The following is a 55,878-nucleotide window of genomic DNA, read 5'->3' on the forward strand; positions in this document are numbered from 1 at the left end:
CCGTCGTCGCCTCCATCTTCCCGGGCTCCCACAGGGTCTCCCCTCGGAGCACCACCCTGGCGGCTCAGATTGGGGGCCCCGAACAACGGCGGCGGCCTTGGTTGTTTCACGGAAAAAACCCAGGGCCACACCAAATGCCCAGCTCAGAGCCGCTGTACGGACGTCGTACGGGCGCTGTACGGGCAGCCGGCCGGCCGGGGAGACCACCGAGGCCGGGTACGTCCCAGGCGGTGCGGCGTCCCGGACTCAGGGCTGCGGCGTCCCGGTCTCAGGCCAGACCCAGCTCATCCAGCCCATAGACATGGAGATACGGAAGTCCCGCCTCGGCGATGGCCGGAGCCGCCCCCCGCTCCACGATGACCGCCACCGCGACGACCTCGCCGCCGGCTTCCCGTACCGCCTCGACGGCCGTGAGCGGCGAGCCGCCCGTGGTGGAGGTGTCCTCGACGACCAGACAGCGCCGGCCCTTCACCTCCGTACCCTCGATCCGGCGCTGAAGACCGTGCGCCTTCTGTGCCTTGCGGACAACAAAGGCGTCCAGGCGCCGGCCACGGGCGGCGGAGGCGTGCAGCATCGCGGTGGCCACCGGGTCGGCGCCCAGGGTCAGCCCGCCGACGCAGTCGAAGTCCAGCTCGGCGGTGGCATCGAGCATGACCTGACCGACCAGCGGCGCGGCATGACCGTCCAGGGTGATCCGGCGCAGATCGATGTACCAGTCGGCCTCACGGCCCGAGGAGAGGGTCACCCGGCCGTGGACCACGGCCTTGTCCTTGATCAGTTGCAGCAGCTCAGCCCGTGCGTCAGTCATGGCCCCGAGCTTATGCGCTGCGGCCCGGCGCCCCGGATGCCGTCCCCCGGGCCGGCCGCCGGGCGCCGCACGTCAGCCCCTCGCTCAGAGCCGCCGCCAGGTCCAGTTCGCGGTGATCTCCAGCGGTTCCACGGGAGTGACCAGCCGGGGCAGGCTGTTGAGCCCGTTCGGCGGGCCCGACTGGGGCTCCACACAGACCGCCTCGGCCTGCTCGTCGTACACCACGACCCACTCCGCCCGGCTCGTGACCTTCAGCTCCAGCTCGCCGGGCCAGGTCAGGGTCACCGCCACTCCGTCGGGCATCCCGAAACAGTCGTCCCAGGGGCCGGGGCGCGGCGGGACCCGGCGGCCGGTGGGCAGATGGTCGGCGCCGCGCTCCTCCTGCCAGGCCGGGGCGAAGTCGATACGCGCCTCACTGCCGTTGAGGGTGCGCAGGAACCAGGGGTGCCAGCCGGCCTGCGCCGGGAAGGACGTGTCGTACGTCTCCACCCCCAGCGCGAGCGACAGCGAGTCCTCGGTCAGCTCGAAGGTCTGGGTGACCCGCCCGCTGTACGGCCAGGGGTCGACGAGGTCGTACGTGAACGCCGCCTCGCCGCCGCCCGCACGGGCCGTGCGCCAAGCCGTGTCCCGGCCGGTGCCATGGATCGCGTGCGGCGGGGAGTTGAGGGGCATCTGGTGGACCACGCCGCCGTTGCGGAACTGCCCGTGCTCGATGCGCCCGCACCACGGCACCATCGGGAAGCAGCCGTACCGCGCGCCCTGGCGCAGCAGTTCGGTCCCGCCGATCCGCAGACTGCCGATCCGGCAGCCGTTCGCCGGGTTGATGGTCAACTCGGCGTCGCCCGCCGCCAGTCGAATGCTCTCTTCGCTGCTACTCACACCCCGACACTACTTGCGGCGGCGCAGTGCGCGGCCCACCACCACGGCGGAGGCGAGCGCCAGCGCGGCGGCCGGCGCGACCCAGCGGAGGGTGGCCCCCGCGCTGCCGGGGTCGGGCGCGGGCACGGGGGCGTACCGGCCGCGCGGCGGCGCGTGGTCGACCTCCTCGGCGCTGCGGCCGATCATGGTGCGGCGGGCGTGGGCGGCTTCGGCGGGCGGTTCGCCGGGGATGATGAAGTCGCCTTCGCCGGAGATGGTCTCGCCGTCGAGCGAGGACGAGGGGAGGTCGACCTCGAAGACGGAGACGTCGAGTTCTTCGTCGTCGTCCAACTCGGCGTCGTCCAGATCGTCTTCATCGAAATCGTCGGCGTCGAGGCGGTCGGCGTCGATGTCATCGGCGTCGAGATCGCCGTCGCGCTCACCGGCGGGGCCGGCGGGCTCGTCGGTGTCCTCGGCATCCCCGGCCGCAGTCTCCTCGCCCTCGGTCTCCTCGGCCGCGCTCTCCGGTACGGCGTCCAGGGCCTCCGGGTGGTCCGAAGCCGCCGAAGCGCTCGAAGCCTCCACGGCCCCGGCGGCCTCGCCCGCCTTACCCGAATCCGAAGCCCCAGCCCGCTCAGCCTCAGCCTGGCCAGCCCCCTCGGCCCCCTGGTCCAGCTTCGCCGCCATCTCCCCCAGCCCCGCCGCCAGCCGGTCCAGCAGCCGGTGTGCCGCCGCCGTGACCGCTTCGACGGGCAGGTCCGCCAGCCGGCCGTCCACGCTCGATCCGCCGGTGAAGGTCAGCGTCGTACCGTCCGGTGCCTCCGCCAGCCGAAGCACGAGCGTCAGCTTGGCCGCGCCGCTGCCCCGGACCTCGGCGCCCTCTCCCTCGGCGGTGAAAACCCCGTCCCGCTCGGCCAGCGTCAGCGTGCCGCGGTACGTGATCGTATGGCCGCCGATACGGACCCTGAGCCGGCCCGAGAGCGGGCCCGCCGACGCGTCGGCGTCCTGTTGGAAGCCCGGAACGCAGCGCGCCACCCCCGCGGGGTCCCGCAGCGTCTGCCGGAGGGCCTCTGCCGCCACCGGAACGAATACTTCATGCTCCATGGAAACCGAGCCTACTCAGCCCGGGCGCCCGAGGCGGCCTTCTCGCCGAGGCGGATTCACCACCGGCGCGCCACCACCGCACCACCGCCGTGCCCGTTCCACCCCGCGCGCGCCAACCGGCCCCCGCTCACTCCGTATACCGCGGGTGCACCAGCGTCGACGGCGGCAGATCCGGTATGCGCGTACGCTCCACCCCCCGCGCGCCCGCCGTCAGCAGGGGTGTCCCCAGAGATCGCAGCCGGGGCGCGTTCTCCGCCAGGCCGAGCACCGGGCTGAAGCCCAGCCGGGCCAGCGTGAACCCCCAGTCGGACAGTGCAGGAGTGCCGTCCTTCACCCGGTCGGGCCCCGCGGCGAACCCGGACGGCGGGCCCGTCGCGCTGTACGGAGCGGTCCCGAAGCCGGCCGCGCGCAGCGTCGCGTCGACCGTCCAGTACGTACGAGGCTGGGTCGTGGGCGATCCCGCGTGCACCGCGAGCCGCCCGTCGTCCGCGAGCACCCGGGTGGTCAGGCAGTAGAACTCCTCCGAATACAGCTTGGTGCTGGCCGTGATGCCCGGGTTCGGCAGGTCCGAGATCACCACGTCGTACGTACGTTCAGGACCGGCCCGCAGCCAGGTGAACGCGTCCGCGTAGACCGTACGCAGCCGTGGATCGTCGAACGCGTGCCCGTTCAGCGCGGCCAGCGCGGGGTCCTCCCGGGCGAGCCGGACGACGCCCGGGTCCAGCTCGACGACGGTGACCGCCCGCACGTCCCCGTACCGCAGGACCTCGCGCGCGGCCAGCCCGTCGCCACCGCCGAGGATCAGCACGCGCCGGTGGCGCCCGCGCATGGCGGGGTGCACCAGCGCCTCGTGGTAGCGGTACTCGTCGCGCCCGCTGACCCGGAGCCGCCCGTCCACATAGAGGTCCAGCGGCCCGTCCCGGCCGCCGGTGAGGACGACCTCCTGCACGTCCGTGTGGACGGCGACCCGCACCCGGTCCCCGTAGACCGCGCGGCGCGCCGCCCGCTCGAAGTCGTCGACCAGTACGGCCGCGGTGGCCAGCACCGACAGCACCAGCACATTGACCGCCACCAGCAGCCAGCGCGAGCGCGGGCTCAGATCGCGCCGGAAGAGCCAGAGGACCAGGGCACCGCCCGCCACCGCGTTGATCCCGCCGGTCAGCAGCGCGCCCGTGAGCTGTCCGAGCCAGGGCAGCAGCAGGAACGGGAAGGCCAGCCCGCCGACCAGAGCCCCCACATAGTCCGCGGCGAACAGATCGGCGACCGTCCCCTCCGCGTCCTGCCGGGAGAACCGCTGTATGAGCGTCATCAGCAGCGGGATCTCGGCGCCGATGAGGATGCCGATGGCCAGCGAGAAGCCCACCAGGGCATACCGCGACTCGCCCATCCAGACGAAGCTCCCGTACAGCACCAGCGCCGAGCAGCCGCCCAGCAGCGCGAGCGCCGCCTCCAGCAGCCCGAATCCGACCGCGGCCCGGCAGCGCAGCCGCTTGGCGAGCAGCGAGCCGACGCCCATCGCGAAGACCATCACGGAGAGGACGACGGAGGCCTGGGTGACGGAGTCCCCGATGAGATACGAGGCGAGCGCCACCAGCTCCAGCTCGTACACCAGTCCGCAGGCGGCGCAGATGAAGACCACGGCGAGAATCAGGAAGCGCCCGGCATCCGCCCGCACGGGCAGCCGTGTCGCACCCTGGGGCGGCGAGGACGCGGTCTGCTCGATCATGCTCGTAACGCTACGTCACGAATTCATTGCGGTTTGTCACCCACACGGGTGTAACTACAGCACCGCAGGCATACGGACGCCGACCCGTGTCCGTGTCACCACGAGCTGGCCCTCCTGGGGGTAGGCATGCCAGGTGCGCCAGTGGACCTGGCCTTCGTCGCGCTGCGCCAGCATCGCGGTGAAGGCGTACGGCGCGCCGGGGAAGATGCCCGCGAGCCCGTTGGGATGGTCCGCGACCAGCGCGAGCAGCTCCTGCGCGCGCCCCGCGAACGAGCCGTGCGAGAGCGTCTCGACGCGCGCCGCGAATTCGTACTCCCAGTCCCCGAGCCGCTTGGAGACACCGAGCGGTAATGGGGTGCTGCTGCCCGGGATACAGGCGACGGTCTCGGAGCAGACACCGTGCTCCTCCTCCAGAAGCACCTGATGGGAGGCGCCGAGCAGTCTGAGCTGGACTCCGGCGCCGTCGAGTTCGAGGTCGAGGACGGCCAGGGCGGGGAGTGGCTCCCGGCCCAGCGCCCAGGCCAGATCGGCGGCACGGGAGTCGGTGTAGGCCGTATTGAGATTGGTGAGCATGGGCAGGCTCCGCAAACACGCTTGACGGGTGGACCGGGGACGACCCCGACGATGAGCGAGGGAACTTGTGGGGGGAGATCGCCGGCTCGACTCCGCGGGAGTTCCGAGGGCTGGAAGCTCTCACAGCGAGGGAATCACGAAGTACGCCACGCTCACAGCGTTTTTACCCAACTTGACGGGGTTTTCCATCCCCCCGGGGGCCCTACAGTTCAACTGTTCAACAAAAGCGACGAAGACCGGTGGAGAACGGCGTCCGAACGGTCAACACGGAGATGCCCGGCGGGAGTTCACTCCCACCGGGCATCGACGGCACCGCGGACCAGCTGCCCCGTGTCAGCTGCCTCCGCCGCCGCATCCCCCGCCGCCGCCACCGCACGACGAGCCCCCTCCGCAGGAGGAAGACGAGTCGCCTCCGCCGCACCCCCCGAAGGTGCCGCCTCCGCTGCCGGCCCACCAACTCCGGTCGGAGCGGCGCTTCTTGGTCTTCGTCGATCCACCGCGGGCCGCGCGGCTGCGGCTCGCGTTGCGCGACATGCGGGAGAGGCGCTTCGCCCGCGCCTTGTCCCGGTTGCCCACGCTCGACACCAGCCCGACCAGCGCGATCGCCACCATGACCACAACGGCCGCGATTCCCAAACCTGTCATCGATCTCACCGCTTTCCGTTCCCCCGAAGCGAGGCCGCCCGCCCCCCGTAGCACGGCCGGCCTCGTACTCCATCCCTCCGCGCCCTGCGCTCAGTTGTCCGTGAACGCGGCGCGTGAATGGGGTGTCCCCCCGGCCTCCACGGCCCAAAGCTGACTTGAGCAACTCCAGAGGTTCGGCACAGGATGGCCGCCATGACCAAAGAATGGCTCGGCGGAACGACGATCTTCGCGGAGATGTCGGCGCTGGCGGTACGGACCGGAGCGATCAACCTCGGCCAGGGGTTCCCCGACACCGACGGCCCGGAGTCGGTACGGGAGGCCGCGGTACGGGCGCTGCGCGACGGCCGCGGCAATCAGTACCCGCCCGGCCCCGGCGTCCCCGAGCTGCGCACCGCGGTGGCGGAGCACCAGCAACGGCGGTACGGCCTGACATACGACCCCGGCACCGAGGTCCTGGTCACGGCCGGCGCGACCGAGGCGATCGCCGCCGCGCTGCTGGCGCTGGTCGACACCGGCGACGAGGTGATCGCGCTGGAGCCGTACTACGACTCGTACGCCGCCTGCGTCGGCATGGCGGGCGGCACCCGCGTCCCGGTCACCCTGCGCCCCCGCGACGGCGCGTACCACCTGGACCTGGACGAACTGCGCGCCGCCGTCACCGGCCGCACCCGGCTGATCCTCCTCAACACCCCGCACAACCCCACCGGCACGGTCCTCGGCCGCGAGGAGCTGACGGCCATCGCGGAACTCGCCGTCGAGCGCGATCTGCTGGTCGTCACGGACGAGGTGTACGAACATCTCGTCTTCGACGGCGAGCACATCCCGATCGCCACGCTCCCCGGCATGCGCGAACGCACCCTGACCATCAGCTCCGCCGGCAAGACCTTCTCGTTCACCGGCTGGAAGGTGGGATGGGTGACGGGACCGCCGGAGCTGGTGACGGCGGTGCGGTCCGCGAAGCAGTTCCTGACGTATGTGGCCTCGGGCCCGTTCCAGTACGCGATCGCGGAGGCGCTACGGCTGCCGGACAGCTACTTCGAAGGGGTACGCGCCGATCTGCGGGCCAAGCGCGATGTGCTCTCGGCGGGCCTGTCGGCGGCCGGCTTCGACGTCTACCGCCCGGCCGGCACGTACTTCGTCACCACCGACATCCGCCCCCTCGGCGAATCCGACGGCTTCACCTTCTGCCGCAACCTGCCGGCCCGCTGCGGAGTGGTGGCGGTCCCGAACGCGGTCTTCTACGACCACCAGAAGGAGGGCGCCCCCTTCGTACGCTTCGCGTTCTGCAAAAGCCAGAGCGTCCTGGCGGAGGCCGCCGGACGGTTGCGGGAGTCGTTCGCGGTCCGCTGACGGCCCTCGCGACCGAAGCGGGTGCGCCGGCCGGTGGCCCGGGCGGGAGACGACGACACGATAGCCCGGCCTGGGACCATAAGACTCACGGTCCCGGGCCGGGCTCCTGTCGCGCTGCGGGTGCCACCGGGGTGGGCTCAGCGCCGGGGTTCGGGTCAGACGTCGTCGGGCTTTTCGTCGCCCGGCTGGAGGCCGAGCTGCTCGACGAGCCACTTGTCGAACTCGATCGAGGCCCGCACCCAGCTCACCGTCGACGACACGAAGTGCTCCAGGCTGACGCCCATGCCGATCAGCATCTGCGCCTCGCCGATGAGCCGGACAGTGGGGAGACTGTCGCCCTCCTCGTGGATGTGGCTGTAGACCTTGGGCCACAGCGTGCGGCGGTTCCAGTCGTCGATCGCGTCGAGGATCTTGGACTTGTCCGCGATGGGGTGCGGCCGGTCGTAAAACGTCCGCACCGAGAAGACCTGCTGGTCCTCCTCGCCGCGGAACATGAAGTACGTACGGAATTCCTCCCACGGCGCCGCGAGGTCACCCTCGTCGTCGACGACGTACTTCAGCTCCATCTGGTCGAGGAGTTGCTTGACCAGATCCTGATCAGGGACGACGGGGCCCGCCGGTCCCGCACCCTGCTGCTGGGGCTGGCCCCCGAAATTCGGAATCGAGGACGGGTCGATGCTCACCGTGAATTTCCCTTCGTACGGTTCCTGCCATCCTCCCCCATCCCAGGAGGGGCCTGGCAACCCCGGCCACACCTCAGCGGGTCACGGGTTCGCCATCCGGTCCGTGAGCTGCCATACGCCCGTCGAGGGATTCAGAGCGTGTTCCGCCCCGGACGGGTCGAGTTTCCGGGCCCGTTCCCCCGCCTGCGGTACCCCGTCCCGGTATCGGGAGAAGTCCACCCGGGTCTTGTCGTAGCCGGGCACATGCTTCTCCAGGAGAGGGAGCAGCTTCTTGTACGAGCCGGTGTGCGCGCGGTGATCAGCGAAGTGGAGCAGGAGCCAGAGCTCGAAGCATGGGTTGGAGACGGCGACCTTGATGCCGTGCCGACGGGCGGCGAGGGCAGCCTTTGCGACGTCCGGGTACTCGTCGACGTCGAAAACGCACCACACCTCGTCGTAGCCGCCCTTGTTCAAATCCCGCTGGCCACGTGCGTACGCCACGAGCTGTGTCGGCGAGCAAGGCTTGCCGCGTACGACGACCGAAACGGCCGGGTTACGAAGATCGTCGCGCAGCCCTTGTAAGTACTGCCGCTCGGTCTCCTTACTGCCGCAGACGATCAGCATCGTGCGCGCGGAACGCCGGACCGGGCCGCGCCGACGGCCCGATCCCTCACGCGGAAACGTCCTCGCCATGAGCCCCCCAGAACTTCTTGAGCATGTCCTCGAAAGCCGTCTCCGGCAGCAGCGGCACAGCTCCGTAGCTGCCTGCCAGATAGCGACGCTCGAAGTTCTCGCCCTTGCGCGGCTTGAAATCGGTGAGCGGATACAGCGTCGAGGCGCCGGTTCTCGGGCTCTTCTCGACGAACCAGACCTGATCGCGCCGGAGCACCTGGTCTCCGAGCATGGTGCCGAGGAGGGAGGCGTCGTGAGTGGTGAAGATCAACTGAGCGCCGAGCGGGTTCAGTTCAGGGTTCTGGAAGAGCGTGAGGAGCTTGGCGGTGAGCAAGGGGTGGAGGCTCACGTCGATCTCGTCGACCCACATGGACGTTCCGTTCAGAATCGTCATGACCGCCGTAGTGGCCATGTTCAGCCACGTCTTGGTTCCTGCCGATTCGGCGGCAGCCGGCAAGATGAACTCGTCGTCACCGACCCGGTGAATGAACTCCATCGGCTGCGACGCCGCATCCTTGAAGTCCTGCGGCACCTCTTCCCACACCGAGTCAGCCGACTGCCCAGTCTGGAACGCCTTGGACTTCATATTCCCGTCCGCTCCCCGGCGGATGTCGTACACCCCCAGATCCGCTGCCGCCAGAACCTCCCCCCACAGCGGTAGTCCCAGCCGCGAGAACATTTCGTACCTGGAGGCGCCGATCTCGTCGAACGTCGTAAACGCCTGCCGCGTGTTGTCGCCAATGATCAAGGCACTTGTCAGGGCGTACCACACCGGTACGAGCTGTCCATGCGAGGACTGGGCTCCGGCCGAGAGATAGAGGCTGTTCGGCCTCATCATCCGCTCGGCGGCCACCCGTTCACCGGTCAACGTCGCGCCATAGGTCATGGCCATTCGGTCACGTTCGAAGAGAACACGTTTGCGACCCTTGGGATAGGCATAGAGCCACTCCTCCGCGACCTCTGTGTCCGTGACGCTGAAGCCATACACATAACGCACACCCTCCAACAGAAGGTCCACCCCATACGACGACGGCTCGTGACGACTCACGTGGTTAAGGAGGAAGGGCCGTCGTGGTACCCGAGCTCCCGGCAGCCACCGGGCCTGCGACGCGTGTACTGCCACCGCGAAGAACCAGAGCGCGTCCACCACCGTCGACTTCCCCGAAGCATTCGCCCCGAAGATCGCCACCACCGGCACCGCCGGCCGGTCGTCCTCCCCGTACGTCGGTACGAAGTTCAGCTCCTGAGGTTCGCGAAGAGAACCGTGGTTGGCGACACGAAAGCTCAGTAGCACAGACCATGCACCCCCTTAAAGGCCTTGTGAACAAGTGAATCGCGAAATGCCAGAACAAGCCGATGGTAGTTCCCCATCACGAACCCGAACAGGCCCGCCACCCGAGCGGGTGACGGGCCTGTCGACAGCCGCATCGGCTACAGGGTCTTCTCGACCGGCTCCGCCGGCTCCACCGTCGCCGCCCCCACGATCAAGTCGTCCCCGAAGCGGTCCACCCTGACCGTGTCGCCGTCCTTGATTTCGCCCGACAGGATTTCCTTCGCCAGGCGGTCGCCGATCGCCGTCTGGACCAGGCGGCGGAGGGGGCGGGCGCCGTAGGCGGGGTCGTTGCCCTCTGTGGCCAGCCAGTCCAGAGCCTCGGGGGTGATGTCCAGGGTGAGGCGGCGGTCGGCGAGGCGGCGGGAGAGGCGGTCGGTCTGGAGTTTGGCGATACGGGCCAGGTCGTCCTTGGTCAGGGCCGAGAAGACCACCAGGTCGTCGAGCCGGTTCAGGAACTCCGGCTTGAAGGAGGCCCTCACCATCTCCAGGACCTGCTGCTTCTTGGTCTCCTCGGTGGTGGTCGGCTCCACCAGGTACTGGCTGCCGAGGTTCGACGTCAGGACCAGGATCGTGTTGCGGAAGTCCACCGTCCGCCCCTGGCCGTCGGTGAGCCGGCCGTCGTCCAGGACCTGGAGCAGGATGTCGAAGACCTCGGGGTGGGCCTTCTCGACCTCGTCCAGCAGGATCACCGAGTACGGGCGCCTGCGCACCGCCTCCGTGAGCTGGCCGCCCTCCTCGTACCCGACATAGCCGGGAGGCGCGCCGACCAGCCGGGCGACCGAGTGCTTCTCGCCGTACTCGCTCATGTCGATACGGACCATCGCCCGCTCGTCGTCGAAGAGGAAGTCCGCGAGCGCCTTGGCCAGTTCGGTCTTGCCGACACCCGTGGGGCCGAGGAAGAGAAACGATCCGGTGGGCCGGTCGGGGTCGGCGATGCCGGCGCGGGTACGGCGTACCGCGTCGGACACCGCACGTACCGCCTCGGTCTGGCCGATCAGCCGCCTGCCCAGCTCCTGCTCCATGCGCAGCAGCTTCTGCGTCTCGCCCTCCAGCAGCCGCCCGGCCGGGATCCCGGTCCAGGAGCCGACCACATCGGCGATGTCGTCCGGGCCGACCTCCTCCTTGACCATCGTGTCCTTGGCCGCCTCCTGCTCGGCCCGCGCCGCCGCCTCCAACTCCCGTTCCAGGCCCGGGATCTCCCCGTACAGCAGCTTGGAGGCGGTGTCGAAGTCACCGTCGCGCTGGGCGCGTTCGGCCTGGCCGCGCAGGTCGTCGAGACGTTCCTTCAGCTCGCCGACCCGGTTGAGGCCCTGCTTCTCCTTCTCCCAGCGGGCGTTGAGGCCGCGCAGCTCCTCCTCGCGGTCCGCGAGGTCACGGCGCAGCTTCTCCAGCCGCTGCTTGGAGGCGGGGTCGGACTCGTTCTTGAGCGCCAGCTCCTCCATCCGCAGCCGGTCGACGGCGCGCTGGAGTTCGTCGATCTCGACCGGCGAGGAGTCGATCTCCATCCGGAGCCGGGACGCGGCCTCGTCCACCAGGTCGATGGCCTTGTCGGGCAGGAACCGCGAGGTGATGTAACGGTCGGAGAGCGCGGCGGCGGCGACCAGCGCCGCGTCCGCGATCTGCACCTTGTGGTGCGCCTCGTACCGGCCCTTGAGCCCGCGCAGGATCGCGATCGTGTCCTCGACGGACGGCTCGGCGACCAGCACCTGCTGGAAGCGCCGCTCCAGCGCCGCGTCCTTCTCGATCCGCTCGCGGTACTCGTCCAGCGTGGTCGCGCCGACCATGCGCAGCTCGCCGCGCGCCAGCATCGGCTTGAGCATGTTGCCGGCGTCCATGGCGGAGTCGCCGCCGGCGCCCGCGCCCACGACGGTGTGCAGCTCGTCGATGAAGGTGATGATCTGGCCGTCGCTCGCCTTGATCTCGGAGAGGACGGTCTTGAGGCGCTCCTCGAACTCCCCGCGGTACTTGGCCCCCGCCACCATCGCACCGAGGTCGAGCGAAACCAGCCGCTTGTTCTTGAGCGATTCCGGCACGTCGCCCTTGACGATCCGCTGCGCGAGCCCCTCGACCACGGCGGTCTTGCCGACGCCGGGCTCCCCGATCAGCACCGGGTTGTTCTTCGTACGGCGTGACAGCACCTGCACCACGCGCCGGATCTCCTGGTCCCGGCCGATGACCGGGTCGAGCCTGCCCTCACGGGCCGCGGCGGTGAAATCGGTGCCGAACTTCTCCAGGGCCTTGTACTGGCCCTCCGGGTCGGGTGTGGTCACCCGGCGTCCTCCCCTTGCCTTCTCGAACGCGTCCAGCAGCTTCTTCGCGCCGGCGCCCTGCTCCTCCAGCGCCTCCCCGGCCCGGCCCCCCTTGGCCGCGACCCCGATGAGCAGGTGCTCGGTGGAGAGATAGTCGTCCCCCAGCTCCTTGGCCCGCTGAGCCGCGTCGGCGATGACGGCGAGGGTCTCACGGTTGGGCTGCGGGGGCGCGACGGTGGACCCGGCCACGCTGGGCAGCGCGGCCAGCACCCGCTCGGCTCCGGACCGTACCGCCGCCTGGTCCGCCTCGACGGCGGCCAGCAGATCGGTGACGTTCTCGTTGTCCTGGCCTTCGAGCAGCGCGAGCAGCAGATGTGCGGGGGTCAGATCGGGATGTCCGGCCGCCACGGCGCGGTTGGTGGCGGCGTTGATCGCGTCCCGGCTCTTGTTGGTCAGCTCGGCGTCCACGGGCCCACTCTCCTCCTGGCTCAGCTCTTCGCACCGGTCGTACTGGCCGTACGACTCTTTGTACTGGTTGTACGACCTGCTTGTACGGTCCAACCTGACCGCGTCAACCTATGCAAAGTTGAGTCTATTCCACTCAAGGGCGCCACCCTAGGCTTCCGGTATGTCCATCGACGTACGGGATCCCAGCCCCGATTTTCTCGCGTTCTGGCGCGAGCACCATGTGTGCACCCTGACCACCCTCCGCCCGGACGGCACGCCTCATGTGGTGCCGGTGGGCGTCACGTACGACCCCGAGGCCGGGCTCGCGCGGATCATCACCAACAAGAACAGCAGCAAGGTCGCCAACATCCTGGCGGCGGGCCCGGAGGGCGCGCGGGTGGCGGTGTGCCAGGTCAAGCGCGGCCACTGGGCGACGCTGGAGGGCCGTGCAAGGGTCCGTACGGAGCCGGAGCTGGTGGCGGACGCGGTGAGCCGCTACACGGAACGGTACGGACGTACGCCCTCGCCCAACCCGGACCGGATCGTCATCGAGATCGCCCTGGACCGGGCGATGGGCCGCGCCTGAGGCGCACAAGGCCTACTGCAAGGCCCGGATCCGAGTCCGGGCAGCACAACGGCGCCATCGTGTTTCAGGTCCACGATGGCGCCGTTGTGTGGGGGAAGCGCCGGAGCGATTTACAACGACGGGGGAATCGCTCAGGCGCTGCGGGGGGTGGCGATGGTGGTCTGCGGTTCGACCAGTTGGTGGTCCCTCTGGTCGAGGTTGACGAAGATCATGTCGTAACGGATGGCACATCGGACCGGCTGCGGAGCCCCCCGCGGCCTCCGAAGGCAGCGGTAGGCGCGGACGTCCTCGTCCTCCTCGCGTACGACGACGATCGGCTCTCCGAACAGGGTGACCATCAGCGAGTCGCCACGGTGAGGAATGGCCGTGACAAGATCGATGAAGTGCCATCCCGACCGGTAGGCCGTGGCCATCTCGCGCCGGAAGACCCGGTCGTCCGGCGGGACGGTCACGCGCTCGGGTCGGCCGATGCGGGGACCCGGCTGCTCTGCGCCGGTGCCACGTCCCAACCGATGTCCCCGGGGGTAACGTCCTGCGGAACGCTGTCCCAGCTTATGTCACCCGACGTCGGGCCCTCAGCACTCTGAACAGTGGATCCGGCCGGCGTGGAGTCCCAGCTTATGTCCCCCCCGACAGCCAGCGCGCCATAGGCCAGAGCCGCAGAGAAAGCAGTGGCTACCACCGCGCGAAGCATTCTCTTGTACATAGTCGGCTTCGTCCTCACTTGATGGATTCCTCTCCCCCGCCATGTAGACGATGTCTCACCCGAGCACGTCAACACCACCGGGACGAGGCATCATGTTCCTGTATGTTCAGGACCCTGGGGGGTGGAGATTTGCCAGCGAACGACTCAAAACAGACACATCCCCATGCCGTCACCGATTTGTGTGATGACGGCAGACGGCTTTACGCCAGTGCGCTGCGCTCCGGCCGCATCGCCCGGAGCGAGGCAGCGGGGACTCCATGCCTCATGGAATTCGCGCTTCTGCACCCCGATCCGGACGACGCGGACTGGCTTCGCCCTGTTCCGCCGTCCGCGGCGCTCGCCCAGCGTCTCCATCCGATTGAGCGCGAGATCCAGGAACGCCGTCACTTCGCCGTAGAACTGACCGACTCTTTCGAGCCGTTCATGACGATCAGCGCACAGGACCCGCCGACCACCCACGCGATCACGGTCCTGGAGGGCGTCAGCCGCATCAACGCGGCGCTCGACCTGTCCACCGCCGAGTGCAGGACCGAGGTCCTCACCGTGCAGCCCGGGGGCGGGCGCAGCGAACATGTGCTGGCGGAGGCGCTGGAGCGCGGGCGGGCCGTCGTGGACCGCGGCATCAGTCTGCGCACGCTCTACCAGCACACCGTCCGGCACAGCCAGGGCACCCTCGCCTACGCGGAGAGGCTGGCCGAGGGCAAGGTCGAGATCCGGACACTCGAAGAACTGATAGAGCGGCTGATCATCTTCGACCGCACGGTGGCGTACATACCGGCGCGCTCCGACCGGCAGATCGCCCTGGAGCTGCGCCACCCGGGGCTGGTCGACTATCTGGCGCAGGTCTTCGAGCAGCTCTGGCGGCGCGCCACGCCCCTCACGGAGCAGGTGGCGTACGAGCCCACCCCCGACGGCATCACGGGCATCCAGCGGTCCATAGCGAGGCTTCTGGTCGAGGGGTACGTGGACGAGGCCATCGCCCGGCGGCTGGGGATGAACGTACGGACGTGCCGCGCGCACATCGCCAAGCTCGCCACGACCCTGGGCAGCGGCAGCCGGGCGCAGCTCGGCTATCTGGTGGCGCAGTCCGGGATCCTGGACCGGGAGGAGAGCTGAGACCGGGGGACAGCTGAGACCGGGGGACAGCTGAGCGGGCGGTACGCGGGCGGGCGGCCCGGAGAGGCGGAAGGACCCCCGCCCGAAGGCGAGGGTCCTTCTCGGAACCACACAGAGCCTCAGAACCACACAGGGCCGCTGAGCCGCCCCTTACTCCGTCGGCCTCTTCGGCCGCCAGACCACCAGCGCGCTCGCCTGCTGCACATCCTGATACGGCACCAGATCCCGCCGGTACGAAGCGTGCACCTGCGCCTCGCGCTGCCGCATCGCCGCCGCCGCGCCATCGACCGCCGCCGACAGCTCGGCGATCCTGGACTGGAGCGCGGCCACCTGGTTCTCCAGTTCGATGATCCGCTTGATGCCTGCCAGATTGATCCCCTCGTCCTGTGACAACTGCTGCACCTGGCGGAGCAGTTCGATGTCACGGGCCGAGTAGCGGCGCCCGCGCCCCGCCGTACGGTCCGGGGAGACCAGGCCGAGGCGGTCGTACTGTCTCAGGGTCTGCGGATGCAGCCCGGAGAGCTGGGCCGCCACCGAGATGACGTACACCGGCGTCTCCTCGGTGAGCTGATACGGATTGCGCCGCCGGCCGTCCCCACCAGGCCTGTCCGCCCTGTCAGCCATGTTCACGGGGCTCACGCTCCCTTCGCCGCCTGGAACAGCTCCGCCCGCGGGTCTTCGTCCGCGGTCGCCTTGCGGTAGGCCTCCAGCGCGTCACGTGCCTGCGCGCCGAGATCCCTGGGCACCACGACCTCGACCGTGACCAGCAGGTCGCCGCGGGTGCCGTCCTTGCGTACGGCGCCCTTGCCGCGCGCCCGCATCGTACGGCCGTTGGGCGTCCCCGGGGGCAGTTTCAGCGTGACCGGCGGACCGCCGAGGGTCGGCACCTTCACCTCGCCGCCGAGCGCCGCCTCCGTGAAGGTGACGGGCACGGTGACCGTGAGATTGTCGTCCCTGCGGCCGAACACCGGATGCGCGTCGACATGGACGACCACATAGAGATCGCCGCCCGGGCCGCCGCGCTCGCCGGGAGCGCCCTTGCCGCGCAGCCGGATCCGCTGGCCGTCGCTGACGCCCGCCGGGATCCGGACCTGCATGGTCCGCGAGGACCTGGCCCGCCCGCTGCCCTTGCAGACCTCGCACGGGTCCTGGGCGATCAGCCCGCGGCCCTTGCAGTCCACGCAAGGGTCGGTGAGCGAGAACCCGCCGCCGGAGCCGCGCGAGACCTGCCCGGTGCCCACACAGGTCGGGCAGACCCGTGGTGTGCCGTTCTTGTCGCCCGTGCCCGAACAGGCCTTGCAGGGCGCCTGGCTGGACATCCGCAGCGGGACCGTCGCGCCGTGGACCGCCTCGGTGAAGCTGAGCGTGACCTCGGACTCGATGTCCTGGCCGCGCCGCGGCTGCGTACGGGTGCCCGTACCGCCGCGGTTGAAGATGCCGCCGAAGACGTCCCCGAGCCCGCCGCCGAAGCCGCCGGCGCCGGTGCCGGCGCCCGGCTGCGTACCGCCCTGGGCGCCGCCGAAGAGGTCGCTCAGGTCGAAGTTGAACGAGCCGTTGCCGCCGGCGCCGGGTCCGGGCCGGAACCCGCCGTTGCCGAACAGGGCGCGCGCCTCGTCGTACTCCTTGCGCCTCTTGGGGTCGCCGAGGACGTCATTCGCCTCGGAGACCTCCTTGAAGCGCTCCTCGGCCTTGAGGTCACCCTTGTTGGCGTCCGGGTGGAACTCGCGGGCGAGCTTGCGGTACGCCTTCTTGATCTCGGCCTCGGTCGCGTCCTTCGGGACGCCGAGAACCTTGTAGTAGTCCTTCTCCACGAAGTCCTTCGTGCTCATTCCCGACGTCCCTCCTCTCCGCCACCGTCACTGCCCATGCCCTTGCCGTCTCCGGCCGGCACCGCGTCAGCCCTCCTCCGGGCCACCGCTCTCCTTGTCGTTCGCCGGCTCGGCCTGCTCGTCGGCGGACTTGGGCTGGGCCCCGGGCTGGGGCTCGGCCACCGCGACCCGGGCCGGCCGGATCGTCCGCTCGCCGAACCGGTACCCAGGCTGGAGGATCGCGACGCACGTCGTCTCCGTGACATCCGGCGCGTACGAATGCATCAGGGCCTCGTGGACCGTCGGGTCGAAGGGCTCGCCCTCCTTGCCGAACTGCTGGAGGCCCAGCTTCGCGACGACCGTCTCCAGCGACTCGGCCACCGACTTGAAGCCGCCGACCAGCTCCTCGTGGTCCCGCGCCCGGCCGATGTCGTCGAGCACGGGCAGCAGCTCGGTCAGCAGACTCGCGACAGCGATCTCCTTGACCGTGATGCGGTCGCGCTCCACCCGCCTGCGGTAGTTCTGGTACTCGGCCTGGAGCCGCTGGAGATCCGCGGTGCGCTCGTTGAGCGCCATCCGGACCTGGTCCAGCCGCGCGGTCAGCGCTACTTCCTGTACGTCCCCGGCCGAGGCCGCCGGGCCCGGGTCCCGCAGGGGGTCCGGCCCGTCGGCATTCGGCGTGGCGTCATCGTGTCCGGCGCCGGAGGGGACGTCGGGCTTCTCGTCGAAGCCCGGGGTCTCCTCGGTCACACCGCACCGTCCTTCTTGGGCCGCTCGTCGTCCACGATCTCGGCGTCGACGACATCGTCGTCGGCCTGGGTCCGCCCGGCGCCCGCTCCGCCGTCGGCACCGCCCGCGGCGGCACTGGCCTGGGCGTCGGCGTACATCGCCTGGCCGAGCTTCTGGGAGACGGCCGCGAGCTTCTCCGTGGAGGTACGGATCTCCGCGGTGTCCTCGCCCTTCAGCTTCTCCTTCAGCTCGCCGATGGCCACCTCGACCTCGGCCTTGACGTCGCCGGGGACCTTCTCCTCGTTGTCCTTGAGGAACTTCTCCGTCTGGTAGACGAGCTGCTCGGCCTGGTTGCGCGTCTCGGCGGCCTCGCGGCGGCGGTGGTCCTCGTCCGCGTACTGCTCGGCCTCCTCACGCATCCGGTTGACCTCGTCCTTCGGCAGCGAGGAGCCGCCGGTGACGGTCATCTTCTGCTCCTTGCCGGTGCCGAGGTCCTTCGCGGCGACGTGCATGATGCCGTTGGCGTCGATGTCGAAGGCGACCTCGATCTGCGGCACACCGCGCGGGGCGGGCGGCAGACCGGTCAGCTCGAACATCCCGAGCTTCTTGTTGTACGCCGCGATCTCGCGCTCGCCCTGGTAGACCTGGATCTGCACCGACGGCTGGTTGTCCTCGGCCGTGGTGAAGATCTCGGAGCGCTTCGTCGGAATCGTCGTGTTCCGCTCGATCAGCTTGGTCATGATGCCGCCCTTGGTCTCGATACCGAGGGACAGCGGGGTGACGTCGAGGAGCAGGACGTCCTTGACCTCGCCCTTGAGGACACCGGCCTGGAGCGCGGCGCCGATGGCGACGACCTCGTCCGGGTTGACGCCCTTGTTGGCGTCCCGGCCGCCCGTCAGCTCCTTGACCAGTTCCGCGACGGCGGGCATCCGGGTCGAGCCGCCGACCAGGACCACGTGGTCGATCTCGGAGAGCTGGATCCCGGCGTCCTTGATGACGTTGTGGAACGGGGTCTTGCAGCGGTCCAGCAGGTCGGACGTGAGCTGCTGGAACTGGGACCGGCTGATCTTCTCGTCCAGGTGCAGCGGGCCCTCGGCCGACGCCGTGATGTACGGAAGGTTGATCGTCGTCTCGGACGAGGACGACAGCTCGATCTTCGCCTTCTCCGCGGCCTCGCGGAGACGCTGGAGAGCCATCTTGTCCTTGGACAGGTCCACGCCATGTCCATTGGCGAACTGCTTCACCAGGAAGTCGACGACGCGCTGGTCCCAGTCGTCACCACCGAGGTGGTTGTCACCGTTGGTGGCCTTCACCTCGACGACGCCGTCACCGATCTCCAGCAGCGAGACGTCGAAGGTGCCGCCGCCGAGGTCGAAGACCAGGATCGTCTGGTCGTCCTTGTCGAGCCCGTACGCCAGGGCGGCGGCCGTCGGCTCGTTGACGATACGGAGCACGTTGAGGCCCGCGATCTCGCCGGCCTCCTTGGTGGCCTGGCGCTCCGAGTCGTTGAAGTACGCCGGGACGGTGATCACCGCGTCGGTGACCTTCTCGCCCAGGTACGCCTCCGCGTCCCGCTTCAGCTTCTGCAGCACGAAGGCCGAGATCTGCTGGGGGTTGAAGTCCTTGCCGTCCAGGTTGATCCGCCAGTCGGTGCCCATGTGGCGCTTGACCGAGCGGATGGTCCTGTCGACGTTCGTAACCGCCTGGCGCTTCGCGACCTCGCCGACGAGCACCTCGCCGTTCTTGGCGAAGGCGACGACGGACGGCGTGGTCCTGGCGCCTTCGGCGTTGGTGATGACGGTGGGCTCGCCGCCTTCGAGAACGCTGACGACGGAGTTAGTCGTGCCCAGGTCGATGCCGACCGCACGTGCCATTTCGATTCCTCCATGACTTGAGTGGAACAGGCTCAAGGATGCATCACAGATCCCAACGAGTCAAAGGACCTGAGCCAAGGGGACTCAACTATTGTGCGGATGCCTTGCGCCCGGCGGGTTGCCCCCGGTTCACGACGCTTCCCCATGCGATCGTTCTGTATCAAATACCTTGAATGAGTCAGAAGCCATGTAATCCCCAAAGGCTCTGAAACGTAACAGAACGCACAGAAACGGTCAGGTGTGACCTTGAAGCGACGCATGATGTGGCGCCCGCAGCACCGCCCGGAACCCAAGCGCCTTCTGGATCTGACGCTCGGCTCGGCCCTGCTGGTGCTGGCCGCGCCCCTGCTCACGGCAGCCGTCCTCGTCCTCGCACTCTCCCGGCCGGCCGACGGCTTATTCCTGCGCGACTACCGCACAGGGCTCAACGGACGGCCCTTCATCCTGAGTTCCCTGCGTACGCGCCGGTTCCGGCTGGATCTGCTCTCCCGGCTGCCCCATGTCGTACGGGGAGACCTCTCCCTGGTGGGGCCCGCGCCCCTGAAGGTCGGCTCCGCCGCGGGGGCGGCGCCGTGGCGTCAGCTCGTACGGCCGGGGCTGACCGGTCTGGCGCAGGTACGGCGGCACTCGACGCTGCCGTGGGACGAGACACCGCTCCTCGACCAGCACTATGTGGAGCACCACTGGATCGGGCTCGATCTGGCGATCCTGGCCCACACCCTGCCCGCGCTCTACAAGGCGCGGGTCCGGCGGCATCCGCGCCGCCTCCCGCGCCCGTACTCCCGGGCGGACACCTACTGGCTGGGCACCGTACGGCGGCCGGACCCCGGGCTGCCGCACGCCCGGCGCCCGGCGGCGGTCCCGGTCAAGGGGGCGGCCAGGGCCCGCTGAGCGGCAGCCGGGCCCCCGGAGCGACACAGATCACCGGCTGCGCCGTTACATTGCGGCGGGACAAGTGGGTAACCTCAGCCACGGACTGATTAAGTTACCGCTTAGTAGAGCGGGATTTCGAGTAGGACTTCCTACTCTTGTTACCACCCGCTTTTCCACCCGCGCAGGCCCGAGGAGCCACCCCATGCAACTCGCCGCGATCATCGTGTCGCTGGTGCTCGCCGTCGTCGGTGTGGCGCTGTTCGGCCGGGCCATCGGCCAGATCTACCGCTTCGTACGGCTCGGCCAGGACGTCCCCGCGGGCACGCGCACGGACGAGCCCGCCCGGCGCACCCTGACGCTCGCCAAGGAGTTCCTCGGCCACACGCGGATGAACCGCTGGGGCATCGTCGGGGTCGCGCACTGGTTCGTCGCGGTCGGCTTCTTCACCCTCGTACTGACCCTGGTGAACGCCTTCGGGCAGCTCTTCAAGGCCGACTGGCTGCTGCCGGTCATCGGTGGCTGGACCCCGTACGAGGTGTTCGTCGAGCTGATCGGCGCGCTGACGACCCTCGGCATCCTCACCCTGATCGTCATCCGGCAGCTCTCGCTCCCCGGCCGGGCCGACCGCAAGTCCCGGTTCGCGGGCTCCAACTTCGGCCAGGCGTACTTCGTCGAGGCCGTCATCCTCATCATCGGTCTGGCCATCCTGCTGCTGCGCGGCCTGGAGGGCGCGCTGCACCACGCCGACTCGTACCAGGCCGCGTATCTCGTGTCGTATCCGCTGGTCGCGGCCTTCAAGGGGCTGAGCACCGGGACCCTGCAGAACCTGGTCTATCTGATCGCGATGATCAAGATCGGGACGTCCTTCATCTGGATGATCACGGTCGCCCTCAAGACCGACATGGGGATCGCCTGGCACCGCTTCCTGGCCTTCCCGAACATCTGGTTCAAGCGTGAGGCGGACGGTTCGACGGCCCTCGGGGCGCTGCTGCCGATGGCCAGCGGCGGCAAGGAGATCGACTTCGAAGACCCCGCTGAGGACGATGTCTTCGGTGTCTCCCAGATCGAGCACTTCTCCTGGAAGGGCTTGCTGGACTTCTCGACCTGTACGGAGTGCGGCCGGTGCCAGTCGCAGTGCCCGGCCTGGAACACCGGCAAGCCGCTCTCCCCGAAGCTGCTGATCATGTCGCTGCGCGACCACGCGCACGCGAAGGCCCCGTACCTGCTGGCGGGCGGCGGCAAGAACGCGGAGGGCGAGGAGAAGGCCTCCGCCGAGCAGCTCGCCGGGGTGCCGGCCGCGGCCCTCGCGGAGGCCGAGCGCCCGCTGATCGGGACGCTGGAGGCCGCATCCGACGGCGGCTTCGCCGCGGGCGGCGTCATCGACCCGGACGTGCTCTGGTCGTGCACCACCTGCGGCGCGTGTGTGGAGCAGTGCCCGGTCGACATCGAGCATGTGGACCACATCGTCGACATGCGCCGCTACCAGGTGATGATCGAGAGCGCCTTCCCGAGCGAGGCCGGGACGATGCTCAAGAACCTGGAGAAGAAGGGCAACCCCTGGGGGCTGGCCAAGAAGCAGCGCCTGGAGTGGACCAAGGAGATCGACTTCGAGGTGCCGGTCGTCGGCAAGGACGTCGAGGACCTGTCGGAGGTCGACTACCTCTACTGGGTGGGCTGCGCGGGCGCGCTGGAGGACCGGGCCAAGAAAACCACGAAGGCCTTCGCGGAGCTGCTGCACATCGCGGGCGTCTCGTTCGCGATCATGGGCGGGGACGAGAAGTGCACCGGCGACTCGGCACGGCGTCTGGGCAATGAGCCGCTGTTCCAGCAGCTCGGCCAGGAGAACGTCGCGATGCTGAACATGGCGTTCGGCGAGTCCCTCGACGACGACGGCAAGGCCGACGAGGCCACGAAGAAGCCGAAGGCTTCAAAGAAGATCGTCGCGACCTGTCCGCACTGCTTCAACACCATCGCGAACGAGTACCCGCAGCTCGGCGGCGAGTACGAGGTCATCCACCACACCCAACTGCTCCAGCACCTCGTGGACGAGGGCAGGCTGGTCCCCGTGACGCCGGTCGAGGGGCTCATCACGTACCACGACCCCTGCTACCTGGGCCGCCACAACAAGGTCTACACACCGCCGCGCGAGATCATCGCCAAGGTCCCCGGCCTGCGGAACGAGGAGATGCACCGCCACAAGGAGCGCGGTTTCTGCTGCGGCGCGGGCGGCGCGCGGATGTGGATGGAGGAGCGGATCGGCAAGCGCGTCAACGACGAGCGCGTGGACGAGGCGCTTTCGCTGAACCCGGACATCGTCTCGACGGCGTGCCCGTTCTGTCTGGTCATGCTGACCGACTCGGTCAACGGGAAGAAGAACCAGGGGCAGGCGAAGGAGTCGCTCCAGGTGGTGGATGTGGCGCAGTTGCTGCTCGATTCGGTACGGACGCCCGCGGGGCCGGAGGGTTCGGACGCACAGGAGAGCGCGCCGGAGCCCGAACCGGTGAAGTGAGCCTGAACCCGTGAGGTAGCGGGCGCGTGATGTAGGTGTTCGGTTACGAGCGGCCGACGCCGGGCCTGTCTGGGAGCGGGTCCGGGTCGGCCGCTTTCCCATGTGCAGCACGATCTTTCCCGTGTGCAGCATGATGTGGTCGGCCAGTGAGACCGGTGTACGGATGTGACGGATGGGGGCGGTCGCTCGTGCGGATCGGTGTGGGTGTGGTCTCCGTGGTCTCCGTCTGTACGGCGGTGCTGCTGGCGGGGTGTACGGCAGCCCCGGAGCCGGCGGGCGCCAAGAACGGCGACACCGCGCCGCTCGCGGGCAAGGGCGATGCCGTACGCCGTCCCGTACCGCAGGGCCGGGGCAGCGGGCTCCCGGACGACTTCAACGGCGACGGCCACCGTGATCTCGTACTGAACGACCTGGTCAAGGCGGCGGGCGACTCGTACGGGGACGACGCGGGGATCGGGATCGTGTACGGGACGGGCGGGGGTTCACCGGGCGGTTCGGGCGCTTCGGGGGCGGGCGCTTCGGGGGCGGGCGCTTCGGGGGCGGGCGGTCCGGCCTCGGGCAGCGGTTCGGGTACGGGCAGCGGTTCGGGTACGGCGGGTGCGGGGCGAGGCTCGGGTGCCGCGCTCGATCCGGCCGTACGCCAGATCCTCGGCCCGCGTACCCATGGCGCCCGGGTCGGGGGCACGCTCCCGGCCGCGTTCGACGCCATGGCGGCGTGCGACCTGGACAAGGACGGGTTCGGCGATCTGGTCATCGCAACGGACCCGCCGTACGACGGCACCGGTATGCCGCCCGTACCGCTCCAGCTCCTCTTCGGCGGCCCGTCCGGCCTGACCGGCAGGGCGGTGGTCCTCCGGATCCCCGGCAAGGCGCGCTTCGGCAACGAGTGGCCCGACCACCCGGTCTGCGGCGACTTCGACGGGGACGGGTCGGTGGATCTCGCGGTCACCGCGAGCGCGGGCCGGGTGAGTTTTCTGCGCGGTCCGTTCAGCCGGGCCGGGGCACCGCGGAGCGCGCCGGCGCCGGTCCCGGGTGGCGGCCCGGCGCTCGAAGCGCCCGCGCCCGCGGCGGACGCCGACGGCGACGGCTACGACGACCTGGTGTACTCCGCCCGCGCGCACGCACCGGGTACGGCCGCTCGTGGCTCGCTGCTGCTCGGGGGCCCGGACGGTCCGGGGCGCGCGGGCGGCTCGTACCGTTTCAAGGCGGTGGAACTGCCGCCCGCGCCCGCGCTGCCGGCCGGGAAGGGCGGCGGTGAGAGCGCCACCGGCGTGCTCGTCTCCGCCGACTTCACCGGGGACAAGCGGCCGGACCTGGTGACCCGTACGCACCGGGGCGAGACGGCGGATGTGATCGCGCTGTACGAGGGGACGGGCGGCGGGGCCGCTGGGGCCGGCGGGTCGGGCGGAACGGGCGGGGGCTTCGCGGACCGTCCGGTGCTCACGTTCAGCACCTCGCTCTTCCTGAGCGAGCAACTCCCCTGACTCCCCAGGTCCCTGGGGCAAACCCCCCAGGGTCCCCCTAGGGGATGTCACAGCTCGGCCGCAATGGACGGTCCGTTGGGCCGGCTCAGCGATGCCGACCGCCAAGACCAGGTACGTTCGATTGCGTGGCTGGATTCAGGATCGGACGCGGCCGGGACAACCGCACCCCGCAACAGCAACCGCAGCGGCATCAACCGCAACAGCAGCCGTACGGACGGCAGGCAGCACCGCCGCCCCCCGGTTACGGGGGCGGGCACCGGGCGGCACCTCCGTACGGTCAGCAGCAGTGGCCCCCCGCGGGCGGCAGCAGCGGAGGCCCGTACGGCGGGCACGGCGGCGGGCCGGGCGGGCAGGGCGGTGCGCAGCGCGGTGGCGGCGGTGGCGGGCACGGCGAGCCGGAGTACTTCGGCGACCCGTACGCCCAGCAGCCCCCGCAGGGCCCGCACGGCGACCCGTACGCCAACACCCCGGGCCACACCCAGATGTTCAGCGTCGGCGAGGACCCGTACGGCGACGGCGCGACCTACCACGCCGGGGCCGCCCCGGCACCCGCCGGCCCCCGGCTGGGCTGGAAGGACCTGCTGAGCGGCATCGTGCTGCGCCCCGGCGCGACGTTCCTGCAGATGCGCGACTACCCGGTCTGGGGCCCCGCCCTGATCGTGACGTTCCTCTACGGTCTGCTGGCGCTCTTCGGCTTCGACACGGCCCGCGACGACGCGATAAACGCGACGCTGACGACCGCCATCCCGTACGTCCTGACGACGGCCGTCGCCTTCGTCCTCGGCGGGCTGATCCTGGGCGCGGTGACCCATACGCTCGCCCGCCAGCTCGGCGGCGACGGCGCCTGGCAGCCGACCGTCGGCCTCTCCATGCTGATCATGTCGATCACGGACGCCCCGCGGCTGGTCTTCGCGCTCTTCCTGGGCGGCGAGAACGGTCTGGTGCAGATCCTCGGCTGGGTCACCTGGATCGCGTCGGGGGCGCTCTTCACGCTGATGGTGGGCAAGTCGCACGACCTGCCGTGGCCGAAGGCGCTGGGCGCGTCGGCGATCCAGCTCATAGCGCTGCTGTCGCTGCTGAAGCTGGGCACGATCTGAGGTTCAGTCGCCCATCCGGCGACGTACGACCGGCGGCTGGACGCTCCAGGGGAAGTTGATCCAGTCGTCGGTGCGCTTCCAGACGTACTCGCACTTCACGAGGGACTGGGTCTTTTCGTAGATCACCGCGCTGCGCACCTCGGCGACATGGTCCACGCAGAATTCGCGGACGAGCTTGAGCGTCTTGCCGGTGTCGGCGACGTCGTCCGCGATGAGGACCTTCTTGTGCGAGAAGTCCACAACGTTGGGGACGGGCGCGAGCATGACCGGCATCGGGAGCGTGGTGCCGACGCCGGTGTAGAACTCGACGTTGACGAGATGGATGTTCTTGCAGTCCAGGGCGTACGCGAGACCGCCGGCGACAAAGACGCCACCGCGGGCGATGCTGAGGACGAGATCGGGTTCGTAGCCGTCGTCGGCGATGGTCTGCGCGAGCGCGCGGACGGCGTGCCCGAACTGCTCGTAAGAGAGATTCTCCCGCGGTCCGGAGCTGGCCGCTTCGGGCGTTTCCGACGCTCCCATGTCAGACCTGGGTCCGATGGAAGTTGAGATAGGACCGCGAGGCGGTGGGCCCGCGCTGGCCCTGGTAGCGCGAACCGTACCGTTCGGAACCGTACGGATGCTCCGCCGGCGAGCTGAGCCGGAAGAGGCAGAGCTGCCCGATCTTCATGCCCGGCCAGAGCTTGATGGGGAGGGTGGCGAGATTCGACAGTTCGAGGGTGACATGCCCGGAGAATCCGGGGTCGATGAAGCCGGCGGTGGAGTGCGTGACCAGCCCTAGCCGTCCGAGGCTGGACTTTCCTTCCAGCCGGGAGGCGATGTCGTCGGGCAGTGAGATGACCTCGTACGTAGAGGCGAGCACAAACTCCCCGGGGTGCAGGATGAACGGCTCGTCGCCCTCCGGCTCGACCGTACGCGTCAGGTCGGCCTGTTCGATGGCGGGATCGATATGGGGATAGCGGTGGTTCTCGAACACCCGGAAGAACCGGTCGAGCCGCACATCGATACTGGAGGGCTGCACCATCGACCCGTCGTACGGCTCGATGCGCACACGTCCGGAATCGAGCTGGGCCCGGATGTCCTTGTCTGAGAGAAGCACGCCCCGAGGATACGCAGGGCGCGCGGACCCACCCCCATCGGGCGGCCCGCGCGCCCCCTCACGCCCAGGGTCAGCGCCGTTCCGACTCCACCGGCTCCGCCGACTCCACCGTCTTCACGGGCTCCGCAGCCTCGACGGGCACGGCATGCCGCAACCGCGCACACCGAGGACACCGGATGAGCCGCCCGGGCCCGATCCTGGCGGTGTCGAGCTGCTGCATCGGGAACGTCGTAGTGCTGAACACATGCCCTTCGGCACAGCGGACGACGGTGCGCTCCATCAAGTCCATCAGGTCCTTTCCCCAACAAACACGGACGAACGCCCACACTAGAATATGAAGAGGACACCCCCCACCCCGGCACTCCGCCCCCGACCCTACGCCCCAACTCCCGCCCCCCAAGCCCCCATCGCCCCCGCCCCCCCACCCCCGAACAACACAGCGACCCCGCGGCGCAATACGCCCGGGGTCGACGATGGGGTAGAGTATCCGACGATGCGGGGCAGATCAGGGCCCCGATTTCGCGGGTGTAGTTTAATGGTAGAACATGAGCTTCCCAAGCTCAGAGCGCGAGTTCGATTCTCGTCACCCGCTCCACATGAAAGCCCCAGGCCAACGGCCCGGGGCTTCGTTGTTGTCTAGACCTCTCATGAGCTCTCGCACCACTTGCGCACCACTTGGGAGGCGGAACACCCCGCCCACGCAGGCAACCCCAGGCTCTTCGTTTATTCGTTCGATGAATGTCTCGAATGGCGAGATCGACTTTGCGTGACCCGCGTCACATACGCCTCGGCCGGCCAACGTACTGGAAGCGGCGGCCGCGAACACGCCAACTCCTCTTCTGACCTGGGAAGTTGAGGGCTAAAGGTGGACTCCAAACAGCCCCATGGGTGCCACTTCCCCCGGCCCTAGCAACCGCCCAGGGGGCCGACACGGCACTGTGTCGGCCCCCCGAGGCGGGTGTCGGAGGGGGTCAGGCGCGGCGCACCACTGGCGCACCACTTGGGACATTGTCCGAGGCGGACCGCCCGTCGCCGTGGTTGCTGACGGCGTCCTTCCGCGCCGCCCGTACTCGGGCGTCGAGGCCCTGAGCGACTTCCTTCTGCCGGTCCATGGGCGAGTGCTGATAGATCAGCGCCGCCTTCTCCGACGACTGGCCGGCACGCACCATGACGTCCTTGAGCGTGCCGCCGGACTGGGCGACGAGGGTGTTGCCGGTGTGGCGCAGGTCGTAGAAGCGGAAGTTGGGCGGCAGCCCGACCTTGTCCCGGGCCTTGCGCCACTTCCGACCGAAGGTGGAACGGCGGAAGGGGGCGGCCCGCTCGCCCACGAACAGCAGTCCGTCGGGCTCCTTGGCCGCGAACCAGTCGAGATGCCGACGCACATCGACATACAAGAAACCCGGCAGCACGACGGTGCGCTCTGCGCCAGCACGTACTTCCCGATCCGTAGCCCAGCTCCTGCGGCAGGAACTCCCATGGGATTCCTGTGTACAGCACGAACAGGATCCCGCTGAGCACCCGCCGGTCATCCAGCCGCCTGCGCCCCGGATACCGCTGCCGGCGTTCGACCACCGGCAACAGCGGAGCGATCCGCTCCCACAGCCCGTCCTCGACCTCCCACGGCCTGCGCTGCCCCACACCCCACCCCGATCCACCAGGTGCAAGCACAACACCGACTGACAGGCCGTGGTTCGAAGGCACAGTCGAAAGTGTCTGATTCCTGATACACCCTCCCTGCTGGGGCAATTGATCAGGCGCTGTGCGGTTTGGGGTAATGGGGGCGAAGGTTGGCGGCAAGGATACGGTCGAGCATCTTGTCGGAGAGGATCCGTGACAGGCGGGTGAGTACGGCCGCGTCGCGCCCGATGGTGTACCGGGTGCGCGGGCGCCGGGCGGTCGCGGCCTTGGCGATGACCAGGGCAGCGGCCTCGGCGGACAGTCCGGAGTCGGTGAACGATGTCGCCTGGTTGATGATCGCCTGCAGCAGCTCGCCGTAGCGGCTGCGCTGGGTCGGCGCCAACGTGGCAATGGTGTCGTTCGCCCGCTCGATGCCGTGGCCGGTCATCTCAGTCTTTACCCCGCCGGGCTCGACGACCACGACCTGCACGCCGTGAGGTGCGAGCTCCCGCCGCAGGGAGTCGCTCATCGCTTCCATGGCGAACTTCGCAGCGGCGTAGGCGCCGTAGGTCGGCATCGCGATCCGGCCTCCGATGGAGCTGATGTTCACCACCCGGCCGCCGCTGGCGTGCAGTGCGGGCAGGACGGCTTTGGTCACCGCGATGTGCCCGAAGAAGTTCACGTCGAATTGCCGTTGCCACTCCTCCATCGACAGCACCTCGACCGGCGCGTTGATGGCGATGCCGGCGTTGTTGATCACTGCGCGAAGCGGTCGCCCTGCCGAGTCGTCGGCGATACGTTTGGAAACTGAGGCGATCTGTTCGGGATCGGTGATGTCCAGGAACACCGGCTCCAGTCCCGCGCTCCGCAGTGTGTCGGCGTCGGATTGGCGCCGGACGCTTGCTAGAACATGAAAGCCGCGGCGGGCAAGCTCGCGGGCGGTCGCGGCACCCATGCCGGTCGACGCGCCAGTAATCAGGACCATCCCGGAGTGCTCATGTGACGTTGTCATGTGAGTGACGATAGCGGCTCGCGTGACATTGTCAAACGAGTCGTGTGACAGCGTCACGTAACATTGGAGGCATGGTCAGCCGATTGGAAAGTGCCGCAGCCACCCGGCGAGCGCTGGTCGAAGCTGCCGCCGATCTGTTGGACGAGGGCGGGCCCGGCGCGGTGACCCTGCGCGCCGTGGGGACCAGGGCAGACGTGTCTCGCGGGGCGCCGTACGGACACTTTCCGGACAAGGAGCACCTGCTCGCCGCGGTCGCAGCCAGGAGCTGGGGGCATGTTAGCGAAGGTCTCGATGCACTCATTGCGGCGGAACATCTGACGCCGGCCGAGCGCCTGGCACGCGCACTGGCTGGCCTGATGGACGTCGGTCGGCGGCACCCACACGCCTATGCGTTGATGTTTGACGCGCCATCGACTGCATCCAGCGAAGCGATCGCTGCGGTGTCACGCACGCACGACCAGTTCCTTTCGATCGTCGCGGGCGCCCTCGCGGATCCACAGCGCGCCCGGCCGGTCGGTGCGATGTTGCTGACCAGCGTGCACGGCATCATCAGCTTCGAGAACGGCGGTCTCCTGGAAACCAAAAAGTGGCACGTTACCGGCGATCAGCTTGTCGAAATGGTCATACGAACCGCAACCGCGCCTCAATGAGCGGTGTGCAAGCTGAAGTTGCTGGTCACAGGTGAGCTGAACCGGATTTTGTAGCGGCCCTGAAGCCAGGCATGATCGCCTCGGCAGATGGGAGAACACAGGTCCGATGCGTGCACCACGGAAGTACCCCGACGAGCTGCGTGAGTGAGAAATCCGCGAGGTCCAGACCTCGGGCCGCCCAGTCGCGCACGTCGCCCGGGATCTGGGCATCTACAAGGAGGCTCTGCGGCAATGGGTTCGCCAGGCCGAGGCCGACCACGGCGACCGGCCTGATCTGCTCACCACGGCCGAGAAGAACGAACTCGCCCAGCTCCGCAGGCAGAACGCTGAGTTGAGGGGGGCGAATGAGATCCTGAAAGCTGCCTCGGTGTTTTTCGCGAAGGAGCTCGACCAGCCCCGCACGAGGCCGACGCGGTGATCAGCCACCTCCGCGACGACTTCGGGGTCGAGCCGGTCTGCCGGGAACTGGACCTTTCAGTCTCGGCATACAATGCCCGCCGCAGGCGGCCGAAGTCCGCCCGGCGTTTGCGCGACGAGCAACTGCTTACAAAGATCCGCGCCGCCCACGCTGCCTCCGGCGGGACCTACGGCGCCCGCAGGATCCACCGCCAACTGCGGCGCGAAGGTATCACCGCGGCCCGCTGCACCATCGAGCGGCTGATGGGCGAGGACGGCCTGGAGGGCGTCATCCGCGGCCGGCGACGCCGGACCACGGTTCCCGAGCCGGCCGCCCCGCGCCCGCCGGACCTGGTCAACCGGCTCTCCACCGCGACCCGGCCGAACCAGCTCTGGGTTGCGGACCTGACGTATGTCCGGACCTGGTCCGGCTGGGTCTACGTCGCATTCGTCCTCGACGTCTGCTCGCGGACCATCGTGGGATGGCAGCTCGCGACCCACATGCGCACCGATCTCCCTCTGGACGCCCTGGACATGGCCTTGTGGCGCCGGGGCATCAAGAAGGGATCGGGCCTGATCCATCACAGTGATCGCGGCAGCCAATACGTGTCGATCCGCTACAGCGAGCGGCTGATGGACGTCGGCGCCGCCGCATCGGTGGGCTCCGTGGCGGACTCGTACGACAACGCGATGGCCGAGGCACTCAACGGCACCTTCAAGGCGGAGCTGATCGAACACCAAGGCCCCTGGCGGGACGCTGACCAGGTCGAACGCGCCGTCGTGCAGTGGGTGGGCTGGTACAACACCGAGCGCCTGCACTCTGCTCTCGACTACCTCCCGCCCGAGGAGTTCGAGGCGGCTTACTACCGTTCCTTGGCCACTCCGAACGCAGCCTGAAACACACAAGATCGGCCGCTACAAAACTCGGGGCAGCTCAAGACTGCTGCACTGGTCCAGCTGGCGCCGACACCACCAGTCAGCGGCTCGACGCAGTCACTACCGGCGACGATCTCTCAAGGAACCCACCAGATGGACCAGGAAACCGCACTGAGGTAAGACCGTTTCCCGGACAGCCGGTTCTACGCTTATCTGCGAGGCCTGTTTGCGGCCGACTCAGCGGATCGTTGGAGCTGGCGGCGCGACCACTTCGCGCAGCTCGGCGGCGGCCTGGGCCATGAGCTGAGCGAGGGTGGTGTCCGGCTCGGCTAGCCAGCGGGGCATGGCGCGCCGGTGGATCGCCAGCACCACGTCGATGATGAAGCGTGCTTTTCCGGGCTCGACGCCGCGGCGCTCGATCGCCGGCGCCAGTGCGTCGGCGATGTCGGCGAGCTTGATCAGATCGCGCTCAGCCAGTGCCGGGTTGGCGGCGATCACTCTTCCCCGGCGCAGCAAAAACTCGCGTGGGCGGAAGATCTCCTCGGCGGTTCCCAGCGCGGTCATCAGCGCCTCGATCGGGGTGAGGCCCGGATCGGCCGCCTCGACCTGGGCGACGAGGTGGGCCTCGAGTCCGTTGCCGGCGAAGAGGACTTCCCGCTTGTCGGAGAAGTAGCGATAGAAGGAGCGCTCCTTCAGACCGGCGGCGCCTGCGATCTGCGCGACCGAGGTGCGCTCGAACCCGTACGTCTCGAACAGCTCGAGCGCCGCGCGTTCGAGCCGGCCCTGTGCGTCGGATTCCCATCGCGGCATACCCACCAGAGTACGACAACAGGAGCTGTTATCGGCTGGTACCCTCAATGACAACAGATGCTGTTATCAACCAGGAGATCGTCATGAAGGCTCTGCAATTCGACCGGTTCGGTTCCCCGGACGTGATCGTGCTCCGCGACGTCCCACAACCGGAGCCGGGACCCGGCCAGATCCGGATCGCCGTGCGGGCGTGCGGCCTGACACCGGCCGACTGGCACGTCGTCGACGGTCTCCTCGCCGACCATCTGCCGCCGCTGCCGCGCGGGCTCGGCCTCGAGGTCGCGGGCACCGTCGACGCGCTCGGCGAGGGCGTCACCGGCGTCCAGATCGGCGACCGCGTGTTCGGCCCGGCCACCTTCGACGGCCCGACGGCCGGCGCCGCCGAGTACGCGGTGATGTCGGCCTGGGCTCGCATTCCCGAGGGCGTAACCGCCGAGCAGGCCGCCGCGCTGCCGATGGCGGCCGAGACGGCGTGGCGCGCGCTCGACGACCTCGGCGTTCAGCCGGGTGAGCTGCTGCTCGTCCACGGCGCGGGCACCACCGTGGGTGAGGCGGCGGTGCGCTTCGCGCTGCACCTGGGTATTCAGGTGATCGCCACAGCCGGGCCGACTCGGGCCGCCGCCCTGGAAGAGATCGGCGCCCAGGTGACCGCCTACGGCGAGGGCATGGCCGAACGCGTCAGCGCACTGACCCCAGGCCCCGTGGACCGCGCCCTGGACACCACGCCGACCGGGGGTCGGATCGACCGCGCCGACCAGCCCAGTCCGGCCGGCGGCTCGCTGCCGACCTTGATCGAGCTGACCGGGGATCCCGACCGTGTCCTCACGGTCTCGGACTTCGCTGCCGCAGCCGAACTGGGTGTCCGGATCACCACCGAGATCCGCTACGACCAGATGAATGAGTTCGCCAGGCTCGCCGGCGAAGGCATCCTGGTCGTACCGGTCGCCCGCACCTACACCCTCGACCAGATCCAGGAAGCGGCCAAGCTCAGCCAATCCCGCCGCCCCGGCGGCAAGCTCATGCTCGTCCTGTGATCACCTTGCTGGCGTGGTCAGGCGAAAGGCGTCCACACAACCCGATGATCACACGGTGACCGCACCCGTTCCCGACCAGGGTCCCTACAAGATCGCGAAGTCACACTGGAGTATTAACCTCGCGCTTTCACGAGGCTCGTTGTCCGATGCTGGATCAAATAAACGGAGAGTGCCCCTGAACTGCAACGATAAGACGTGTCGAGGGTCCTGTCAGCTGCAAGGGAAAAGCACTCTCCAGATGAAGAAGGGCAGCGGGTCGTACCCGCCTGTCCGTGCCGAAGGCGGGGGGCTGGGCCGGGTCGGTGCTGGTGGTCTAGACGGTCCGCAAGTCCGGCCTGGATGCCGCGAGGTCTGCGGCACTGGCGCCGTAGCGCAAACCGCAGGCCGTGCACGATCCGGGCAAGAGCTTGCTGGACGCGGCCCTGGCCGTCGCACTCGGCGAGACTGCCTGGCCGACGTCGGCGTGCTGCGAGCCGAGCCGGACCGGCTCGAGCCGGCGGCCTCCGGCCCGACCGGCTCCCGTCTCATCGACACCGACAAGGAAATAGGAACCCGGTTCCCTTTGCTTGAAGGTCCGGCGGCGGCAGGCGGGCGGTCCTTGGTCTCGGCCGTGACCAAGACCAACCGCCCCTGAGCCGACCGAAGCTCAAGCGGGTGGCTGCGTGGGGATACCTGCTGCGGTGTACGTCGAGGATTGACCCCTACATTTGACTGACCGATCACTCTCCTACATGCTGTACTCATGCCCAGGCCGAGGAGCGACGACAAGCGCGCGGCGATCATGGCCGCCGCCACGCGGATTATCGCTGTTCAGGGTCTGGGGGCGGCGACGGCGGCGATCGCGAAGGAGGCCGGCGTCTCCAACGGTTCGCTGTTCACCTACTTCGACACCAAAGCAGATCTGCTGAACCAGCTTTACCTGGAGCTGAAGGGCGAGATGGGGGCAGCCGCACTCGGCGGCCTGCCCGTAGCCGATGCGCGCACTCAGATGCTGCACATGTGGTCACGATGGATGGACTGGGCGACGGCCAATCCCCGCAAGCGCCGCGCTCTGGCGCAGCTCCAGGTCTCCGACGAGATCACGGCATCCACCCATGAGTCCGCAAGCCGGACCATGGCGGGCATCGGGGGGATCCTGGAGCGCAGCCGGGCGAACGGCCCGATGCGCGATGTCCCGGCGGCTTTGGTGTTCACGCTCTGCAATGCCCTGGCCGAGGCCACTATCGACTACATCATCGGCGACCCGGATCGCGCCGACGAGCACAAGCAGTCCGGTTTCGACGCGCTCTGGCGCATGATCGGCTGACCCGCCCCGGTCCACCTTTCCCGTGTTCGCACATGCCCATTAATGACTGACTAGTCAGATATCTAAGGAGCGCCATGCGCGACAAGGTCTATGTCATCACCGGCCCGACCTCCGGCTTCGGCCGCCGCACCGCCCTCGAACTGGCCAAGCACGGCACCGTCGTGCTGGTCGGGCGCGACGCCGCCAAGCTCGACGACGTGCGCAGGGACATCGAAGACAGAGACGGAGAGGCCGTGCCCGTCATCTGCGACCTCTCGGACCTGACGAGCGTGCGCCGCGCCGTCGCTCAGATCGTCGAGCTCGGCCTCCCGATCACTGGCGTGCTCAACAACGCCGGCATCTTCCCCAACCGTCCCGGTACCAACGCTCTCGGCTGGGACATCGCCTACGCGACTAACCACATCGGGCCTTTCGTGTTCACCGAGACGCTCGTGCCCCACCTCGCAGACGGCACGCAGGTGGTGTTCATCGTTTCAGCCGTGGAGGATCCGGAGCGCAAGGCCGCCACCATGTCCGGTTTCCGCGGCGCCCGGTACATCTCGGCCGAGGCGAGCACTCGTGGGGAGTGGAAGCCCGGCGGCTCGAAACTGCCCGGCGGGGACGCCTATGCCACGTCCAAGCAGTGCAACCTGGCAACGGTGCTCGCCTTCGCCCGCGAAACACCCCGACTGCGGTTCAACGCCATCGAGCCCGGCTTTGCCCCCGGCACGAATCTCGGCCGTGACGCCGGCCTGTTCCTGCGTCTGCTGTCGAAGTACGTGCTCTCGCCGCTGGCCCCGCTCATCAAGTACTGGACCAACCCGGGCATCGCTGCTCGCATGATCACCCGGGTACTCACCGACGACTCGGATGCCACCGGCGTCTACTACGACGAGAAAGGACGTCCCATGCGGGGTTCCGCACAGGTGCACGATCCGGCGTTCAACGCGCGGGTAGTCGCCGAGACCCGTGCGCTACTGGGGACAGTGCACGTCTGAGGAAGGACTTCGGGTGGCCCCTGGGCAACCGGACTCGGGCCACCGTTCGGATGGCTTCGTCCCCGCTGGGCTTGCACCTGCGAGGCGTCGAGTGTGGCGCGGGAGAGGGCCAGCCGGTGAGCCTCCCGCAACCGGTCCAGCAACACCTGTGAGCCACGCGCTTTTACGCGGCAGGGTGTCGGGCGGGCGATCAAAAACGCGAGGAGTGCTCCTGGCCTGCAACGGTGAGACGTGTCCAGGATCCAGGGCGTCGCAGGAAAGAAGCACTCTCCAGATGAAGAAGCGTATCGGGTCCTACCCGCGTGTCCGCATCGAGGGCGGCGGCCGGGCGGTGGTCTCGCAGGCCGGGGGCGTGCTGCTGGTCGGGACCGTCCGCAAGGCCGGCCTGGAGACCGCGATATCAGCGGCGCTGACCCCGTGGCGGAAGGCTCGGGCGGTGCATGATCCGGGCAAGATCCTGCTGGACGTGGCCCTGACGGTCGCGTTGGGCCGGGACTGCCTCGCGGATGTCGCCATGCTGCGGGCCGAGCCGGCCGTGTTCGGGCCGGTGGCCTCCGACCCGACGGTCTCCCGCCCAATCGACACCCTCGCGTTCTCCGGGGAGAAGGCCCTGGGGGCCATCCATCCGTGCCGCGCGGGCTGAAGTCCGCCGACGTGTCCGGCGGTTGGCCGACCGGGAAGCGCCTGACGCGGGCGGGACGGTGACCGTGGATCTCGACGGGGTGCTGGTGATCGCGCACTCGGACAAGGAGGACGCCGCACCCACGTGGAAGCGAACCTACGGCCACCACCCGCTGATGGGGTTCGTCGACCACGGACCGGGCGGCACGGGTGAACCGGTCGCGGCCCTGCTCAGAGCAGGCCACGCAGGATCGAACACGGCCGCTGGCCACATCACCGCCGCCCAACTGGCCCATGCCCAACTGCCGAAGAAGTACCGGCGCGGACGCGGGACCCTGATGGGCATACGGCTGATCGTCAGGAAGGAACAACCGCACCCTGGGGCCCAGTTGAGGCTCACGGACGCGGATGGCATGCGGCTGACCTGTTTTGCCACCAACACCGTGGGCCGGCCGATCGCCGAGCTCGAGCTCGTCGTTCCAGATCTCAACTGCACGCTCGTCGATCACGCCGGGAGGCTGCCCAGACCGTTGCCACTATCAGCGTCGGCTGCACACGATCGAGGGGCGGCCCGGGAAAGAGAACACGGGCCGGCAATCAGCCCACTACACTCACCCAAACCACCCCTGAACAGGGAAAACGTCAAAGTGCTGCTGGAGTATTAGCGTCCTGCTCAAACCGGGCGACGTTGTACTGATCAAATTCGCCAACATACTCTGCCTAGGACAAGCAGCCAGGGAACTGGCCGACATGCGCAGAGCGGAGAAAGCGGGGGTGCGATGCCGGAATTCCCCACTGAAAAAATGCGTGAAAAAATGAAATTCCGGGGAGTCTCACCTTCCAAATCGCGGATCATGACAAGCCGAGCGCAAGGCGGTGTCTGTAGCCATTTTCCGAAGCCTTGACCTAACGCCAACCGGCGTCAAGCCAAGGCTTCGTTGAATCTCGCCAGACCAATGGCCATGAATCCTGCTGCCCGCAGGGATCAGCATGGCGATACCCAGCTAAAGCGCAACTGAGAGTCTTCTGCCACTCGCGAGCAGGCGCCATGCTGCGGCGATGCCGACCGCTAGACAGACGAAGGCTAAAAGCTAGCCATAAGGCTAATCAAGATTGCATCAGCAGCGCGGAAATTCGATGCCGAAACGAGCATGAAACCTCACTCCGCCAGCGATACATACGCTTGAGATCCACCAGACCAGAGCCAGCATAACGACGATGTGTACAAATCCGAGATTCAAGGAAAGCTCCTTTACTTGACTCCTACACAGGCACAGCAGCGACTACGGCGACGGGGCCAAAGACAAAATTCTGACCCTCTGAGACCCAGACCGCCTTCAGTCGCCCGAAACCAGCCCCAGCCCAACCGATTCCATCGGAAGGGTATGATCTAAGGGGACAGTAGCACCCTCCTGCGTCTCCCCAATGTCGCCACCCCGGGAAACCACCACCCCGGGAAGCCGCCCACCGAACGCTCGTAAAAATAATAAATACATGACCACATCAGAAATTAATCATTACCACCACTCTGCACCAAAAGAAAGGACTTTCACACACTCGTAGCCCAACATAAAAAGAAGAAAAAGCCCGCCCGATTTTCCACTAGGGGAAATCGGGCGGGCTTGCACGAACCCTATAGGGCTGATGACAAATTACCGAGTACCGGTCATAGCCTTCTTTGCGAACCCTGAAGGGGTGATGACGGCCCGTGACGGGACCTGTGGTCTACAGACAGCGTAGAGCGTTGCTAACGCTCCAGGGCTGATGTCGACCGGCGCCACCGACTTCGCATTCTTCCACGTGCAGAAGTTGCGAGCCCTCCAGGGCTGATGACGACGCGCCCGTGGATGCAGGGCGAGCTGAAGCGGCTGGTGTTGCGAGCCCTCCAGGGCTGATGACGGCCAAAGACCGGTGCCAGACGTCGCCCATGACTTGCTTGTTGCGAGCCCTCCAGGGCTGATGACGACGCAGGCCATCCTCCGGACCTGCACGGTCACTGGCTGGTTGCGAGCCCTCCAGGGCTGATGACGACCTGTGACCGCCTCCGGGATCTTCAACTCCCTCACGTTGCGAGCCCTCCAGGGCTGATGACGACCAGCCGTTCGGCCCGTGGGTGACCTCCCAGGCCCGGAGTTGCGAGCCCTCCAGGGCTGATGACGACGAACGGGCGCGCTCTCGTCTCCGGACGGCTGCTGTCGTTGCGAGCCCTCCAGGGGTGATGACGTCCCTACACGCCTGCCCCGATCCCGGGCGGTTCCCTCCGTTGCGAGCCCTCCAGGGCTGATGACGTCCGTCTGCCCGGGGTGCAGGCGGTCCGGCGCAGCGTTGTTGCGAGCCCTCCAGGGTTGATGACGTCAGGCGTACCACCAGTTCAAAGCCGACGCGATCATTGCGTTGCGAGCCCTCCAGGGCTGATGACGTCGTGGTGCGGTGCTCGGCGTGGAGCAGGGCGAAGAGTGGTTGCGAGCCCTCCAGGGCTGATGACGTCGGGGAGGTGTCGGCATGAGCATGAGCCAGGACACGTTGTTGCGAGCCCTCCAGGGCTGATGACGTCCTGCGCCTCCCGCGGCCGCGCGGGAGATCAGTTGGTGTTGCGAGCCCTCCAGGGCTGATGACGTCCCGGCAGCGACGGATCCTGGCCTGCGTACGCGAGTGGATCGCGTTGCGAGCCCTCCAGGGCTGATGACGTCCCACTCCATCCCCCCTGGGGCATGCCGTCGTTCGGCCGTTGCGAGCCCTCCAGGGCTGATGACGTCCCTACCCCCACATCAAGCCCGTCGGCCACCCGTGCAAGTTGCGAGCCCTCCAGGGCTGATGACGTCCCCGAGGGTAAAACCACTGGTCAGAGCCGCCTTGCAGCAGGGTCTCGGGGCGAATTTTGCAGCGATCCGACAGTAATGCATCAGTGCAGGTCAGAGCGTTGAGCGACGTGCGGCTACGGCCGCCGCGAGGTCGTTGTCAGTGGTGCCCGTTAGTTTACGGGTTCGGCCTCACGACAGACAGCTTCAACGTTGCTCGGTTCGGAATAGCGCCCCTAGCATAGAAATCAAGCCTTTGTCAGGATTTATCACCGACTGCCACTTTCCTTCCCTCGCTCGGCTAGGGTCTGACCATGCCACGGTCGTTCGGTTCGTGATGCGGCAACAGCCGCTGCTGTCAAAGATGTTGGGGGTGTGATGCGGGTCAGAGTGGACGTCGGAGCGGACGTGCCGAGCCTGCGGTGGGAGGACGTGCACGGGCCGGCGCGTGCCGTGATGTACGAGCTTCTGGGGAGCCAGGACGCCGCCATGGCCCAGTCGTTGCATGACGAGGGGTGGAAGGGGCAGCCGCTCAAGCCGTTCGGGCTGACGAGCCCGCAGTTCAAGGGGGCCCCGAAGAAGAAGGGCGTGTACACGACGTCGCGCGATGGGTCGGTGTGGTTCGGGTCTCCGGTTCCGGAGATCGCGGCGGTGCTGGTGGCGTCGCTCGCTTCGCGTACCGAGATCGTGTGGGGGTCGGCTCGTCTGGCCGTGCGCGGCTTCACCGTCGATGTGGGCGCCCCCGCGTCGGACGGCCCGGTGGAGTTGAGGACGGCCACTCCCGTAGTGGTCAAGCACGAGAGCCGTTATCTCCTTCCGGGCGACAACCATTACGTCGAACGGCTTCAGCACAACCTGACGCACAAGGCCGACGTTCTGGGCCTTCCGGCTCCGCACGGGTTACGGGTGCTGGAGGCCGGGCCCCGGCGCCGGTTCACCGTGCGGGGAGCGCCGAGGATCGGGGCGGAGATCCGGGTGGCCATGGAGGCCGACGCCCGATTCGTGGAGGCTCTGCGCTCCTGGGGTCTGGGGCTCGACACGGCGCAGGGGTTCGGGTGGATCCGGTGAGCACGCCCACCACCACCCCGGGACCGCTGGCGGCGACGAGCCATCCGCTCCAGCGCGCCGGGGCGTGGGCGATCGCGGTGCTGGCCGAGCGCGCGGTCCCGCAGGAGGTCACCGCGGCCGATCTCGACTTGGTGGCTTCCCGTTTGGTGGACGACATTTCGGCTGCCGCTATGGCCGCGAAGGACACCGCCGCGTACGACTGGTGGAAGGTTCTCTTCGCGCTGTATCCGAACTCCAAGGCGACGCACAGCAAGCGGTCGCGCGACCGGGCGGTGCTGCTGCCGGGGATCGCCGACATGTTCGTACCTGACGCCCCTGGCGCGCCTACGCGTCCCTGCACATTCTGCGGGAAGGCTGCCACAGCAGTGTGGACGAAGTCGTCTCTGCCGATGTTCGACACGAACAAGGCACTCAACACGCTGCCACCTGGCGTTCCGGGCTGGCCGGTCTGCCGGGGGTGCCGTATCGCGGCGTGGGCCTTGCCGTACGGCGCCTGGGTCACTGCCGGATCGGCGACCGTGCTCTCCTGTGAAGAGGAAGCGGTGGAACGAGAGTTCTCGGCGCGCAATGTGCTGCGGGCCCGGCGGGTCATGCATCTCGGGTTCACCGGCTTGCGGGCCGACGCCCGGCCCGAGCTGATCGCTGTCCGTGCCCTGCGTTCTCTGAGAGCCGGTCTGCCTGCCGGCGCCACGCTGTGGAGCTTCAAGAACGACAACCAGGAACCCTGGCTCCGGGTGACCCGGACACGTCGCGCCGTACCCGTATTCCTGGCGACGGTCGAGGGCAACGCGGAACTGCGCCGGGGCTGGCGGCTGCTGGAGCTTGCCCTCACTCGGCGGGACAAGCAGGGCCATGTGACTGCCAGCGGTTCCGCCGAGTCGGCGCGACTGCTGTTCGAGGCCGAGGACGGCCGAAGCCGGTCGCTGCTGGCGCAACTCCACTACCTGCTGGACGAGCCCGACGGTTCCTGGACCGGAGAGGACCGACGCGCCCTCACCGGGCTCGCCTTCACCTACGCCAAGGAGATTCTGGGCATGAATCCGGACCTGACGCCCGTGGCGACCGTGATCGCCGACTGGATCGAGCACGGCAGCGGCAGCCCGCGGGGCCGGCTCGCGGAGTACCGGAACGTCGCGCTGAGCGACTACAAGCTCGGCACCCTGCTCATGCAGGCGCACTTCCGACTGACGCTCGACGGCCGACCGGTGGCAGCGGGTCCGGAGGACTGGAGGCCGCTGATCCAGCAGCGGCCCCGCGCCTGGGAGCAGCGCATGCTGCTGGCCGCCAGCGTGCTGCAACTTCTCCAGGCGCGCGGCGTGGCCGTGAACGAAAAGCCCGTGGACGCGGACGAACAGGCCCGCACGGAGGGTCTGCTCGAACAACCGATGCTCGCTGACGCCGGCGACGAGGACGAGGACAGGGGAGCGGCCTGATGGCCTATCTGGCGGGAAAAATGGTGCTCGCGATCGAGGCGGGCGCGCCGAACAACGGCAAGGGGGAGGAGACTAAGTCGAGGGTGAAATACGCCCGTATCCGTGGTCGGCACTATCCCTATATCTCCGCGCAGGCCGTCCGGCGCTGGACGCGCGACGGCATGGTCGAGCTGGGTGCCGTGCCCTCTCCGGTCACCCGGGTCGGCAAGGCGCAGAACAAGGCGCAGAAGGCAAACACCGAAGCGGATCCGGTGCGGTACGCCGACGACGACCTGTTCGGTTACATGCGAGCCGGAGCGAAGAAGGACGACGCGGCCACCACCCTGCGCGACAGCCCCTTCATGCTGGGCACGCTGATGTCGGTCGAGCCCGCCTATCCGACCGAGGACTTCGGTGTCATGTCACGCGGGGTCACCGAGCCCGTGCTCCACGGGCACGAGTTCTACACCGCTGATCTGGCGGCCCCGTTCCTGCTGGATGTGCCGAGGATCGGTACGTTCACCCTCCCCGGCGACAATGGTGTGGGCAGGCCGAACTACCTCACCCAGGAACAGGCCCTCGCCGTGGCGGACGCCGCGGCGGCCGGGGCATCCGCCACCACGTTCCGGGACCAGCCCGCCGTACGGCTGCCCATCGAGGAACGCCGGTCCCGGGCAGCGATGCTGCTGGAGGCGCTGGCTCACCTGAGCGGCGGGGCCAAGCAGGCCCTCCACTACGGGGACCGCGTGCCCGCCCTGATCGTGCTGGTGCCGTTCAAGGGCGGCATCAATCCGCTGGCGCACTGTGTCGACGGCCAGGAAGGCACTGGCCTGCGCGTCCGGGGCAAGGTGCTGCGCGAAGAGTTGGCGGCATGGGACGGCGAGTGGGAGGCCCCGGTGCGGATCGGCTGGCGCCCCGGGTTCCGGGACGATCTGCGTGAGGACTTCGAGAAGGAGTGCGCCCAGGAGATCGGGGATGGGACGGTGGTCATCGACCATCCCCGGACTGTCCTGCGCGGTCTGGCCGCCGAGTTGCGCGAAGGCCGGCTCGACGGCTGGTTCGACGACCCCAAGCGGTGATCTCCGTGCCGCATGAGCCGCAGACGGCGTGGCGGGCAGACTTCTGGGCCCCCGTCGCATCTTTCCGTGATCCCCTCTTCCCCGGTCTCAGCCATGGTCTGCCGCTGCCGCCGCCCTCCACCGTGCGAGGACTGCTGGCGGCGGCCACCGGAGAGCCCTCGGAATCCGTGGCCCTGGGGATGGCCGCCTGGTCCGAGGGGAACGGTGTGGATGCCGAGACGTACCACCCGATCGCCGCGGACGGCTCCAACCCGGCTGTCTCGGGACGTGTACGCGCCGGTAAGGGCGGCATGACGATCCGGGACCGCTCCTTCCTCGCGCATGTTCATCTGAGCGTATGGCTGCCCGGAGCCGACGGCGATCGCATCGCCCGAGCGCTGCGCCGTCCCCGCTGGCCCCTGCGCCTGGGACGCTCACAGGACATCGTCCATCCCCTGCGCGTGCGGCCCAGCACACTGCGCCCCGCCGAGGAGGCGGTGGTGGACCACGCTCTGGCACCGGCCGACGGCCACGACGTACCCAGCGCGACGCTGCACCGTATGGCGGCCAGTGTCTCCACCGACCGTCTCACCACGGCGTGGGAGGACTTTCTGTGGTGCGACGCCCCGACCGGCCGCCAACCCGTCCGGAACGCCTATCGGGACGAGAAAGGGCAGGCGGTGTGGCTGCTCAGCCCGTAACCCCGAGAACTCCCCGGCGCGTCCTGCCGGACGTACGGGCCAAGTCCGCCCCGGCCGACGATCCCGAGCGTCTGACGACCCATTCCCGCACCGTCCACGACACCGTCTCCCAGATCGAGGAACGCCTCGCGAACGCAGGCGTCCTCGCCACCGAACCCGCCTTCTGGGCCCGCGTCCGTAGGGCCGCGCTCCTGCACGACGCTGGCAAAGTCGCCGAAGGCTTCCAGCAGCAGCTTCGTCCCGGCGGGAAACTGTGGGGCCAGCGCCACGAAGTACTGTCCCTCGCGTACGTCGATCTCCTCGCCACGGCAGCGGGATGGAACGACGAGGACCGGCTCATGGTCGCCACGCTCGTCGTGACCCACCACCGCGCTCTGCACACCTCGGCGTCGGGCGCCGCCGGAGGCAAGCCCAGCCTGTCGCAGACGTACAACAGCCAGACCCGGTGGGACGAAGCCTTCACCCACACCCCGCACGCGGGAGGAATGCAGGTGCAGGTCCAGCTCGGACTGCACAGGGAACTGGTCGCCTGGTTCTCCGGCGCCCTGGGCATGGACCCGCCGCCCATCACCGCTGGCGGCCCCACCCTTGCCGAGCGGGCCCGTCTGGCTCTCGAACATCTGCTGGATACCTGGCGGGGGCCCGTCAAAGCCGACCGCGGGCTGCTCGCTGTCCTCGCCCAGGGCGCGCTGACACTCGCCGACCACGCCGGGTCGGCGCACGAACGCCTGCAGACCCATATGCCGCTGCCCGCCGATTACTTCGAGCGGCTCCCCCACACGCCCTACCCACACCAACGCCAGGCAGCCGACACCGACGGCCATCTGGTCCTGATCGCCCCCACGGGCAGCGGCAAGACGGAAGCCGGACTGTCCTGGGCCGCCCGACAGACGGCAGCGATGCCGGGCCTGCCCCGTGTCGTATGGACGCTGCCGTACCGCGCCTCCCTCAACGCGGCGCGCCGCCGACTGCAACGCGATCTCGTTCCTGCGGCCGGAGAGACGGTGCCGGACATCGGCCTCCTTCACGGCACCGTCGCACACACCCTTCTCAGCGAAGCAGTCGAGGACGGCTGTCCACCGGACAACCACGCACCGGCCGGCGGTACGTACGACAGCGACGCAGCCGACAACAGCGCGACCACCGACGAGCCGACGGCCGCGATGGCACGCCAGGCCCGTGCACGAGCCAGCGCCATGCGTCTGTTCGCCCAACGTCTGCGCGTCGCCACCCCCCACCAACTTCTGCGGGGCGCCGTCGCGGGACCGGTGTACTCCTCCGTCCTTCTCGAACAGACCAACTCCGTCTTCGTCCTGGACGAGCTCCACGCCTACGAACCGGAGACCTTCGGCCGTCTCTGTGCGGCCATGAGGCTGTGGGAACGGCTCGGCAGCCGGGTCGCCGTCCTCTCCGCCACCCTCGCCCCGCCCATGACCGAGATCATCAAGGAGAGCCTCACCCGGCCGGTGACCTGTCTTCGCGCGCCCCAGGGCACCAGCCCGGTCCGCCACCGTCTCGTGCTGGACGACATCCCCCTCACCTCCGCCGCAAGTGTCGAACGGCTGCGCGGCTGGCTGGGCGAAGGCCACAGCGTCCTGGCCGTCGTCAACACGGTCGCCGGCGCTCAGCAGTTGTTCAAGGATCTGCACGACGACGCCCGCGACTCCTGCCCCGGCGACCCGCACAGCGCCCTGCTGCTGCACTCCCGTTTCAAAAACCGCGACCGGAACGCGATCGAACGGAACCTCCTGAAACGGCACCCCGAACGCCACGCGGACGACCGGGCTCGGCGGGGCGGGCTCACCGTGGCCACGCAGACCGTCGAAGTCTCCCTGCAACTCGACTTCGACCGCGGAGCCGTGGAAAACGCCCCGGTCGAGGCAGTGGCCCAGCGCGCCGGCCGGGTCAACCGGCGCGGTCTCCACCCCGACGGCCCGGTCGAGTTCCGGGTCCACCCTACGGACGGCACCCGTCCCTACGAACCGGAAGCCGTTGCCGCCTCCTGGGACGCGCTGACCGCTCTCGACGCGGACGGCGTCGAAACGCTCAGCGAACAGGACATCGACCGGCTCCTCGCCCTCGCATACGACACCGACTGGGGCAGGGGGTGGCTGGAGAGGACCCGCCGCGCCCGCGACGCGTTCAGGGATGTCTTCCTCACCTTCACCGATCCGTTCCACGACCGCTCCGAGTTCGCCCAGAAGCTCAGCGCGCAATTCGACAGCGTCGAAGTCCTGCATCGCGACGACATTGAGGAGTACCGGGAGCTCACCACCGGCCGGCAAGGCCACCTCCTCCGCGCGGCCGGCCTGCTCATCCCGCTTCGGTACGGCCAGCTGAAGACCTACAAGGCTGAGTACGACCGGGGCCTGGGAGTCCATGTGATCGACGGGGAGTACGACGAAACCCTCGGGCTGGAAGCCCCGCAGGAGCCGGAGACCATCCTGTGAGCACACGAACAACCAACGCCGCCGACCACGGGCCGGAAGAAGAAGACGCCGCCCCGCTGGGCGGCGTGCACATCAAGTACCTGCATCACTGCCCGCGCCAGTTGTGGCTGTACAGCCGCGGTTACCGGCCCGAACAGCGCAGTGACCTCGTCGCCTTCGGGGAAGTCATCGACGACACCACCTTCACCCGCCGACGCGACATCGACCTCGGCGAAGCGAAGATCGACTGGGTGACCACGGGTGCCGTCGTACACGAGACCAAGTCGTCCCGCGTCCTCTCACCGGCCCACGCGGCCCAGGTCCGCCACTACTGCCTGCTGCTGGAACGCCGGGGCATCACCGTCCGGGGCGGGATCATCCACTACCCGCTCATCCGCCGCACCGCCGACGTCCCCTGGGACGCGACCGCCCGGGCCGAGGCCAAGGACTCCGAAGTCCAAGCCCGCGGCGTCATCGCCGCCCCCGAAGCGCCGGCCCGTCTGACACGCGGCGACTGCCGCGGCTGCTCCTACCTCGACTACTGCTGGGGAGACTGATGCCCGCCGTCGGCCGTACCTACTGGCTCACCGAACCGTGCCGCATCCGGCGCGAGGACAACAGCGTCCGCATCGAACGCCCCGACGGCAGCCCGGTCCGCATCCCCATCACCGACATCCGCGATTTCGTGGCCTTCGACCACGTCGACATCAACACCTCGGCCCTGTCCCTGCTGAGCCGCAACGCCGTGACCCTCCACGTCCTCGACCATTACGGCAACCACGCGGGCCACTTCAGTCCCTCGGAATCCATGTCATCGGCCAGCGTCATCCGCCGCCAGGTGGAGATCACCGCCGACCCGGACCGGCGGGTCGCCGTCGGACGGTCGCTCGTCCTCGCCACCGCCGAGAACCTGCGCTGGGCGATGGACACCGACCTCCTCGACTCCGCCCTGTCGTCCCTGCGCGCCGCGCTGCCCAACTGCAAGGACGGCGACACGGTCATGGGCCAGGAAGGCAACTTCCGCCGCACCGCCTGGGCCGTCCTCGACACCCAGCTCCCCGCCTGGCTACGGCTCAACGGCCGCACCCGCCGACCTCCCACCAACGCGGGCAACGCCTTCATCAGCTACCTCAACACCCTCGTCTACGCCCGCGTGCTCACCGCCCTGCGCACCACCCCGCTCCACCCGGCCATCGGATTCCTCCACTCCGACACCGACCGACGCCGCAACACCCTCGCACTCGACCTGGCCGAGCCCTTCAAGCCCCTCTTCGCGGAACGACTCCTCAAGCGCGCCGCGAGCCAGAAAAAACTGAAGCCGACCGACTTCGAAACCGACGTTGCCAGAGCCTCCCTCAGCAAGGACGGCCGCAAGAAAGTCGCCGCGTTCGTCAAGGAGGAACTCGCCACGACCGTCCACCACCGCACGCTCAAGCGCAAAGTCAGCTACGAGGAACTCATCCACCTCGAAGCCCTCAAGATCGTCCGCATGTGCCTCGAAGACAAGCCGTACAAGCCCTTCCGCCCCTGGTGGTGACCAGCCATCTTCGTGATCCTCGTCTACGACACCGCCGTCGAACGCAACCCGAAAGTCCTCAAAACCTGCCGCAAATACCTCCACTGGACCCAGCGCAGCGTCTTCCAGGGCGAACTCACCACAGCCCAGTACCGCGCCCTCATGGCCGCCCTGAACACCACCATCGACCCGGAATACGACAGCATCGTGACCTACACCACCCGCTCCCCCGACATGATCGAATCCACCACACTCGGAGTCGACCTCGGCGGCCCAGGAGACATCCTCTGAACCGCTCTGACCTGCACAGATGCACTACCGCCGGACCGCTGCAAAACAGCTCGCGAAGCGGCCAACCATCACCGCTCTGACCTGCGGTTTTACCGTCGGGTTCGTCATCAACCCAGGAGGGTTCGCAACGTGAATTCGTGTCCGCGGACGGGGCCCGGCGCTTTGAGTTCGTCATCAACCCAGGAGGGTTCGCAACATGACGACCAGGTCCAGGCCGTGCCTCTGCTGCAAGCGGTTCGTCATCAACCCAGGAGGGTTCGCAACTGCGTTCGGAGTCAGCGCAGTGGTGCACCAGAAGGAGTTCGTCATCAACCCAGGAGGGTTCGCAACAGCTGCGCGTGACGGAGCTTCAGCTCCTTGAGGACGGTTCGTCATCAACCCAGGAGGGTTCGCAACCGCGGCGGCATGATGTGGTCCAGGACGATCGACGCCTCGCGTTCGTCATCAACCCAGGAGGGTTCGCAACCGCGGCTCCCCGCCGTATCCCTCGGCACCCTCAACCCGTCGTCATCAACCCAGGAGGGTTCGCAACGGGTCGAGAAGCGGGTAGACGGCCGGCGAGAGCCGGAGTCGTCATCAACCCAGGAGGGTTCGCAACAGGCGAGGGTGGTTCCGGGGGGCTTTGATCACGTCGTCATCAACCCAGGAGGGTTCGCAACCGGTAGGCGGTGAGCGCGGCGCGGTGTTCTGTGCGGGTCGTCATCTACCCAGGAGGGTTCGCAACACGTCAGCATGTGAAGCCCCGAGACGCTTCAGCTCCGCGGTCGTCATCAACCCAGGAGGGTTCGCAACTCGCGCCGATCACCGAGCAGGGCGGTCTCGGGGGCGTCGTCATCAACCCAGGAGGGTTCGCAACAGGTAGCCCCAGGAGCCACGGCTGCCCCGTCCGCAGGTCGTCATCAACCCAGGAGGGTTCGCAACCCGAGTGGTACCTCCAGGCGCGCGACAACCTGTCCCGGTCGTCATCAACCCAGCAGGGTTCGCAACATCACGTGGCGGACGTCCTGGACCCCGTCCGCAGCCGTCGTCATCAACCCAGGAGGGTTCGCAACGCCTTGTTGGCGAGGTGGGACTTGCGTATGGCCTTCGTCGTCATCAACCCAGCAGGGTTCGCAACCGGCTGACCAGCGCCCCGCAGACCGCCACCGCGCGTCGTCATCAACCCAGGAGGGTTCACAACCAGGGGCACCGGTCTGGGGTGCCCTGCTCGGATGCTGTCCTAATCGCTTCAGAAGGATTCGTGCACCGATCCAGGAGCGAGATAGCGCCGCTTCGAGCGGCCTCAGCCGACAGCCGCTACGTAACACTGATCTGTCGGCCGAAAGAACATGCCCGGCACCGATACTCTCTGTCACCTCCGCGACGGCAACAGAGAAGGGGCACCTGTCTCGCACCACTGCCGCACCAGTAGAAGCGGTAAACCACGGCCAATTGCAGCACGTGGCGGCTGCTCCACAGGTCACGCCCAAGAGGCACTTAATTCGCTGACCTGCAAGGGAGCGAACAAAGCACCGGTGATTCCCAAGCTCAGAGCGCGAGTTCGATTCTCGTCACCCGCTCCATGAAATAGCCCCAGGTCAATGACCCGGGGCTTCGTTGTTGTCTAGACCTCCCATGGCCTCTCGCACCACTTGCGCACCACTTGAGAGGCGGAACACCCCGCCCGCGCAGGCAACCCCCAGGCCATTCGCTTATTCGTTCGATGAATGTCTCGAATGGCGAGATCGACCCAGGTCAGGGCCACCCATATCCGATGCCGCATGACGAATGCGGCGAAGCGTTCCACGAGATCCACCTCCGGGAACAGGCCGGATCCACGGATCAGCGCCCCGGAAGCGATCTACGCCGACACCGCTGCCGACGAAGCGTCCACGGCCACCGTCCGACCGGCTCACCCACCCCACCGACATCCGGTCGTCATTCGACCCGGTGCGAGCCGTGTCGGGCGACGGCCAGGCGGACACGCGTGGGGAGTTCGTCCCAGCCGGCGGATCGACGGGCCCGTTCCACAGCGGAGCGCACGTCCTTCAGTACCTGTTCCGGAGTGCTGCCGAGGTCGAGGGTGAGGCCGATCCGGGCCTGCGGGCGACTCGGAGGCCCGGAGACGCGTGCCCGGGCCCGCCGGACGCCGGGCAGCGTGTTGAGGTCCTTTGTGAGGGCGTCATCCACCACGTGGTCACTGACCGTCACAGCTTTCCGGGGAGTGTCTGCCACGGACAGTTGACGAGGGCGCCGCCGCCGGGCCTGGGCCAGCAGCCACGAGAGAGCGAGAAGCATGAGCAGGGCGAGGGCCGCGATGACGGTCGGCCACCACCAGCCCTGGTCAGCCCACGATGCCTGGTCGGCACGGGGGAACAGGACGTTCTGCGGGGCGGCCAGCGGCCAGTCGGCGGGTGGTGAAAGGTTCCAGCGCCGGTAGATGCCGGCACCGCCGGCGAACACCAGGAGGCCACCACCCAGCAGCACGAGGCCGAGCAGGGCCAGCAGAACGCGGTTGGTCTTGGTGTGTTCCCTCATCGTCTTTCTCCGTGGCTCGTCGGGCATACCGGGGCCTGCCGACGGTCAGGTCGGGCTCCGACGTACGCGGACCGCCGGCCGTGGCGAGCGGGCCAGGGCAAGTTGGTCGTGTTCTCCGCGCCGGACAGCGGTGGTGAGTTCGTTCTTGACTTCGGCCGTGTCGCCGAAGCGCACATCCGCACGGACTCTGACGTGACGTCGGCGTACTCGGACCCGCGCCGCGCCGACGCCCGGGACTCGCATGGCAGCGTCGCGCAGGAGCAGCGCCGCGCCTTTGCGGTCGAGTACGGCACGCATGCGTCCGCGGCCGTCGGCGGGGACCCGCAACGGCAGTTGGCGGCGCAGGCCGGGGGTGAGTGCGAGGACAATCAGCCACAGTCCCAGGGCGGCTGAGACGGCGGCGCCGGTGAGGATCCAGACGTCATCCACCGGGCGGGTGGCGAGTTCGTCGGTCAGGCGCGTCCACCAGCCAGTGGCGCGATGTCCGGTGCGCGTCCAGACGGCTTCGAAGAGGAGCGCGCCTGCGCCGAGCAGGATCAGTGAGGCAGCCACAGCAGCGGTGACCCGACGCGCCCCCCAGGGGCGGCGGGACGGTTCTTGCGGCGGCGCTTGTCCAGGCGGCCGCTCGACGGGCGGCAGGCTTTCGGCCGGTGCTGCCGTGGTGTCCGACGGCGGTCGCCGCGGCTCGCCGAGGTTCGGCGGGGCGCTCGAATTACGGGAAGTCATGATCGTCCTGTCGCGGTGTGGTGTTGCCGGGTCACTGGACTCGTCCTCGGCGCAGGCTCTCGTCGGGGACAAGCCGGTGGACGGACAGAGTGATGTCGTTGATGGGCATGCCCGTCAGGTGCGAGACCCGTTCGGTGATGGAGCGGCGAATCTCGCCACAGGTACGGGCGATATCGACGGGATAGGGCAGGTCCAGGGAGACTCTCAGGCGAACCGAGCCGTCATGGACGGCGGCCGTGGAGCGGGGAGCGCCCAGGCCGGGACGCGCGGCGCCCATGCCTCCTTGCCGACCGAGCGCTTCCCGCGCCGCCCGGACCGCGATGCGGGCCACCACGGTGGCGGGGATCAGCGTCGCACCGCGCAGGGCCGGCGCCGGGAGGCGGGGAATGTTCGTACCCTCGCTTTCCGGACCGGTCCCGAGGGGACGCGACGGGGGCCGGGCGTTCACTGCACTCGCGCCCTGTGCTCGCCGTGCTCGGCGCGGTGCTCGGCGCGCCCGGCGTACTCGGCACGCCCGCCATGCTCGGCGCGCCCGGCGCGGGGCGTGGTCGCGTAATCGCTCCGATGGCGTCCGAAGGTCTCCCAGCGCCCGTCGCCCTCACGGGTGGGTAGGTAGTCGGCGACATGCACATCACCGCGCGCAAGGTGCCCGACGATCAGCCCCACCAGGCCCAGGACCGCCACTACGACGAAGGCCCCGAAGCCGCCGAAGTAGCCCGCGAACCCCAGTGCCAGGCCGGTCATAAGTCCCACCACAGTCGTATTCATCGTTCATTCACCAGTCCCACGTCGTCGCCTCCTCCCGCGCACGGTGTCGGCCGCACGGCAGGGCAGAGGCTGGGGGAGATCACTCCACCCGCTGCTCGCCGCTTTCTCGTTCGTCCTCGTCCCCCGGCAGATCGATGTCGTCGACGGCGACGTTCACCTCGACGACCTCCAGACCGGTCATGCGTTCCAGGGCCGAGATGACATTGGTGCGGACGTCCGCGGCGACGTCGACGATGGGGAAGCCGTAGTCGACGACCACATCGAGGTCCACAGCCGCCTGGCGCTCCCCCACCTCGACGTGCACACCGCGGGTGACACTGGGCTGCCCGCCGGACACTCGCTCGCGCACACCCCCGATGGTCCGCGCCATGCCGGAACCGAGGTTGTGGATGCCCAGAACCTCGCGGGTCGCTATCCCGGCGATCTTTGCCACGACGCTGTCCGCGATCGTGGTCCGTCCACGGCTCTCCGGTGAGCGGAGGCTGTCCTTCGGGCCTTGCTGTGCCGTTGTCCGGTTGGCCGCCCAGTTCCGGTCAGTGGCCGGGCGGGGTGTCGTCGTGTCGGTCATGGCGCTCTCCTCGGCGAGGGATATGGGCCCTGATCGGGCTCCTCATAACCTTCGACACGAAAATTCGGAAATCATCACACTAATTCGTGGTGCACATCACATACGCTGAGCAAGGAGCGCCTGACCGGACCGCGTACCGGGATGACGAAGGGCGGAAGCGGTCACCCGTTCCACGACACGAATCGCGTGGGGAAGCGGACAGTGGATGCGAACGCAGAGAGAGAACTCTCACCACCGCCTCGGCATGCGAACCCGTGCCCGGCCGTCGGGCCGTACGCGTCCCCGGCCGAGCGGACCGGCGACACCGTGGACGAGGTCGGTGACCTCGACGAACTCGACGAACTCGACGACGAGCTGTTGGTCGCCCGGGCTGCCGAAGGCGATGACGACGCCTTCGCCGTACTGGTCCACCGCCACAGCGCACCCCTGCTGGCACTGGCGTACCACCTGCTGGGCAACGTCTCGGACGCCGAGGAAGCTGTGCAGGACGCCCTCGTCAGCGCATGGCGGCGGCTCCCGGAGTTTCGCCGTGACGCCACGTTCCGCACATGGATGTACCGCATCGTCACCAACCGATGCCTCAACGTTCTGCGCGCGCACGCCCCGCCCGTCTCTCTGGACGCCGTTCCCGAGCCGGCGGTCCACGACGCGAGCGGCGAACCCGCACGCGCCGTCGAAAACGCGGCCGCCACGGCGGCGTTGGTTCACGCACTACGGGATCTCAGGCCCGCTCAGCGCGCCTGCTGGGTCCTGAGGGAACTGCACGGGCTGTCGTACAAGGAGATCGCGCAGGTGGTGGGCGAGAACGAACAGACCGTACGCGGCAGGCTCTTCCGGGCACGGCGCACCTTGATGAAGGAGATGTCCTCATGGCGATAGACGACAACCCGCGAGGCACATCTCAGGGCGGCGAGCGGACCGCCTCGCGACGGGACGCCGACGCGGCACGGCTCGTCGGGGACGAGCGGCTGCCGTGCGGGCGCCTGGTCAGCCACGTCTGGGCACAGGCCCGCGCCGGCACCGGCCAGGACGATCCGCACACGGCCGGCTGTGCGTACTGCCGAGAGGCCGTCGAGGGACTGACAGCCCTGGACAGCGCCACCCGCGCCCTCCGCGCGGAACGCCCCGCCGCTCACACGGTCGCGGACCGGGTTCTGCGCGCGGTTCGCGCCGAGCTACGGCTCGGCCGACTGCTGCCCCTGGACGATCCGGCAGGAGAACTGCGGATCGCGGAGACCGCGGCGGCCAAGGTACTGCGCCGCGCCGCCGACCGCGTCCCCGGAGTGCGCGCCGCGAGCTGCCGCCTGACCCCCGACGGCGACACCGACGTGACCATCACCATGACCCTTGCCACCACCCTCGACCGGCCCCTGCCCCTTCGGGCCACCGAGGTACGCCGGGCCGTCGCGTACGCCGCCCGGCAACAGCTCGGCCTTGCCGTCAGCGGCATCGACCTGAAGATCGTGTCCGTACTGGAGCCCTTGAGGCCCACGGCTGCCGCCGAACCCGCGCCACGGACTTCCGCCGGACCCGCGCCACGAAACAGGGGCGGACGGTGACCTCCCCCGCCGCCACGAGCGTCAAGCGGACCGCCGCGCGGGCGGCGCTGACGGTCCCCGGGGTGGCAGAACTGGAGCCCAGTCTCCGCGACGCCCTCGCCGATGCCGCCACCCGGGTCCGGCAGGCTCTCGGCTCCCCGGCACCGTCTCCCGAGGCCGGCATCCGCGTGGAACGCATTCCCCGAACCGGCGTCTGGCACATCGAAGTCCGTTGCGCGCTCAACGACGACCGCCGCGCTCTGGACGCCACGCGCGAAGTCCGCGAAAAGGTCCGGTCTGCGGTCGGTTCACACGTCACCCGTCACGGCGTACCGGAACCAGTCAGCGTCGTCGTCACCGTCACCCGTGTCACCAGACGGCGCCCGTCACTCCATCCCAAAACCACTGCCCCGTGAACCGACGACTCCCGCCTCAGCTCACCGAGGCGGCTCAGTGCCCCTTCACGCAAGGCGGCGTGGTGGTTCTCGTACCGGCGGGGACGCGGCCCAGCGGTATTCCGTAACCATGTCGGCGTCGGCGGCTCCACCACCTGCACGCTTTGCCCGGTTCGCGCCATCAGTGTTTCACTGGACATCACCGGTATTTCGACAATAAGTACTGCAAATCCTCCCGTGGTGGATAGGGAGCGCAAACGACATGGCCGGTAGCGAACGGCGGGAAGTGGACGGCAAGGAACGTCCGAAGACATCCGACAGCCGACGAGACGTCAGGACCGCCCGTGGCGAACGCGGGGAGACCGAGAGGGAGCCGGGGCATCCCCTGGCGATGGGCCGGGCCATGCGGGAGGCGACGGAGCAGCTCGCCGGGCTTCTCGGAAAGCGGCCCGAGTCGGTGTCCGCGGTCAAACACACCGAGGAGGGCTGGCAGGCCGATGTGGAAGTGCTCGAAATCCCGCGGGTACCCGACACCACGAGTGTGATGGCGAGTTACCGCGTGCGGCTGGACGAGCGCGGGCGGCTTACGGAGTACGAGCGCCGTCGGCGGTACGCACGGGGCCAGATCGATCACGGTGATCGGTAGCCGCGCGGTCACTGAGGGGAGTCATCGTGACTGTAGCGCCACAGCAGAGCGGACATGTCGCCGCTGGTGGCAGTGGAAACCTCTATGACGTCCTGGAGCTGATCCTCGATCGCGGCCTCGTCATCGACGCGTTCGTGCGCGTGTCCCTGGTCGGAATCGAGCTTCTCAAGATCGATGCACGCGTTGTCGTAGCGAGTGTGGATACGTATCTCCGCTTCGCGGAGGCGTGCAACCGCCTTGATCTGGAGGCCGGGCGCAAAGCCCCCGAGACGCTGACGGACATAGTCGGTGAAGTGACCGAGGGCGGAGCGCGCGGCAAGACCAGGGGCGCCGTGACCGGGGCGGTCGAAGCCATCACCGATTCCTTCCAGGACTCCTTCCGGGCGGACCGGGCGGAGGACGAAGAAGACCGGGCGGGGGACGAAGAACCAGAGCCGGAACCGAGGCCCCGGAGCGAACCGAGGCCCCGGAGCGCGAGAAAGCGACCGGTCAGAAACCGTGAGGAGGAGTAGCCGATGTCCGTGTACGTCTACGCCATCACCTCCTCGGAGAACCATCCGCGGCTGGACGACCTCCACGGTGTGGGAGAGGGTGCGCCCCCGCTGCGTACCGTCACCGAAGGATCGCTCACGGCGGTGGTCAGCGACGCCCCGGAGACCTTGCGTGCCAAACGCAGGGATCTCGGTGCCCACCATGCCGTTCAGGAGCGGCTGTTGTCCGAGCGCGCGGTCCTGCCCATGCGTTTCGGTCTGATCGCCGCCGACGACGACGCGGTGCGCGCGGCGCTTGACGAGCATGCCGAGCTGTACACAGAACGGCTCGCCGAGCTTGACGGGCGGGTTGAGTTCAATCTCAAGGCGGCAGAGGACGAAGGCGCACTGATGCGCCAGGTGATCGAGCGGTCCGAGGAAGTACGTCGGCTGAACGAGGCCACGCGAGGCGGCGGAACGTATGAGGAGCGGCTGGCACTCGGCGAGTTGGTGGCGGGCCAGGTGCAGGCGCGGCAGAACGGCGTGACGACGCAGGTGATCGCGGCGCTGCGGCCTTACACCAGCGCCGAATCGGAGGGCAGCGCCACGTCCGAGCACTTCCTCAATGTGTCGTTCCTCGTGGACCGGGACCGTGAGCGGGAGTTCACCTCCGCCGAGGAGAAGCTGGCCGAGGAGTACGGGCCGGACATCGAACTGCACCTCAGAGGGCCGCTGCCGCCGTACAGCTTCGTATGACGTGATGACGTGATGACGTGAGGAGCCTCACGATGGGCCTGCTGACTCAGATCCTGACCTTGCCGCTGGCGCCGGTACGAGGCTTCGGCTGGGTGGTGAACCGGGCGGTCGAGGTCGCGGAGCGGGAGGCGTACGACACCACAGCCATCGAGCGCCGACTCGCGGAGTTGGAGGAGGAACTGCTCGAAGGCCGCATCGACGAGCGGGATTTTGACCGTCGTGAGGATGAACTCCTCGACCGGCTCGAGGCCATTCAGCGTGCGCGCGCCGGCGACGCTCCACCGCAATGGGCCGAACCGCGGGAGGAAGGAACGGGGGAAGCAAAGGAAGGAGAGGAACATGACGGCCAATAGCAAGGTGGGCGCGGCGGTACTGGGCGGATACGCGCTCGGCAGGGCGAAGAAGGGCAAGCTCGCCATCGCTCTCGGTCTCTGGCTGATGGGAAAGCGGATCAACATCGATCCGCGTCAGATCGGTACCGCGATCGCACGCTCGCCCGCCCTCGGCGGACTGGGCGGACAGGCTCGCGAGAATCTGCTGGAAGCGGGAAAGTCCGCGGCCGGGACCGTACTGGCCGCGCGGGCGGACAGCCTCGCCGAGACACTCCACCAGCG

Annotated in this window: 54 protein-coding genes, 1 tRNA gene, 4 pseudogenes and 2 CRISPR repeat arrays (1 of these 61 running past the window's edge); of the genes and pseudogenes, 32 read left to right on the forward strand and 27 right to left on the reverse strand. The window is 68.5% G+C overall.

Features of this window, described 5'->3' with window-relative positions; all coding sequences use genetic code 11:
- Window positions 1–268: 268 nt before the first annotated feature.
- The 6 genes from pyrE to ACFU9P_RS13215 form a co-directional block, all read right to left on the reverse strand.
- On the reverse strand, window positions 269–808 hold the full coding sequence (gene pyrE, locus ACFU9P_RS13190; RefSeq protein WP_376373643.1) for an orotate phosphoribosyltransferase: 540 nt from the start codon (window positions 806–808) through the stop codon (window positions 269–271).
- 84 nt (window positions 809–892) lie between these two features.
- A complete protein-coding gene (locus ACFU9P_RS13195) occupies window positions 893–1,687 on the reverse strand; it encodes an aldose 1-epimerase (RefSeq protein ID WP_384079660.1) in 795 nt (264 codons plus the stop codon).
- A gap of 9 nt (window positions 1,688–1,696) precedes the next feature.
- A complete protein-coding gene (locus ACFU9P_RS13200; RefSeq protein WP_384079663.1) occupies window positions 1,697–2,770 on the reverse strand; it encodes an SRPBCC family protein in 1,074 nt (357 codons plus the stop codon).
- A 127-nt stretch (window positions 2,771–2,897) separates the two neighbouring features.
- On the reverse strand, window positions 2,898–4,496 hold the full coding sequence (locus ACFU9P_RS13205; RefSeq protein WP_376373650.1) for a polyamine aminopropyltransferase: 1,599 nt from the start codon (window positions 4,494–4,496) through the stop codon (window positions 2,898–2,900).
- A 54-nt stretch (window positions 4,497–4,550) separates the two neighbouring features.
- Complete coding sequence (locus tag ACFU9P_RS13210) at window positions 4,551–5,069, reverse strand: DUF2617 family protein (protein WP_376373653.1); 519 nt, start codon at window positions 5,067–5,069, stop codon at window positions 4,551–4,553.
- Window positions 5,070–5,402: 333 nt separating this feature from the next.
- Window positions 5,403–5,714, reverse strand: coding sequence for a hypothetical protein (locus ACFU9P_RS13215; RefSeq protein WP_384079667.1), 312 nt, complete (start codon window positions 5,712–5,714; stop codon window positions 5,403–5,405).
- A gap of 192 nt (window positions 5,715–5,906) precedes the next feature.
- On the opposite strand from ACFU9P_RS13215, the gene ACFU9P_RS13220 reads away from it, so the two are divergent.
- Window positions 5,907–7,064, forward strand: a complete 1,158-nt coding sequence (locus ACFU9P_RS13220; protein ID WP_376373659.1) for a pyridoxal phosphate-dependent aminotransferase — start codon at window positions 5,907–5,909, stop codon at window positions 7,062–7,064.
- A 155-nt stretch (window positions 7,065–7,219) separates the two neighbouring features.
- On the opposite strand, the gene ACFU9P_RS13225 is transcribed toward ACFU9P_RS13220, so the two are convergent.
- From ACFU9P_RS13225 to clpB, 4 genes are all read right to left on the reverse strand, one after another.
- Window positions 7,220–7,747, reverse strand: coding sequence for a YbjN domain-containing protein (locus ACFU9P_RS13225; protein WP_384079670.1), 528 nt, complete (start codon window positions 7,745–7,747; stop codon window positions 7,220–7,222).
- A gap of 81 nt (window positions 7,748–7,828) precedes the next feature.
- On the reverse strand, window positions 7,829–8,419 hold the full coding sequence (locus ACFU9P_RS13230; protein ID WP_384079672.1) for an RloB family protein: 591 nt from the start codon (window positions 8,417–8,419) through the stop codon (window positions 7,829–7,831).
- Complete coding sequence (locus tag ACFU9P_RS13235) at window positions 8,397–9,692, reverse strand: ATP/GTP-binding protein (RefSeq protein WP_384079675.1); 1,296 nt, start codon at window positions 9,690–9,692, stop codon at window positions 8,397–8,399. The genes ACFU9P_RS13230 and ACFU9P_RS13235 overlap by 23 nt, the downstream gene beginning before the upstream one ends.
- Window positions 9,693–9,829: 137 nt before the next feature.
- A complete protein-coding gene (clpB, locus tag ACFU9P_RS13240; protein ID WP_384080059.1) occupies window positions 9,830–12,448 on the reverse strand; it encodes an ATP-dependent chaperone ClpB in 2,619 nt (872 codons plus the stop codon).
- Window positions 12,449–12,608: 160 nt separating this feature from the next.
- Between clpB and ACFU9P_RS13245 the strand changes: the two genes are divergently transcribed.
- A complete protein-coding gene (locus tag ACFU9P_RS13245) occupies window positions 12,609–13,013 on the forward strand; it encodes a pyridoxamine 5'-phosphate oxidase family protein (protein ID WP_376373664.1) in 405 nt (134 codons plus the stop codon).
- Window positions 13,014–13,144: 131 nt separating this feature from the next.
- Here ACFU9P_RS13245 and ACFU9P_RS13250 read toward each other — a convergent pair whose 3' ends face one another.
- Entirely contained in the window at window positions 13,145–13,465 is a 321-nt protein-coding gene (locus tag ACFU9P_RS13250; protein ID WP_046495139.1) for a (2Fe-2S)-binding protein, read from the reverse strand.
- Window positions 13,466–13,821: 356 nt separating this feature from the next.
- Here ACFU9P_RS13250 and ACFU9P_RS13255 point away from each other — a divergent pair, with 356 nt between their 5' ends.
- A complete protein-coding gene (locus ACFU9P_RS13255) occupies window positions 13,822–14,835 on the forward strand; it encodes a helix-turn-helix transcriptional regulator (protein ID WP_376373667.1) in 1,014 nt (337 codons plus the stop codon).
- Window positions 14,836–14,985: 150 nt separating this feature from the next.
- Here ACFU9P_RS13255 and ACFU9P_RS13260 read toward each other — a convergent pair whose 3' ends face one another.
- The 4 genes from ACFU9P_RS13260 to dnaK form a co-directional block, all read right to left on the reverse strand.
- Window positions 14,986–15,459 (reverse strand): heat shock protein transcriptional repressor HspR, encoded by a 474-nt coding sequence (locus tag ACFU9P_RS13260; RefSeq protein ID WP_046500259.1) that lies wholly within the window; start codon window positions 15,457–15,459, stop codon window positions 14,986–14,988.
- Between the two features lie 11 nt (window positions 15,460–15,470).
- Window positions 15,471–16,664, reverse strand: coding sequence for a molecular chaperone DnaJ (dnaJ, locus tag ACFU9P_RS13265; RefSeq protein ID WP_384079680.1), 1,194 nt, complete (start codon window positions 16,662–16,664; stop codon window positions 15,471–15,473).
- A 66-nt stretch (window positions 16,665–16,730) separates the two neighbouring features.
- Complete coding sequence (gene grpE, locus ACFU9P_RS13270; RefSeq protein ID WP_376373673.1) at window positions 16,731–17,393, reverse strand: nucleotide exchange factor GrpE; 663 nt, start codon at window positions 17,391–17,393, stop codon at window positions 16,731–16,733.
- Window positions 17,390–19,246: a molecular chaperone DnaK gene (gene dnaK, locus ACFU9P_RS13275; protein ID WP_376373676.1), complete on the reverse strand. Its 1,857-nt coding sequence runs from the start codon at window positions 19,244–19,246 to the stop codon at window positions 17,390–17,392. The genes grpE and dnaK overlap by 4 nt, the downstream gene beginning before the upstream one ends.
- 258 nt (window positions 19,247–19,504) lie before the next feature.
- Here dnaK and ACFU9P_RS13280 point away from each other — a divergent pair, with 258 nt between their 5' ends.
- From ACFU9P_RS13280 to ACFU9P_RS13295, 4 genes are all read left to right on the forward strand, one after another.
- Window positions 19,505–20,137, forward strand: a complete 633-nt coding sequence (locus tag ACFU9P_RS13280) for a sugar transferase (RefSeq protein ID WP_376373872.1) — start codon at window positions 19,505–19,507, stop codon at window positions 20,135–20,137.
- A 184-nt stretch (window positions 20,138–20,321) separates the two neighbouring features.
- Window positions 20,322–22,628 carry a (Fe-S)-binding protein gene (locus tag ACFU9P_RS13285; RefSeq protein ID WP_384079686.1) on the forward strand — a complete coding sequence of 769 codons (2,307 nt, stop codon included), beginning with the start codon at window positions 20,322–20,324 and terminating at the stop codon, window positions 22,626–22,628.
- 188 nt (window positions 22,629–22,816) lie between these two features.
- Complete coding sequence (locus ACFU9P_RS13290; protein WP_384079688.1) at window positions 22,817–24,112, forward strand: FG-GAP-like repeat-containing protein; 1,296 nt, start codon at window positions 22,817–22,819, stop codon at window positions 24,110–24,112.
- Window positions 24,113–24,237: 125 nt separating this feature from the next.
- Window positions 24,238–25,209 carry a Yip1 family protein gene (locus tag ACFU9P_RS13295; RefSeq protein ID WP_376373684.1) on the forward strand — a complete coding sequence of 324 codons (972 nt, stop codon included), beginning with the start codon at window positions 24,238–24,240 and terminating at the stop codon, window positions 25,207–25,209.
- Window positions 25,210–25,212: 3 nt separating this feature from the next.
- On the opposite strand, the gene ACFU9P_RS13300 is transcribed toward ACFU9P_RS13295, so the two are convergent.
- The 3 genes from ACFU9P_RS13300 to ACFU9P_RS13310 form a co-directional block, all read right to left on the reverse strand.
- Window positions 25,213–25,731: a phosphoribosyltransferase gene (locus tag ACFU9P_RS13300; protein ID WP_384079692.1), complete on the reverse strand. Its 519-nt coding sequence runs from the start codon at window positions 25,729–25,731 to the stop codon at window positions 25,213–25,215.
- A gap of 1 nt (window position 25,732) precedes the next feature.
- Window positions 25,733–26,308 carry a dCTP deaminase gene (gene dcd / locus ACFU9P_RS13305; RefSeq protein WP_376373690.1) on the reverse strand — a complete coding sequence of 192 codons (576 nt, stop codon included), beginning with the start codon at window positions 26,306–26,308 and terminating at the stop codon, window positions 25,733–25,735.
- A 70-nt stretch (window positions 26,309–26,378) separates the two neighbouring features.
- The gene (locus ACFU9P_RS13310; protein ID WP_376373693.1) at window positions 26,379–26,597 is read right to left on the reverse strand and encodes a hypothetical protein; all 219 of its coding nucleotides are present in this window, start codon (window positions 26,595–26,597) and stop codon (window positions 26,379–26,381) included.
- 232 nt (window positions 26,598–26,829) lie between these two features.
- Here ACFU9P_RS13310 and ACFU9P_RS13315 point away from each other — a divergent pair.
- Window positions 26,830–26,903: transfer RNA gene (locus tag ACFU9P_RS13315), tRNA-Gly, on the forward strand.
- Window positions 26,904–27,279: 376 nt separating this feature from the next.
- Here ACFU9P_RS13315 and ACFU9P_RS13320 read toward each other — a convergent pair.
- The 3 genes and pseudogenes from ACFU9P_RS13320 to ACFU9P_RS13330 form a co-directional block, all read right to left on the reverse strand.
- Window positions 27,280–27,753: pseudogene (locus ACFU9P_RS13320) on the reverse strand (tyrosine-type recombinase/integrase); the annotation flags it as partial.
- Window positions 27,728–27,946, reverse strand: a pseudogene (locus ACFU9P_RS13325) (transposase); the annotation flags it as partial. The pseudogenes ACFU9P_RS13325 and ACFU9P_RS13320, both read right to left, overlap by 26 nt.
- 112 nt (window positions 27,947–28,058) lie before the next feature.
- Complete coding sequence (locus ACFU9P_RS13330; protein WP_384079696.1) at window positions 28,059–28,937, reverse strand: SDR family oxidoreductase; 879 nt, start codon at window positions 28,935–28,937, stop codon at window positions 28,059–28,061.
- Window positions 28,938–29,008: 71 nt separating this feature from the next.
- Between ACFU9P_RS13330 and ACFU9P_RS13335 the strand changes: the two genes are divergently transcribed.
- From ACFU9P_RS13335 to ACFU9P_RS13345, 3 genes are all read left to right on the forward strand, one after another.
- A complete protein-coding gene (locus ACFU9P_RS13335) occupies window positions 29,009–29,587 on the forward strand; it encodes a TetR/AcrR family transcriptional regulator (protein WP_384079700.1) in 579 nt (192 codons plus the stop codon).
- Between the two features lie 151 nt (window positions 29,588–29,738).
- Window positions 29,739–30,005, forward strand: coding sequence for a transposase (locus ACFU9P_RS13340; RefSeq protein WP_384080065.1), 267 nt, complete (start codon window positions 29,739–29,741; stop codon window positions 30,003–30,005).
- Entirely contained in the window at window positions 30,002–30,880 is an 879-nt protein-coding gene (locus tag ACFU9P_RS13345; protein WP_384079703.1) for an IS3 family transposase, read from the forward strand. The genes ACFU9P_RS13340 and ACFU9P_RS13345 overlap by 4 nt, the downstream gene beginning before the upstream one ends.
- Window positions 30,881–31,096: 216 nt before the next feature.
- Here the strand turns inward: ACFU9P_RS13345 and ACFU9P_RS13350 are convergent, their stop codons facing one another.
- Complete coding sequence (locus ACFU9P_RS13350) at window positions 31,097–31,669, reverse strand: TetR/AcrR family transcriptional regulator (RefSeq protein WP_384079706.1); 573 nt, start codon at window positions 31,667–31,669, stop codon at window positions 31,097–31,099.
- Window positions 31,670–31,752: 83 nt separating this feature from the next.
- On the opposite strand from ACFU9P_RS13350, the gene ACFU9P_RS13355 reads away from it, so the two are divergent.
- The 13 genes and pseudogenes from ACFU9P_RS13355 (at window position 31,753) to cas2 (ending at window position 46,880) form a co-directional block, all read left to right on the forward strand.
- Window positions 31,753–32,703: an NADP-dependent oxidoreductase gene (locus tag ACFU9P_RS13355; protein WP_384079709.1), complete on the forward strand. Its 951-nt coding sequence runs from the start codon at window positions 31,753–31,755 to the stop codon at window positions 32,701–32,703.
- A gap of 238 nt (window positions 32,704–32,941) precedes the next feature.
- Window positions 32,942–33,235: pseudogene (locus ACFU9P_RS13360) on the forward strand (IS1380 family transposase); the annotation flags it as partial.
- A 210-nt stretch (window positions 33,236–33,445) separates the two neighbouring features.
- Window positions 33,446–34,009 (forward strand): TetR/AcrR family transcriptional regulator, encoded by a 564-nt coding sequence (locus tag ACFU9P_RS13365; RefSeq protein ID WP_384079712.1) that lies wholly within the window; start codon window positions 33,446–33,448, stop codon window positions 34,007–34,009.
- A 74-nt stretch (window positions 34,010–34,083) separates the two neighbouring features.
- Window positions 34,084–34,986 (forward strand): SDR family NAD(P)-dependent oxidoreductase, encoded by a 903-nt coding sequence (locus ACFU9P_RS13370; RefSeq protein ID WP_384079715.1) that lies wholly within the window; start codon window positions 34,084–34,086, stop codon window positions 34,984–34,986.
- A gap of 274 nt (window positions 34,987–35,260) precedes the next feature.
- Window positions 35,261–36,080: pseudogene (locus ACFU9P_RS13375) on the forward strand (transposase); the annotation flags it as partial.
- A gap of 1,150 nt (window positions 36,081–37,230) precedes the next feature.
- Window positions 37,231–38,429: direct repeats of the CRISPR family, unit length 27 nt; unit sequence GTTGCGAGCCCTCCAGGGCTGATGACG.
- 354 nt (window positions 38,430–38,783) lie between these two features.
- Complete coding sequence (cas6, locus tag ACFU9P_RS13380; protein ID WP_384079718.1) at window positions 38,784–39,473, forward strand: CRISPR-associated endoribonuclease Cas6; 690 nt, start codon at window positions 38,784–38,786, stop codon at window positions 39,471–39,473.
- Complete coding sequence (locus ACFU9P_RS13385) at window positions 39,470–40,906, forward strand: hypothetical protein (RefSeq protein WP_384079722.1); 1,437 nt, start codon at window positions 39,470–39,472, stop codon at window positions 40,904–40,906. Before cas6 ends, ACFU9P_RS13385 begins: the two co-directional genes overlap by 4 nt.
- A complete protein-coding gene (gene cas7i / locus ACFU9P_RS13390; protein WP_384079725.1) occupies window positions 40,906–41,964 on the forward strand; it encodes a type I-B CRISPR-associated protein Cas7/Cst2/DevR in 1,059 nt (352 codons plus the stop codon). Before ACFU9P_RS13385 ends, cas7i begins: the two co-directional genes overlap by 1 nt.
- Before the next feature lie 5 nt (window positions 41,965–41,969).
- The gene (gene cas5 / locus ACFU9P_RS13395; RefSeq protein ID WP_384079728.1) at window positions 41,970–42,644 is read left to right on the forward strand and encodes a CRISPR-associated protein Cas5; all 675 of its coding nucleotides are present in this window, start codon (window positions 41,970–41,972) and stop codon (window positions 42,642–42,644) included.
- Window positions 42,626–45,094, forward strand: coding sequence for a CRISPR-associated helicase Cas3' (gene cas3, locus ACFU9P_RS13400; protein WP_384079731.1), 2,469 nt, complete (start codon window positions 42,626–42,628; stop codon window positions 45,092–45,094). Before cas5 ends, cas3 begins: the two co-directional genes overlap by 19 nt.
- The gene (locus ACFU9P_RS13405) at window positions 45,091–45,630 is read left to right on the forward strand and encodes a CRISPR-associated protein Cas4 (protein ID WP_384079734.1); all 540 of its coding nucleotides are present in this window, start codon (window positions 45,091–45,093) and stop codon (window positions 45,628–45,630) included. The genes cas3 and ACFU9P_RS13405 overlap by 4 nt, the downstream gene beginning before the upstream one ends.
- Window positions 45,630–46,610, forward strand: coding sequence for a type I-B CRISPR-associated endonuclease Cas1b (cas1b, locus tag ACFU9P_RS13410; RefSeq protein ID WP_384079737.1), 981 nt, complete (start codon window positions 45,630–45,632; stop codon window positions 46,608–46,610). The genes ACFU9P_RS13405 and cas1b overlap by 1 nt, the downstream gene beginning before the upstream one ends.
- A gap of 12 nt (window positions 46,611–46,622) precedes the next feature.
- A complete protein-coding gene (gene cas2 / locus ACFU9P_RS13415; RefSeq protein ID WP_384079740.1) occupies window positions 46,623–46,880 on the forward strand; it encodes a CRISPR-associated endonuclease Cas2 in 258 nt (85 codons plus the stop codon).
- 101 nt (window positions 46,881–46,981) lie between these two features.
- Window positions 46,982–48,060: direct repeats of the CRISPR family, unit length 28 nt; unit sequence TCGTCATCAACCCAGGAGGGTTCGCAAC.
- Window positions 48,061–48,797: 737 nt separating this feature from the next.
- Here cas2 and amaP read toward each other — a convergent pair.
- The 5 genes from amaP to ACFU9P_RS13440 all read right to left on the reverse strand — a co-directional run bounded on the left by amaP (window position 48,798) and on the right by ACFU9P_RS13440 (window position 51,459).
- Window positions 48,798–49,397, reverse strand: a complete 600-nt coding sequence (gene amaP, locus ACFU9P_RS13420) for an alkaline shock response membrane anchor protein AmaP (RefSeq protein WP_384079744.1) — start codon at window positions 49,395–49,397, stop codon at window positions 48,798–48,800.
- 45 nt (window positions 49,398–49,442) lie between these two features.
- Window positions 49,443–49,949: a DUF6286 domain-containing protein gene (locus tag ACFU9P_RS13425; protein ID WP_376373699.1), complete on the reverse strand. Its 507-nt coding sequence runs from the start codon at window positions 49,947–49,949 to the stop codon at window positions 49,443–49,445.
- Window positions 49,950–50,154: 205 nt separating this feature from the next.
- Window positions 50,155–50,400 (reverse strand): hypothetical protein, encoded by a 246-nt coding sequence (locus tag ACFU9P_RS13430; RefSeq protein WP_376373702.1) that lies wholly within the window; start codon window positions 50,398–50,400, stop codon window positions 50,155–50,157.
- A gap of 167 nt (window positions 50,401–50,567) precedes the next feature.
- Window positions 50,568–50,867 (reverse strand): hypothetical protein, encoded by a 300-nt coding sequence (locus tag ACFU9P_RS13435; protein ID WP_376373891.1) that lies wholly within the window; start codon window positions 50,865–50,867, stop codon window positions 50,568–50,570.
- Window positions 50,868–50,970: 103 nt separating this feature from the next.
- Window positions 50,971–51,459: an Asp23/Gls24 family envelope stress response protein gene (locus ACFU9P_RS13440; RefSeq protein WP_376373704.1), complete on the reverse strand. Its 489-nt coding sequence runs from the start codon at window positions 51,457–51,459 to the stop codon at window positions 50,971–50,973.
- A 306-nt stretch (window positions 51,460–51,765) separates the two neighbouring features.
- On the opposite strand from ACFU9P_RS13440, the gene ACFU9P_RS13445 reads away from it, so the two are divergent.
- The 8 genes from ACFU9P_RS13445 to ACFU9P_RS13480 all read left to right on the forward strand — a co-directional run.
- Complete coding sequence (locus tag ACFU9P_RS13445; RefSeq protein ID WP_384079749.1) at window positions 51,766–52,338, forward strand: RNA polymerase sigma factor; 573 nt, start codon at window positions 51,766–51,768, stop codon at window positions 52,336–52,338.
- A complete protein-coding gene (locus tag ACFU9P_RS13450; RefSeq protein WP_384079753.1) occupies window positions 52,329–53,018 on the forward strand; it encodes a hypothetical protein in 690 nt (229 codons plus the stop codon). Before ACFU9P_RS13445 ends, ACFU9P_RS13450 begins: the two co-directional genes overlap by 10 nt.
- 62 nt (window positions 53,019–53,080) lie before the next feature.
- Window positions 53,081–53,413, forward strand: a complete 333-nt coding sequence (locus ACFU9P_RS13455; RefSeq protein ID WP_376373710.1) for a hypothetical protein — start codon at window positions 53,081–53,083, stop codon at window positions 53,411–53,413.
- A gap of 241 nt (window positions 53,414–53,654) precedes the next feature.
- Window positions 53,655–54,038, forward strand: coding sequence for a gas vesicle protein (locus tag ACFU9P_RS13460; RefSeq protein WP_384079757.1), 384 nt, complete (start codon window positions 53,655–53,657; stop codon window positions 54,036–54,038).
- Between the two features lie 26 nt (window positions 54,039–54,064).
- Window positions 54,065–54,550 carry a gas vesicle structural protein GvpA gene (locus tag ACFU9P_RS13465; protein WP_384079760.1) on the forward strand — a complete coding sequence of 162 codons (486 nt, stop codon included), beginning with the start codon at window positions 54,065–54,067 and terminating at the stop codon, window positions 54,548–54,550.
- Window positions 54,551–54,553: 3 nt separating this feature from the next.
- Entirely contained in the window at window positions 54,554–55,264 is a 711-nt protein-coding gene (locus ACFU9P_RS13470; protein WP_376373719.1) for a GvpL/GvpF family gas vesicle protein, read from the forward strand.
- Window positions 55,265–55,296: 32 nt separating this feature from the next.
- Entirely contained in the window at window positions 55,297–55,617 is a 321-nt protein-coding gene (locus tag ACFU9P_RS13475) for a gas vesicle protein GvpG (protein WP_376373722.1), read from the forward strand.
- Window positions 55,604–55,878, forward strand: partial view of a hypothetical protein gene (locus ACFU9P_RS13480; protein ID WP_384079765.1) — the 5' portion only. The gene runs 340 nt beyond the window's last position; the window shows 275 of its 615 coding nt (coding positions 1–275); the start codon lies at window positions 55,604–55,606; the stop codon falls past the right edge of the window. Before ACFU9P_RS13475 ends, ACFU9P_RS13480 begins: the two co-directional genes overlap by 14 nt.

Origin of the sequence: Streptomyces sp. NPDC057617 (assembly GCF_042800555.1) — a bacterium.
Classification (GTDB): domain Bacteria; phylum Actinomycetota; class Actinomycetes; order Streptomycetales; family Streptomycetaceae; genus Streptomyces.

What these genes read in the sequence shown, in the direction of transcription:
- pyrE (WP_376373643.1), bottom strand. Translation starts at nt 808, where the DNA reads ATGACTGACGCACGGGCTGAGCTGCTGCAACTGATCAAGGACAAGGCC.
- ACFU9P_RS13200 (WP_384079663.1), bottom strand. Translation starts at nt 2,770, where the DNA reads ATGGAGCATGAAGTATTCGTTCCGGTGGCGGCAGAGGCCCTCCGGCAG.
- ACFU9P_RS13205 (WP_376373650.1), bottom strand. Translation starts at nt 4,496, where the DNA reads ATGATCGAGCAGACCGCGTCCTCGCCGCCCCAGGGTGCGACACGGCTG.
- ACFU9P_RS13210 (WP_376373653.1), bottom strand. Translation starts at nt 5,069, where the DNA reads ATGCTCACCAATCTCAATACGGCCTACACCGACTCCCGTGCCGCCGAT.
- ACFU9P_RS13215 (WP_384079667.1), bottom strand. Translation starts at nt 5,714, where the DNA reads ATGACAGGTTTGGGAATCGCGGCCGTTGTGGTCATGGTGGCGATCGCG.
- ACFU9P_RS13220 (WP_376373659.1), top strand. Translation starts at nt 5,907, where the DNA reads ATGACCAAAGAATGGCTCGGCGGAACGACGATCTTCGCGGAGATGTCG.
- ACFU9P_RS13230 (WP_384079672.1), bottom strand. Translation starts at nt 8,419, where the DNA reads ATGGCGAGGACGTTTCCGCGTGAGGGATCGGGCCGTCGGCGCGGCCCG.
- ACFU9P_RS13245 (WP_376373664.1), top strand. Translation starts at nt 12,609, where the DNA reads ATGTCCATCGACGTACGGGATCCCAGCCCCGATTTTCTCGCGTTCTGG.
- ACFU9P_RS13255 (WP_376373667.1), top strand. Translation starts at nt 13,822, where the DNA reads ATGTTCAGGACCCTGGGGGGTGGAGATTTGCCAGCGAACGACTCAAAA.
- ACFU9P_RS13260 (WP_046500259.1), bottom strand. Translation starts at nt 15,459, where the DNA reads ATGGCTGACAGGGCGGACAGGCCTGGTGGGGACGGCCGGCGGCGCAAT.
- dnaJ (WP_384079680.1), bottom strand. Translation starts at nt 16,664, where the DNA reads ATGAGCACGAAGGACTTCGTGGAGAAGGACTACTACAAGGTTCTCGGC.
- dnaK (WP_376373676.1), bottom strand. Translation starts at nt 19,246, where the DNA reads ATGGCACGTGCGGTCGGCATCGACCTGGGCACGACTAACTCCGTCGTC.
- ACFU9P_RS13280 (WP_376373872.1), top strand. Translation starts at nt 19,505, where the DNA reads ATGATGTGGCGCCCGCAGCACCGCCCGGAACCCAAGCGCCTTCTGGAT.
- ACFU9P_RS13285 (WP_384079686.1), top strand. Translation starts at nt 20,322, where the DNA reads ATGCAACTCGCCGCGATCATCGTGTCGCTGGTGCTCGCCGTCGTCGGT.
- ACFU9P_RS13300 (WP_384079692.1), bottom strand. Translation starts at nt 25,731, where the DNA reads ATGGGAGCGTCGGAAACGCCCGAAGCGGCCAGCTCCGGACCGCGGGAG.
- ACFU9P_RS13310 (WP_376373693.1), bottom strand. Translation starts at nt 26,597, where the DNA reads ATGGACTTGATGGAGCGCACCGTCGTCCGCTGTGCCGAAGGGCATGTG.
- ACFU9P_RS13330 (WP_384079696.1), bottom strand. Translation starts at nt 28,937, where the DNA reads ATGACAACGTCACATGAGCACTCCGGGATGGTCCTGATTACTGGCGCG.
- ACFU9P_RS13335 (WP_384079700.1), top strand. Translation starts at nt 29,009, where the DNA reads ATGGTCAGCCGATTGGAAAGTGCCGCAGCCACCCGGCGAGCGCTGGTC.
- ACFU9P_RS13350 (WP_384079706.1), bottom strand. Translation starts at nt 31,669, where the DNA reads ATGCCGCGATGGGAATCCGACGCACAGGGCCGGCTCGAACGCGCGGCG.
- ACFU9P_RS13355 (WP_384079709.1), top strand. Translation starts at nt 31,753, where the DNA reads ATGAAGGCTCTGCAATTCGACCGGTTCGGTTCCCCGGACGTGATCGTG.
- ACFU9P_RS13365 (WP_384079712.1), top strand. Translation starts at nt 33,446, where the DNA reads ATGCCCAGGCCGAGGAGCGACGACAAGCGCGCGGCGATCATGGCCGCC.
- ACFU9P_RS13370 (WP_384079715.1), top strand. Translation starts at nt 34,084, where the DNA reads ATGCGCGACAAGGTCTATGTCATCACCGGCCCGACCTCCGGCTTCGGC.
- cas6 (WP_384079718.1), top strand. Translation starts at nt 38,784, where the DNA reads ATGCGGGTCAGAGTGGACGTCGGAGCGGACGTGCCGAGCCTGCGGTGG.
- cas7i (WP_384079725.1), top strand. Translation starts at nt 40,906, where the DNA reads ATGGCCTATCTGGCGGGAAAAATGGTGCTCGCGATCGAGGCGGGCGCG.
- cas1b (WP_384079737.1), top strand. Translation starts at nt 45,630, where the DNA reads ATGCCCGCCGTCGGCCGTACCTACTGGCTCACCGAACCGTGCCGCATC.
- amaP (WP_384079744.1), bottom strand. Translation starts at nt 49,397, where the DNA reads ATGAGGGAACACACCAAGACCAACCGCGTTCTGCTGGCCCTGCTCGGC.
- ACFU9P_RS13430 (WP_376373702.1), bottom strand. Translation starts at nt 50,400, where the DNA reads ATGGGCGCCGCGCGTCCCGGCCTGGGCGCTCCCCGCTCCACGGCCGCC.
- ACFU9P_RS13435 (WP_376373891.1), bottom strand. Translation starts at nt 50,867, where the DNA reads ATGACCGGCCTGGCACTGGGGTTCGCGGGCTACTTCGGCGGCTTCGGG.
- ACFU9P_RS13440 (WP_376373704.1), bottom strand. Translation starts at nt 51,459, where the DNA reads ATGACCGACACGACGACACCCCGCCCGGCCACTGACCGGAACTGGGCG.
- ACFU9P_RS13450 (WP_384079753.1), top strand. Translation starts at nt 52,329, where the DNA reads ATGGCGATAGACGACAACCCGCGAGGCACATCTCAGGGCGGCGAGCGG.
- ACFU9P_RS13460 (WP_384079757.1), top strand. Translation starts at nt 53,655, where the DNA reads ATGGCCGGTAGCGAACGGCGGGAAGTGGACGGCAAGGAACGTCCGAAG.
- ACFU9P_RS13470 (WP_376373719.1), top strand. Translation starts at nt 54,554, where the DNA reads ATGTCCGTGTACGTCTACGCCATCACCTCCTCGGAGAACCATCCGCGG.
- ACFU9P_RS13475 (WP_376373722.1), top strand. Translation starts at nt 55,297, where the DNA reads ATGGGCCTGCTGACTCAGATCCTGACCTTGCCGCTGGCGCCGGTACGA.